The 50500-nt window shown below is 40.3% G+C and carries 50 protein-coding genes; 37 read left to right on the top strand and 13 right to left on the bottom strand.

Going from position 1 to position 50500, the window contains the following annotated elements:
• Positions 1–331 precede the first annotated feature (331 nt).
• Positions 332–796: a DUF1877 family protein gene (locus HPK16_RS14565; RefSeq protein WP_181677645.1), complete on the bottom strand. Its 465-nt coding sequence runs from the start codon at positions 794–796 to the stop codon at positions 332–334.
• Between the two features lie 245 nt (positions 797–1041).
• Here HPK16_RS14565 and HPK16_RS14570 point away from each other — a divergent pair, with 245 nt between their 5' ends.
• Together HPK16_RS14570 and HPK16_RS14575 are read left to right on the top strand one after the other, a co-directional pair.
• Positions 1042–2016, top strand: a complete 975-nt coding sequence (locus HPK16_RS14570; RefSeq protein ID WP_181677646.1) for an ABC transporter ATP-binding protein — start codon at positions 1042–1044, stop codon at positions 2014–2016.
• Positions 2013–3527 (top strand): ABC transporter permease/substrate-binding protein, encoded by a 1515-nt coding sequence (locus HPK16_RS14575; protein WP_181677647.1) that lies wholly within the window; start codon positions 2013–2015, stop codon positions 3525–3527. The genes HPK16_RS14570 and HPK16_RS14575 overlap by 4 nt, the downstream gene beginning before the upstream one ends.
• Positions 3528–3947: 420 nt before the next feature.
• Here HPK16_RS14575 and HPK16_RS14580 read toward each other — a convergent pair whose 3' ends face one another.
• Both HPK16_RS14580 and HPK16_RS14585 read right to left on the bottom strand, forming a co-directional pair.
• A complete protein-coding gene (locus HPK16_RS14580) occupies positions 3948–4307 on the bottom strand; it encodes a Lin0512 family protein (RefSeq protein WP_181677648.1) in 360 nt (119 codons plus the stop codon).
• A gap of 12 nt (positions 4308–4319) precedes the next feature.
• A complete protein-coding gene (locus HPK16_RS14585) occupies positions 4320–4766 on the bottom strand; it encodes a MarR family winged helix-turn-helix transcriptional regulator (protein WP_181677649.1) in 447 nt (148 codons plus the stop codon).
• 149 nt (positions 4767–4915) lie between these two features.
• Between HPK16_RS14585 and HPK16_RS14590 the strand changes: the two genes are divergently transcribed.
• Entirely contained in the window at positions 4916–5356 is a 441-nt protein-coding gene (locus HPK16_RS14590) for a universal stress protein (RefSeq protein WP_181677650.1), read from the top strand.
• Positions 5357–5415: 59 nt separating this feature from the next.
• On the opposite strand, the gene HPK16_RS14595 is transcribed toward HPK16_RS14590, so the two are convergent.
• Positions 5416–6672: a nucleoside permease gene (locus HPK16_RS14595; RefSeq protein WP_181677651.1), complete on the bottom strand. Its 1257-nt coding sequence runs from the start codon at positions 6670–6672 to the stop codon at positions 5416–5418.
• Between the two features lie 58 nt (positions 6673–6730).
• The gene (locus HPK16_RS14600; protein WP_181677652.1) at positions 6731–7549 is read right to left on the bottom strand and encodes a purine-nucleoside phosphorylase; all 819 of its coding nucleotides are present in this window, start codon (positions 7547–7549) and stop codon (positions 6731–6733) included.
• Positions 7550–7732: 183 nt separating this feature from the next.
• On the opposite strand from HPK16_RS14600, the gene HPK16_RS14605 reads away from it, so the two are divergent.
• Positions 7733–8926, top strand: coding sequence for an ROK family protein (locus HPK16_RS14605; RefSeq protein WP_181677653.1), 1194 nt, complete (start codon positions 7733–7735; stop codon positions 8924–8926).
• A 34-nt stretch (positions 8927–8960) separates the two neighbouring features.
• Here the strand turns inward: HPK16_RS14605 and HPK16_RS14610 are convergent, their stop codons facing one another.
• Positions 8961–9824, bottom strand: a complete 864-nt coding sequence (locus tag HPK16_RS14610) for an alpha/beta hydrolase (RefSeq protein WP_181677654.1) — start codon at positions 9822–9824, stop codon at positions 8961–8963.
• Positions 9825–9849: 25 nt separating this feature from the next.
• Complete coding sequence (locus HPK16_RS14615) at positions 9850–10602, bottom strand: SIS domain-containing protein (protein WP_181677655.1); 753 nt, start codon at positions 10600–10602, stop codon at positions 9850–9852.
• A gap of 251 nt (positions 10603–10853) precedes the next feature.
• Between HPK16_RS14615 and celB the strand changes: the two genes are divergently transcribed.
• The 4 genes from celB to HPK16_RS14635 all read left to right on the top strand — a co-directional run bounded on the left by celB (position 10854) and on the right by HPK16_RS14635 (position 15525).
• Positions 10854–12197 carry a PTS cellobiose transporter subunit IIC gene (celB, locus tag HPK16_RS14620; RefSeq protein WP_181677656.1) on the top strand — a complete coding sequence of 448 codons (1344 nt, stop codon included), beginning with the start codon at positions 10854–10856 and terminating at the stop codon, positions 12195–12197.
• Positions 12194–13510 carry a 6-phospho-beta-glucosidase gene (locus HPK16_RS14625; protein ID WP_181677657.1) on the top strand — a complete coding sequence of 439 codons (1317 nt, stop codon included), beginning with the start codon at positions 12194–12196 and terminating at the stop codon, positions 13508–13510. The genes celB and HPK16_RS14625 overlap by 4 nt, the downstream gene beginning before the upstream one ends.
• A gap of 21 nt (positions 13511–13531) precedes the next feature.
• Entirely contained in the window at positions 13532–14257 is a 726-nt protein-coding gene (locus HPK16_RS14630; protein ID WP_181677658.1) for a glucosamine-6-phosphate deaminase, read from the top strand.
• A gap of 161 nt (positions 14258–14418) precedes the next feature.
• Entirely contained in the window at positions 14419–15525 is a 1107-nt protein-coding gene (locus HPK16_RS14635; RefSeq protein WP_181677659.1) for an acyltransferase, read from the top strand.
• Positions 15526–15576: 51 nt separating this feature from the next.
• On the opposite strand, the gene HPK16_RS14640 is transcribed toward HPK16_RS14635, so the two are convergent.
• On the bottom strand, positions 15577–16188 hold the full coding sequence (locus HPK16_RS14640) for an immunoglobulin-like domain-containing protein (protein ID WP_181677660.1): 612 nt from the start codon (positions 16186–16188) through the stop codon (positions 15577–15579).
• Positions 16189–16341: 153 nt separating this feature from the next.
• The gene (locus HPK16_RS14645; RefSeq protein WP_181677661.1) at positions 16342–17664 is read right to left on the bottom strand and encodes a 6-phospho-beta-glucosidase; all 1323 of its coding nucleotides are present in this window, start codon (positions 17662–17664) and stop codon (positions 16342–16344) included.
• Positions 17665–17877: 213 nt separating this feature from the next.
• Here HPK16_RS14645 and HPK16_RS14650 point away from each other — a divergent pair, with 213 nt between their 5' ends.
• The 5 genes from HPK16_RS14650 (at position 17878) to HPK16_RS14670 (ending at position 22062) form a co-directional block, all read left to right on the top strand.
• Positions 17878–18630 carry a MurR/RpiR family transcriptional regulator gene (locus tag HPK16_RS14650; RefSeq protein WP_181677662.1) on the top strand — a complete coding sequence of 251 codons (753 nt, stop codon included), beginning with the start codon at positions 17878–17880 and terminating at the stop codon, positions 18628–18630.
• A gap of 77 nt (positions 18631–18707) precedes the next feature.
• The gene (locus HPK16_RS14655) at positions 18708–19844 is read left to right on the top strand and encodes a globin domain-containing protein (protein WP_181677663.1); all 1137 of its coding nucleotides are present in this window, start codon (positions 18708–18710) and stop codon (positions 19842–19844) included.
• Between the two features lie 160 nt (positions 19845–20004).
• The gene (locus tag HPK16_RS14660; RefSeq protein WP_181677664.1) at positions 20005–20274 is read left to right on the top strand and encodes an ACT domain-containing protein; all 270 of its coding nucleotides are present in this window, start codon (positions 20005–20007) and stop codon (positions 20272–20274) included.
• A 15-nt stretch (positions 20275–20289) separates the two neighbouring features.
• Positions 20290–21645, top strand: coding sequence for a PFL family protein (locus HPK16_RS14665; RefSeq protein WP_181677665.1), 1356 nt, complete (start codon positions 20290–20292; stop codon positions 21643–21645).
• Positions 21646–21696: 51 nt separating this feature from the next.
• Positions 21697–22062, top strand: coding sequence for a DUF1304 domain-containing protein (locus HPK16_RS14670; protein WP_181677666.1), 366 nt, complete (start codon positions 21697–21699; stop codon positions 22060–22062).
• A 23-nt stretch (positions 22063–22085) separates the two neighbouring features.
• On the opposite strand, the gene HPK16_RS14675 is transcribed toward HPK16_RS14670, so the two are convergent.
• Complete coding sequence (locus HPK16_RS14675; protein ID WP_181677667.1) at positions 22086–23057, bottom strand: LacI family DNA-binding transcriptional regulator; 972 nt, start codon at positions 23055–23057, stop codon at positions 22086–22088.
• 164 nt (positions 23058–23221) lie between these two features.
• Between HPK16_RS14675 and HPK16_RS14680 the strand changes: the two genes are divergently transcribed.
• A complete protein-coding gene (locus HPK16_RS14680) occupies positions 23222–24556 on the top strand; it encodes a 6-phospho-beta-glucosidase (RefSeq protein WP_181677668.1) in 1335 nt (444 codons plus the stop codon).
• 56 nt (positions 24557–24612) lie between these two features.
• On the opposite strand, the gene HPK16_RS14685 is transcribed toward HPK16_RS14680, so the two are convergent.
• On the bottom strand, positions 24613–25047 hold the full coding sequence (locus HPK16_RS14685) for a nuclear transport factor 2 family protein (RefSeq protein WP_220132359.1): 435 nt from the start codon (positions 25045–25047) through the stop codon (positions 24613–24615).
• Between the two features lie 564 nt (positions 25048–25611).
• On the opposite strand from HPK16_RS14685, the gene HPK16_RS14690 reads away from it, so the two are divergent.
• The 5 genes from HPK16_RS14690 to HPK16_RS14710 all read left to right on the top strand — a co-directional run bounded on the left by HPK16_RS14690 (position 25612) and on the right by HPK16_RS14710 (position 30332).
• Positions 25612–26973, top strand: a complete 1362-nt coding sequence (locus HPK16_RS14690) for a PTS sugar transporter subunit IIC (protein ID WP_181677669.1) — start codon at positions 25612–25614, stop codon at positions 26971–26973.
• 410 nt (positions 26974–27383) lie between these two features.
• Positions 27384–27605 carry a hypothetical protein gene (locus HPK16_RS14695; protein ID WP_036061190.1) on the top strand — a complete coding sequence of 74 codons (222 nt, stop codon included), beginning with the start codon at positions 27384–27386 and terminating at the stop codon, positions 27603–27605.
• Between the two features lie 32 nt (positions 27606–27637).
• The gene (locus HPK16_RS14700) at positions 27638–27784 is read left to right on the top strand and encodes an LPXTG cell wall anchor domain-containing protein (protein ID WP_246369439.1); all 147 of its coding nucleotides are present in this window, start codon (positions 27638–27640) and stop codon (positions 27782–27784) included.
• A 15-nt stretch (positions 27785–27799) separates the two neighbouring features.
• Positions 27800–28228, top strand: a complete 429-nt coding sequence (locus HPK16_RS14705; RefSeq protein WP_181677670.1) for a DUF3284 domain-containing protein — start codon at positions 27800–27802, stop codon at positions 28226–28228.
• A 214-nt stretch (positions 28229–28442) separates the two neighbouring features.
• Complete coding sequence (locus HPK16_RS14710; RefSeq protein WP_181677671.1) at positions 28443–30332, top strand: LTA synthase family protein; 1890 nt, start codon at positions 28443–28445, stop codon at positions 30330–30332.
• A gap of 88 nt (positions 30333–30420) precedes the next feature.
• Here HPK16_RS14710 and HPK16_RS14715 read toward each other — a convergent pair whose 3' ends face one another.
• Both HPK16_RS14715 and HPK16_RS14720 read right to left on the bottom strand, forming a co-directional pair.
• Positions 30421–30621 (bottom strand): cold-shock protein, encoded by a 201-nt coding sequence (locus tag HPK16_RS14715; RefSeq protein WP_036061193.1) that lies wholly within the window; start codon positions 30619–30621, stop codon positions 30421–30423.
• 185 nt (positions 30622–30806) lie between these two features.
• Positions 30807–31508: a Crp/Fnr family transcriptional regulator gene (locus HPK16_RS14720; protein ID WP_181677672.1), complete on the bottom strand. Its 702-nt coding sequence runs from the start codon at positions 31506–31508 to the stop codon at positions 30807–30809.
• A 542-nt stretch (positions 31509–32050) separates the two neighbouring features.
• On the opposite strand from HPK16_RS14720, the gene HPK16_RS14725 reads away from it, so the two are divergent.
• From HPK16_RS14725 to HPK16_RS14810, 18 genes are all read left to right on the top strand, one after another.
• Entirely contained in the window at positions 32051–32701 is a 651-nt protein-coding gene (locus tag HPK16_RS14725; protein ID WP_181677673.1) for a helix-turn-helix domain-containing protein, read from the top strand.
• Between the two features lie 24 nt (positions 32702–32725).
• Positions 32726–33448 (top strand): Crp/Fnr family transcriptional regulator, encoded by a 723-nt coding sequence (locus tag HPK16_RS14730; RefSeq protein WP_181677674.1) that lies wholly within the window; start codon positions 32726–32728, stop codon positions 33446–33448.
• Positions 33449–33451: 3 nt separating this feature from the next.
• Positions 33452–33955: a DUF4352 domain-containing protein gene (locus HPK16_RS14735; RefSeq protein ID WP_181677675.1), complete on the top strand. Its 504-nt coding sequence runs from the start codon at positions 33452–33454 to the stop codon at positions 33953–33955.
• A gap of 14 nt (positions 33956–33969) precedes the next feature.
• Entirely contained in the window at positions 33970–35217 is a 1248-nt protein-coding gene (locus HPK16_RS14740) for a glycosyltransferase family 4 protein (RefSeq protein ID WP_181677676.1), read from the top strand.
• A complete protein-coding gene (locus HPK16_RS14745) occupies positions 35214–36533 on the top strand; it encodes a nucleotide sugar dehydrogenase (protein ID WP_181677677.1) in 1320 nt (439 codons plus the stop codon). The genes HPK16_RS14740 and HPK16_RS14745 overlap by 4 nt, the downstream gene beginning before the upstream one ends.
• A gap of 21 nt (positions 36534–36554) precedes the next feature.
• The gene (locus tag HPK16_RS14750) at positions 36555–37145 is read left to right on the top strand and encodes a sugar transferase (RefSeq protein WP_425487944.1); all 591 of its coding nucleotides are present in this window, start codon (positions 36555–36557) and stop codon (positions 37143–37145) included.
• Positions 37111–37845: a PglD-related sugar-binding protein gene (locus tag HPK16_RS14755; RefSeq protein WP_181677679.1), complete on the top strand. Its 735-nt coding sequence runs from the start codon at positions 37111–37113 to the stop codon at positions 37843–37845. Before HPK16_RS14750 ends, HPK16_RS14755 begins: the two co-directional genes overlap by 35 nt.
• Positions 37846–38137: 292 nt before the next feature.
• Positions 38138–39115 (top strand): SDR family NAD(P)-dependent oxidoreductase, encoded by a 978-nt coding sequence (locus HPK16_RS14760; protein ID WP_181677680.1) that lies wholly within the window; start codon positions 38138–38140, stop codon positions 39113–39115.
• 20 nt (positions 39116–39135) lie between these two features.
• Complete coding sequence (locus HPK16_RS14765; RefSeq protein WP_181677681.1) at positions 39136–40560, top strand: polysaccharide biosynthesis protein; 1425 nt, start codon at positions 39136–39138, stop codon at positions 40558–40560.
• Between the two features lie 7 nt (positions 40561–40567).
• A complete protein-coding gene (locus HPK16_RS14770; protein ID WP_181677682.1) occupies positions 40568–41491 on the top strand; it encodes a hypothetical protein in 924 nt (307 codons plus the stop codon).
• A 61-nt stretch (positions 41492–41552) separates the two neighbouring features.
• Positions 41553–43049 (top strand): murein biosynthesis integral membrane protein MurJ, encoded by a 1497-nt coding sequence (gene murJ, locus HPK16_RS14775; RefSeq protein ID WP_181677683.1) that lies wholly within the window; start codon positions 41553–41555, stop codon positions 43047–43049.
• A 29-nt stretch (positions 43050–43078) separates the two neighbouring features.
• Complete coding sequence (locus HPK16_RS17125) at positions 43079–44296, top strand: glycosyltransferase (protein WP_181677684.1); 1218 nt, start codon at positions 43079–43081, stop codon at positions 44294–44296.
• 41 nt (positions 44297–44337) lie between these two features.
• A complete protein-coding gene (locus HPK16_RS14785) occupies positions 44338–45450 on the top strand; it encodes a glycosyltransferase family 4 protein (RefSeq protein ID WP_181677685.1) in 1113 nt (370 codons plus the stop codon).
• A gap of 30 nt (positions 45451–45480) precedes the next feature.
• Positions 45481–46152 carry a YveK family protein gene (locus HPK16_RS14790; protein WP_181677686.1) on the top strand — a complete coding sequence of 224 codons (672 nt, stop codon included), beginning with the start codon at positions 45481–45483 and terminating at the stop codon, positions 46150–46152.
• 21 nt (positions 46153–46173) lie between these two features.
• Positions 46174–46872, top strand: a complete 699-nt coding sequence (locus HPK16_RS14795; RefSeq protein ID WP_181677687.1) for a tyrosine-protein kinase family protein — start codon at positions 46174–46176, stop codon at positions 46870–46872.
• 630 nt (positions 46873–47502) lie between these two features.
• Positions 47503–48330 (top strand): O-antigen ligase family protein, encoded by an 828-nt coding sequence (locus HPK16_RS16720; RefSeq protein WP_181677688.1) that lies wholly within the window; start codon positions 47503–47505, stop codon positions 48328–48330.
• A gap of 18 nt (positions 48331–48348) precedes the next feature.
• Complete coding sequence (locus HPK16_RS14805) at positions 48349–49125, top strand: Two component regulator three Y domain-containing protein (protein ID WP_181677689.1); 777 nt, start codon at positions 48349–48351, stop codon at positions 49123–49125.
• A gap of 127 nt (positions 49126–49252) precedes the next feature.
• A complete protein-coding gene (locus HPK16_RS14810) occupies positions 49253–50278 on the top strand; it encodes an Mrp/NBP35 family ATP-binding protein (RefSeq protein ID WP_181677690.1) in 1026 nt (341 codons plus the stop codon).
• Positions 50279–50500 lie beyond the last annotated feature (222 nt).

A 50500-nucleotide genomic window follows, 5' to 3' on the forward strand; every position in this document is an offset into this window, starting at 1 on the left:
AGTTCTTGAAAAGCGTCGTTTCCTTTTTTAGAACCTCAATATGCAATGAGACTGCCTTCCTTTTTGCCAGCCTCTCGGAAAATTCGTGGCCTCCGCAAAAACCAAAAGAGGGTTTTCACTACGCCCCTAACAATTTCTGTAGAGCCGCAATATGCATAGGAGCGAAGTGAGCATGTAATCCATGTTTTGCGTCATGACCTGCGCCTCCAGATCCGGCTTCAACAGCCAGTCTCTCGAAAATTTCGTGGCCTTCATAAAAGTCAAAAGAGGACTTTTACTACGCCCCCTAACAATTTTTTTCGAGCCTAACGGGCTGTTTCAGCACTTCGTTTTACACCACATAAAATATAATACAATCATTACTCTGCGCAACCTTATTAAAAAATGTTCGCAGGGCTTGGAAGTTTATCCTTAGTTCTTTCTCTAGCTTATCCTTTTTTGTCCGCCAATTTATTCCGTATAAACCGGCTTTCTTTAGTTCTTTAAAGCTGTACGTCGCGACGAATTCTTCTTCTGTTATGCTAAATAAGGCGTCTTTGGCCAGGCGTACTTGCTCTGGGTAGATGAAGTAGACGGTTGCTAAGGAATCGCGAATTTCATTTTCGATTTTAAGTGGAACAATATAGCCCCACGGAGATTTGCCGTTTTTGATTTTCCCGCAAAATATATAATGAATAATCTCCCAATATTCATCTAGTGACAGAAGCATCGGTAGCGTAAAAACGGACTCATCTCCCGCTTTTATTTCGCGCATTCCCGGCTCGTCAATGTAATAGTAGTACCCGTGTAATCCCATTTTGTCATTCCCCTTTCAAGTTGTCCCTTGTCTGTTTTTGTTGCTTGATAAAGAAGGCGATGGTAGTTACTTCACTGTGATAAAGTTTATTATGCGCAATTTTAGTTGATTTGTCAACGAAATGCTTAACTGTGTAATTTTGTAGTCGATAGTGGTAGAATTAAGAACAAATGTTTCTAGTTTTGAGATTTAGGGTAAAATAATAAACGTGTTTTTAATGACAAAAACGGAAAGGGAAGTGACCCATGATACGCTTCGAAAATGTAACTAAACAATATCAAAATGGTGAACATGCCGTCAAAAATATCGATTTGAACATAAAAGATGGCGAGTTTTTCGTATTGATTGGACCGAGTGGTTGCGGTAAAACGACGACATTGAAAATGATTAACCGTCTTATTCCGTTGACAACAGGTACAATCTATATCGATGAAAAGCGAATTAGTGATTATAATATTCATGAATTGCGTTGGAATATTGGCTACGTACTACAGCAAATTGCGCTTTTTCCACATATGACAATTGAGGAGAATATCGCGATTGTGCCAGAATTGAAGAAATGGGAGAAGGAAAAAATGCATAATCGGATTACCGAATTGCTGAATAGCGTTGGTCTGGATGCGGAAAGTTATCGGAACCGGAAGCCGTCGGAGCTCTCTGGTGGCGAACAGCAACGTGTTGGCGTCGTCCGTGCTCTAGCCGCTGATCCCGAAATCATTTTAATGGATGAGCCATTTAGCGCGCTTGACCCGATTAGCCGCCAGAAATTGCAACAAGACATGATTGTGCTACAGCGCCAAATCAAAAAAACAATCGTGTTTGTCACGCATGATATGCAAGAGGCACTTATGCTCGGCGACCGAATTTGTATTATGAAAGACGGTGAAGTCGTGCAATGCGACACGCCAAATGAAATTTTGAAAAACCCAGCGAATGAGTTTGTACAGAATTTCTTGGAGTCAGGTAACGTAAACAAACACGTATTATCGTCTAAATTTACCGTTCAAGATATGGTAGAACAAGGCTATTTCGAGGCGCAAGCTGTAGATGGAGAAGCAGATTTTGCGGAGCGTGTTGCGGTGGAAGTTTTGCTACAACAATTAGCGAACCAAGCCTGTGTATCCGTTGAGAAAAACGGCAAGCCAGTCGGAACGATTACACAACAACATGTCATCCAATTCCTGGCGAAACAACTAGAAAGGGAGGCTGAGCGCGTATGAGTCAATTAATCGATACGTTCCAGGTGCGACAGGATGCTCTCTGGACCGCTTTAGTCCAACACATTGAATTATCCTTCGTATCGCTATTTATCGCTGTATTCATCGCTGTACCGCTCGGAATCTACCTGACGAGCCACAAGCGTGCAGCAGAACCAATCATTCAAGTGACCGCTATTTTACAAACAATACCATCACTTGCCTTGCTCGGTTTACTTATTCCACTAGTCGGAATTGGCACAGTACCAGCGATTATCGCGCTTGTTATCTATGCTTTATTGCCAATTTTGCGGAATACATATACTGGTATTAAAGAAATTGACCCAGTTTTGATGGAAGCCGCCGAAGCAATGGGAATGAACAAATGGAAAAAATTATATAAAGTCCAATTACCGCTTGCGATGCCAGTTATTATGGCCGGAATCCGCACAGCGATGGTCTTAATCATCGGAACCGCGACACTTGCAGCTCTCATCGGAGCCGGCGGACTAGGGGACCTAATTCTACTCGGAATCGATCGCAACGACAACAGCTTAATCTTACTAGGAGCTATTCCAGCAGCCTTACTTGCCATCCTGTTCGATGTCATTTTGCGCTATCTGGAAAAAGCGACATTCAAACGAACACTCATCACGATCACCGGTGCACTCGTTATCACCGCAAGCATCATCATCGTGCCCTACTTCACTGGACCACAAAAAGAACTTGTTATAGCGGGGAAACTTGGTTCTGAGCCCGAAATCCTAATCAATATGTACAAACAACTCATCGAAAATGACACCGACCTCAGCGTCACCGTCAAACCGAATCTTGGAAAAACCAGCTTCGTTTACAACGCCTTAAAATCAGGCGACGTCGATATTTATCCAGAGTTCACAGGAACCGTTTTAGAAACATTCCTCAAAGAACCAGCGAAAAATCACGATCCAGAAGCCGTGTATGAACAAGCACGCGATGGTTTGGCAAAAGAGGAGAACATGGCATTCCTAAAACCGATGAAATACAACAATACGTATGCCGTCGCCGTCGCACCAGAGTTTGCAAAAGCTTATAATCTAAAAACCATTTCTGATTTAAAAGCTGTGCAAAACTCGGTCAAAGCAGGATTCACACTCGAATTCTCCGATCGTGACGATGGTTATAAAGGTCTGCAAAAACTATACGGCTTGAAATTCGATTCACTAAAAACAATGGAACCAAAACTACGCTATTCCGCTCTGAAAGCAGGCGACATCAACACATTGGACGCCTATTCAACAGACAGCGAAATCGCGCAATACAAGCTCAAAGTATTAAAAGATGACAAACAACTATTCCCGCCATATCAAGGCGCACCACTCATGCTCAAATCAACATTGGAAAAATACCCAGAATTAAAAGCACCACTAGAGAAACTAGCCGGTAAAATTACCGACCAAGAAATGAGTGAAATGAACTACGAAGTCAACGTCAAAGGCAAGTCAGCAGAAGAAGTAGCCAAAAACTACCTCGAAAAAGAAGGTTTGTTAAACTAAAAAAGAATTGGAGCTAGAACGCTAATCAAGATAAAAAACGTCTTACCCTGTTATATTTTGGGTAAGACGAAAAATTCTGCTTTATATAAATCGAGCGAAAGCGTTTGTATTCAGGGGATTTGGTGAGGACGAGGAAGGCAGAATCACTGTGTTCTTCTGCATATTGAGGTTCTAACTCGCTTTGCTTCAATGAACCACAACAAAAGCAGAGAGGGAGTAGCTTCCCCGACCATGTAAGAAGTTAAGCGAAACTGCTCTTGTGTAGCAGGACCTCAAAGATGACCGCATCCTTGTTCTAAAAGCCTTGAAGGATCGCCTATTCGCGATGCTAATAGGCATATTGGGGCTGTAACTCATTACATGTCGAACAGCCCCAACAATGCGAACGCTTGTCGCCGATTTATTTGGGTTATGTGCCTACTAAAATCCAGTTTCGACTGATGCATTCACAATGTACATCAAATCATTTTTATCTGCTTTATCTGCGAGAAAAATCCCACTCGTTGTCAACATTCCACCAGGCATCGTCTCCACGGTGACCGTCCCATAAGGAATAATCGCTCGAATCGCTTCCTCATCTAGCAACTCCGCATCCGTCGGCAAAGCAAGTTTCACGTTAACAATCATATTATTCAAATCCTTACCCGGCAATAAATCCTCAATTCCAGGCATCGAATTCGTAAAAATAGCATTTCTCACCGCCCGAATCGCGGCTTTCGTAATATCCTGGCCATGCACATCCACACCGAAACCAGTTTGGATAAACAATATTTTCTCCATCTCGTCACGCTCCTATTTAAAGAATGCTAATCCTGGTCGTTCCTGTGCATATTGCTCTAAAATATGCGTCCAAATCTTCCCATCTGGATCATCACTCGCCGATAACGCAGCTGCCATCTGACGCCTTTGAGCCTCCCCAAGCTCAGCTTCAATTGCAGCCCCAGCTTCCGTCAAAAACACGCAACGCACACGCTTGTCCTTGGCAGAGGGCTCCATGGTAATGTATCCCTTTTCCTTCAATTCTAACAACGGCTGATGCAGTGCTTGTTTCGAAACCTCGAGCAACGTCAACAACTCATTCATTTTAACACCCGGCGAATGCGCCACAAAAAATAAAATTCGGTGATGCGTCCGCGTAATGCCATACTTCCCAATGAGCCGATCTGCTGTTTCAACAAACGTCTTGTAAGCAAAATAAAATAGAGCGATCTGTTGATTTAATCGATCCTCTTTATCCATAATGTATCCCCTTTTTTACTAAAATATAAATTCAGTATAGCACATATTACGTAAAGTAGGAATACACGAAATGGCATAATACAACATCTCAAAGCAATGCATAAAAGTAGTCATTTAAGGGTACTAAAATAGTGAAGGAGTGGATGATGATGGGAAATAAATATCAACGTATTTTAGTAGCTTTAGATGGGTCAACACAAGCCGAAATAGCTTTTTTGAAAGCCGTAGAACTTGCCAAAGCAACAGACTCCGAACTTGGAATTGCCAGCATTGTAGACATCCGGTCATTTTCACCAAATATCTCCTATGATGGTGGTCTAGAAAAAGCAGCACACGAAGAATCGACTGCCAGACTCGCCGAATACAAGAAGCTCGCCGAAGAAGCCGGTATCAAGCAAGTACACACATTCCTAGAAGTTGGGAATCCGAAAACATTACTCGCCCGCGATATTCCCGCCGAATTTGACGCTGATGTTCTGATATGTGGTGCGACTGGCCTCAACCGTATTGAAAAAATCGTGCTAGGAAGCGTCTCCGCATACGTATTACAACACGCGATTTGTGACGTCCTAGTTGTCCGAGAAAAGTAAAAAAAAGCATGATACCAGCCAGCTCCCAATTTTGAGCTACTGATATCATGCCTTTTTTATTAATGCGTAATCTCTAAATCTTTCATTTTCTCAGGTTCATGTTTGTAGTGGAATGTAAATTTGAAAACAATCGCCAGAATCAGCGTATAAGCCGCGAAAATCAGCCAGATCGTTTGCCAATCTTTTACGCCATCAATCGTGTAGTAATCGACAACCATACCGCTCAAAATCGCACCAACATAAGCACCGACACCATTTACCATCGTCATAAATAAGCCTTGCGCACTTGCTCGAATATCTTTGCTCACTTCTTGCTCCACAAAAATCGCGCCAGAAATGTTGAAGAAATCAAACGCACAGCCGTAAACAATCATCGAAAGTAGCAACAATACTGTACCAAACGGAGACGGATCACCAAATGCGAACAGGCCAAAGCGCAATGTCCACGCAATCATGCTGACTAACATTACCGTTTTGATGCCATAACGTTTCAAGAAAAACGGAATCGCCAAGATAAACACGACTTCCGCCATTTGTGAGACGGACAATAGAATCGAAGGATATTTCACAACCAAGCTATCTGCAAACGCCGGATCTAAGCCGAAATCATGCAAGAATGGGTTACCAAACGTATTCGTGATTTGTAAAACCGCACCAAGCAACATCGCAAATAGGAAAAATACCGCCATTTTAGGCTTCTTAAAAAGAACGAAAGCATTCAAGCCAAGCATGCTGACCCAGCCTTGATTTTTCTTTTTGTTCGTCGTCGGAATCGTGGGCATCGTCAGAGAATAAAGCGCGAGTAGGAGAGACGCGCCAGCCGCGATATAAAGCTGGATATTACTAAGTTCAAGCCCTGCAAAACTGATTGTCCACATCGCGATAATGAAACCAACCGTTCCAAAAACACGAATTGGTGGGAAATTGGCCACCGTATCCAAACCGGCCTTCTCTAAACAATAGTAGGAAACCGTGTTAGATAGTGCTAGCGTAGGCATGAAGAACATCGCGTTCACCAGCATCACCCAGAACATCACGGTTGGATCCGACACAGATGCCGCATAAAACAGCGCCCCCGCACAGATAACATGACAAGCGGTGTACAAGTAATTCGCCTTGATCCATTTATCCGCAACAATCCCCATCAAGGTAGGCATAATAACAGCCGCGATTCCTTTAGAACTATAGACAATTCCGACCTCAACACCTGAAAATCCAAGCGTGTTAATCATATAAGAACCGAGCGTAATCAGCCAGCTCCCCCAAATAAAGTACTGTAAAAATGACATAAAGCGAAGACGCGTTTTAATCCCCATGATGTTCTCCCTCCAAATTATAAAAACTTATTTTCAATATGATAAAAAGAATCCGTGATTAGAAACGAGAAACAATTTCAGCAACTAGTTTTAAGAAAGTAGCTTTGACACGTTCAGCCGTCTCGATCACCTCATCGTGACTAAGTGGTTGATCCAAAATACCGCAAGCCATATTCGTCAAGCAAGAGATACCAACCGTTTCAATACCAGCATGGCGGGCAATCAAAGCTTCGGGAACCGTCGACATACCAACCGCATCTGCTCCAAAACCGCGAATCATCCGAATTTCTGCAGGTGTTTCATATGTTGGACCAGTCCACCAAGCGTAAACTCCCTCACGCAAAGTCACATTTTGATCCGACGCCACGTCTTTTACAATCCCGCGTAATCGCTTACTATATACTTCTGACACATCTAAGAAACGCACGCCAAGCTCCGGATTATTCGGCCCCATCAACGGGTTGTTCGCTGTCAAATTAATATGATCCGTAATCAACATCAAATCACCAGGATTAAAGTCGGTATTCACTGCGCCACAAGCATTCGTGATAATCAATTTCTCTACACCAAGCGCTTTCATAACACGGACTGGGAAAGTCACTTCATCAAGCGGGAACCCTTCATAGTAGTGGAATCTCCCTTTCATCGCGACGATATTTTTGCCACCGATTTGACCGATAACAAGCTCATTCGCATGTCCAACCGCAGAAGACTTCGCAAAATGTGGGATATCGTTGTACGGAATGTGAATCGCATCTTCAATTGTATCTGCAAATGGTCCAAGTCCAGATCCTAAAATAATACCAATCGTTGGTTTAACCGCTGTCAATTGTTCAATATAGCCGAGAGCCTCATTAATTTGTTCTGTTTTATGCATTATTATTTCCTCCTCGAAATCATTAGGCACTTACAACATGATATTGTAAAGCGCTTTCAGGATAATCTTAACACGGATGAAACGGAAAGTAAATAACTTTTTTTCATTATGATAAAAAGAGTTCGAAATTGCTTTTTTGTTAGGTATTTGATACATTTTTACTATATAGAGGGGGTCGTGGCCGTGGGAAGCAATATGTTGGAGGCGTTTCGAACAACGCAGAATTCGAAAATTAAGAAGTTGAAGATTTTATATAATTTGATACGAAAGCACGCGTCCATCACGGTGGAAGAACTACTTGCCGAGACAGGAATGAAGCCGGCTACGTGCGCACGCTTGCTTGATGAATTGAGTAAAAATGACCTGATTAATAGCGGGAAATTAGGTGCCTCAACAGGAGGAAGAAAGCCAATTTTATATCGTATTAATCCTGAAAAAGCGTATTTGATAGGAATCGAAGTCACGAATATTTATTCTACGATAGTTCTTTCTGATCTTAATTTGAAAGAGATTGGGCATAAGAAAATCAAAATGGGTGCGCCAACTTCGATTTATCGAACGCTAGATAAGTTTGTGGAGCAATTGCTAGATTTGTTGAGCGAGCATGAGAAGCAAATCGCGGAAATTTTGGGAATTGGTATTTCTATCGACGACTTATTCGATCAAGTGAATCAGAATACGGATGTGACGCCGAGTGACATTGAGCATTATTTAGCCGCTAAAATCCCGACGTATATCATGGTTGGAAGTGGCGTTAATTTTGCGGCGTTGGCTGAATATCGCGTCCATTATTGGCAGACGAGCGACCGCTTTTTATTGACGACATGCGATATTGAAATTCGAAGCGCGGAGATTGTCGCAGGCGTCGTGATATCGGGAAGTAACGGAATGACGAACGCATTTGGGCATACAATTATCGATACGAACGGTTCGCGCTGTTATTGTGGCTCTTACGGTTGCCTTCATACGTACAGTTCCTTGCCAGCGATTAAGGCTAAAATACAGCATGATTTAAAGCAAGGCAAGGCATCTATGTTGACTGATCTCGTAGAAAATCCAGATGAAATCGATTACTTCACGATTTTCCAAGCGTTGGAACAAGATGATCCAATGAGCCACGAAATTCTGAAAAATGCGGCTTACTATTATGGTATTGCTTTATCCAATTTAATCCTAACGACACAACCAGACACCGTTGTCTGCGGCGGAACCCTTGTCCCAAAAGGCACGTTTTTCGAGGATGTCAAAAGGACTGTAGAAGAACGACTGAAAGCTTTTCCAAAAATAAAAACAACAATCCATCCAGCAAAAGAGTCATATGAAATTGTGGCTCAAGGCGCAGGGGGTATGGTTTTAGAGAGGTTTTTAAATAACTAGAAAAATGGCGCTGCATCTGAGACAGCGCCATTTTTTAGTTATGGGCAAGTTCGATTTCTTTTTTATCTCCCTTGTACGTATACAAAAACCAGGCGACTTTTTTCTGAATATCAGGGTTGGCAAACATCGTTCGGTGGTCATATTCCGCCCCTTTATAATAGCTTTCCAAGTAAACCTTAGCCGTATCTTTAAAAATAAGACGCGACCCTAGAGCACTCAAAACTGGTACGATATCGTCGGAAAAACTACCATCATCCATATCGCCGGCAATCGATAAAACGAGCAAATTAGAATCAATTTTAGCGCGATTATCCTCGTAGGCTTTCAAAAGCGGCGTCGTCACAGGAACGTCGTCAAAGGTCAAATCCCCGTCATTATCATCCGAATCCAAATCATTATACGGCGCGCCAATGGCTACTAAACGTTTCAGCGTCGGCATCGTCTTGGCATATTTCTGAGAATAAGTGGATAAGACAAGCCCGCCATTCGAATGTCCAACACCATCAAATCTAGCAAAATGATAACGTTTTTCAAGATCCTGCATGGCGATTCGAAGCCAATCCGTCTGCTGCTCAATGGACGCATCGACGCTATCCTCAAATCCAATTTGAACGATGGGGTGTTTGGCATTTTTAGTAAACACGCCATGATAGCTGATCTCACCATCCGTCCCAATCTCGAGTTTAATCCGCTCATTGGAAAGCTTATAATCATCGATAAACGTATCACTGAAACTATCAAATGTATCGGCGCTACCACCAGTCCCGTGAACGAGAATTAAAGCGGTTTCTCCCGAGAGATTTGGCAAATTTTTGAGTTCTTTTTCCGAGGTTTTAGAAGGCCCGCATCCCGCCAAAACGAGAAGAAGAAATCCAATGCCGAGTATCCATTTTTTCATGTGGGTAAATCCTTTCTTTAGCGTGTTATTTGGCCTCACTATCCAGTTTGCGCCTAATTTCCCGCGCGATACATTCTACTGTATATAGAGCAGGAAGTTGGGATGTAATATCAGCGCCTTGGTACGTTTCGCGATGAATATAATACGGAATATTAACGTCGGAAAGCCGCGCCACCGTTGATTTTTCGCTATTTGTGATCGAAAGAATTTTGCATTGGTGGGCGTTTATATGTTGAATATATTTAATGACTTCACTCGTTTCGCCGGAGACCGAGACCGCGATGATGCACAGCTTCCCAGAAAGCCCTTTAGAAAGGTGATTAAATGGGTGATTCAGCGGGTCCTCGATGTGTAAAGCCAACGTGAATAACGAGGAAAAATAGAGCGCGCCATATTCCGCGACAATGCCCGACGAGCCGACGCCGACAAATAAGACCAGCTCGGCATCCTTCAGCAATTCAGCAGCTTGCGCGATTCGCGACTTAAATTCCGCCTGTGAAGTCCTTTTTAAAAAATCAATATATGTCGTTTCATCCGCCAAGTCGACCTGTGTGGCACTGGCTTGTTCCGCATACATCCGCAAACGCACTCGAAACTCCGAAAAACCACTACATTCAAACTTACGGCAAAATCGTAAAATCGTCGCTGTACTAACATGTGTCGCATCCGCCAAATCACGAATCCGCATCAAACTAACTTTGTCCAAATTGGCAGTGACATACTTATAAATCATCATGTCCACATCGCTCAATTCAGGCGTCTTATCCAAAAATAGCACAACGTTTCGACCTCCTCTAGGAATCAACCTATACCAAAAGTCTAGCATATAACATCTGGCGTTACAACCTGTTACTTTTGCGACACAAATTTCAACTTTGCAAACGCTTTTCTAAATAGAGAAAGGCTATATCTATTCTAACTTTCCCATACTATAATAACGTTAAGAAAGCGCTATCTTTATGATGGTCCTTTGAAGTAAACGAATGAGGATCGGTCATTATAATTTAAAAAAGGTGAGGAGAAAAGACAATGAATAAGTTTTACGCATTTTTGGAAAATCGTTTGGCGCCAATCGCAGCGAAATTATCAGCACAACGACATTTAGCATCGGTTCGTGACGGCATCATGCTAGCCATGCCATTTTTAATTATTGGTTCTGTTTTTATGATTATTCAATATTTACCGATTCCAGGTTACGAAGACTTTATGGCTAATATTTTTGGTTCCCAGTGGCAAGTAAAGCTCGGTTATCCTGTGGAAGCTTCCTACAATATTATGGCGATTTTAGCTTGTTTTGGCGTCGCTTACCGGCTTGCCGAGAAATATAAAACCGCCGATCCATTGATGAGCGGAGCGGTCGCCCTTGTTAGTTTTATCCTAACGATTCCGCAAATCACGACCTTCACACCAGAAGGAAGCAAAACGGCGTACGATGTTGGCGGTGTCATCCCAACGATTCTTACAGGGAGTCAAGGTTTGTTCGTCGCAATCGTCGTCGCCCTTGGTGCCACAGAGATTTTCCGCGTTATTTTCGAGAAAAACTGGGTTATCAAAATGCCAGATGGTGTTCCCGAAGCCGTTGGAAAATCGTTTATTGCCCTGATTCCAGGCTTTATCACGATTACAACCGTCTGGATTTTACGTCTACTCATTGAATTAACACCATTTTCAAGTATCAACGAAATTATTTCGACAGTCATCGGTATCCCTATGCATTACATCGGCAGTACGCTACCGGGCATGATTGTAACCGTTATTATCATCGCCTTGCTTTGGAGCATCGGTCTACATGGCGATGCGATTATCGGAGCATTCACCAATCCCGTTTGGCTCGCCAACATGGACGAAAACCGCGCGGCATTCCAAGCCGGCAAAGAACTACCGAACGTTGTCACCCAGCAATTTTACGAATTATGGATTGTACCTGGTGGAACGGGCGCTTTGCTCGGCCTCGTAATCTTGCTATTCTGGCGCGCGAAAAGTAAGCAAATGAAGCAGCTCGCCAAAATTTCTGGACCAGCAAGCGTATTCAATATTAGCGAACCAATCGTATTCGGTGTTCCAATCGTTTTGAATCCGTATTTCATCATTCCATTCGTGCTCACGCCAGTACTACTCGTGATTATGACCTATTTCGGCATGGAATCCGGCCTTGTCGCAAAACCAGCCGGTATCGCGCTTCCATGGACCACACCGCCAATCATCAGCGGTTTCTTAGCAACTGGCGGCAAAATCTCGGGATCCATCATGCAAATCATCAATATCCTCGTCGCCATGCTCATCTACTGGCCGTTTTTCAAAGTCTGGGACGCGCAAAAATATAAAGAAGAACAAGCTTTAACAAATGAAGAAGTTGGGAGTCCTAAAGCATGAAAAAATCATTGAAAATCGCAACAATCGGTGGTGGCTCAAGCTACACACCGGAACTAATCGAAGGCTTTATCAACCGCTACGACGAATTACCAATTAGCGAACTATGGCTCGTTGACGTGGAAGAAGGCCGTGAAAAACTCGAAATCGTAGGCGCATTGGCAAAACGGATGGTTGAAAAAGCCGGCGTTCCAATCCAGATCCACCTCACCATGGACCGCGAAGCAGCACTCAAAGATGCCGATTTCGTCACAACACAGTTTCGTGTGGGGCGTCTCGAAGCGCGGATGCTAGACGAAAGCATCCCGCTAAAATACGACGTCATCGGTCAAGAAACAAACGGCCCCGGCGGACTTTTCAAAGGATTGCGGACGATTCCAGTCATTCTCGACATTTGCCGTGATATCGAGCGCCTATGCCCAGACGCCTGGCTCGTCAATTTCACCAATCCAGCCGGAATGGTCACCGAAGCCGTGTTGCGCTACAGCAATATCACGAAAGTAGTCGGGTTATGCAACGGCCCAATCGGCATCGAAAAAGGCATTGCCAAAGAACTCGGCGTCGACACATCACGCATCTATGTCGAATTTGCAGGCCTAAACCACATGGTCTTCGCGAAAAATGTCTATCTCGATGGCAAAAACGTCACATCCACCGTCATGGAAAAAATGACAAAAAACGAAGATGGCATCTCCCTGAAAAATATTGCAGACGTCGGCTGGGACCCACTATTCCTAAACACGCTCGGCATGGTCCCAATCGGCTATCTGCGCTATTATTACCAAACTGCCATCATGCTCGCCGAACAAAAAGCCGCCGTTGCCAAAGAAGGAACGCGAGCAGAAGTCGTGAAACGCGTCGAGACCGAACTTTTCGAGCTATATAAGAATCTTGATTTGGCCGAAAAACCAAAGCAACTCGAACAACGCGGAGGAGCCTATTACAGTGAAGCCGCTTGCAATTTAATCCATTCCATTTATAATGATAAGCGAGACATCCAAACCGTCAACACACGCAACAATGGCGCGGTAGCAGGTATTGATCCAGATTCCGCCGTCGAAGTAAACTGCGTGATTACGCGTCAAGGACCGATTCCTTTGACCACTGGGCCCCTTCCAATCGCAGTAAACGGTCTCGTCCAGTCCATCAAGTCTTTCGAGCGCCTAGCCGCAGAAGCCGCAGTGACAGGCGATTACAACACAGCTCTACTCGCGATGACCATCAATCCACTCGTGCCAAGCGATGCAATTGCGCACCAACTTTTAGATGAGCTACTTGAGGCGCACCAAGCCTATTTACCACAATTCAATAAATAAAGAGAGGAAGATGGAACCAACATGAACGCATTAAATTTGAAAGTACTAGCAGATTACGAAACGATGAGCGACGCAGCGACTGAGCTTGTCATCGAAACCTTCAAACAAGCACCAGAAGGCCTCTATTGTTTTGCCGGAGGAGATACACCAGTTGGCACATTACGCCGACTCGTTGCCGCCCATAAAGCTGGAGAAATCAACTTGCAAAAAGCCTATTTTGTAGAGCTTGACGAGTGGGTAGGCTTAGATGGAGACGACGAAGGCAGCTGCCTGAATTACCTAGAAACCGAACTATTCGGCCCAGCGAAAATCGACCCATCCCATTACCACTACTTTCACGCCAAGTCAGCAGATCTCGAAGGCGAATGCCATGCAGCAGACCAATTTATCAAAAAACACGGCGGACTCGAATTAATCTTGCTAGGCGTAGGCGTCAACGGTCATCTCGGCTTCAATGAACCCGGCGTCAGCTTCGACAATTACGCCCACGTCATCAATCTCGACAGCACCACACAAAATGTCGGGCAAAAATACTTCACAAAAGAAGTTGACCGTACAAAAGGAATCACGCTTGGAGTGAAACATATTCTCGAAGCAAAGACAGCGATTCTAGTTGCAAACGGGCAGAAAAAACAAACCGCTATTAGTCATTTATTAGAGGAAAAAGTCACCGATGAATGGCCGGTAACAGTTCTCAGAGAACACAATAATGCTCACATATTTATCGATAAACTAGCCCTTGCATAACATAAAAAACTTGTGCTGATTTTAATTCAGCGCAAGTTTTTTATGTAAAAATTGAGTATCTTCCCAATATGTAGTATTCTTAAAGATAGAGATGCATGAAAAAAACCTTACATTTAAGCGTTATCAAAATATAGAAATGTGAAAAGGGAGAAAAGATCGAAATGGAGAGAAAAGACAATCTAGATCTGTTAAGATGTTTATCGATTTTAATGGTCATAATCATTCACGTATCCGCCACCCATCTACTTGGGAATGCTGCTAAAATGAACACAAACTTTGCAATCGCCAATTTTTACGATTCGATATCGCGCACTGCTGTGCCACTATTCGTACTATTAAGCGGCTATTTCACACTACGAAAAAGCAAAAACCTAACAACATATTTCAAAAAACTAACATTAGGACTAATCATCCCAACACTCATATGGATGGTGCTCTACGAAGTATTTGAATATCTAGATACAGGCGGTTGGAACGGCTTTATCCAATTCGTAAAAGACGGCGGAATATGGGGCTCATTTGACAACTTATTCCTAAACAATCTCGGCAGACATCTTTGGTTCATGCCGATGTTTATTGGTTTACAAATTCTAGCACCACTACTCATTTTTATCAGGAAACACATTGGCGAAGTAGCATTCTTTGTTCTAGGCCTATTTTTCCTAGCGATTGGACTACTCGAAGCATTTTTCGCATTCCGAGGAACCGACGTGGTTATCGCCAATCTATTCAGTTGCGTCCTTTACCTGGGCTACTTCATTCTTGGTTACAGCTTACCAAAAACGATCCTATCCCGATTGAAAAAAGTAATCTGGTTCGCAATTTTTGCGATGAGCACAGCCGCCATCTATTTTTTCACCAACTGGGCCATCGGGAATATTGGAGATATTAACTTTAAACCACTGTACTTCTACGATTACCTATCGATATTTGTTGTCATCGCAGCGATTTCACTCTTCATGCTATTCACTAAAATCCAAATTCGCAGCACAGGACTACAAAAAATATCACGTAGCATCACACCACATATCTTCTTTATTTATTTCGTGCATCTCATTATTTTGCGATATGTCACACGATTCTTCGCCGAAATAATGCCAATAGAACATCATCTATCGTGGGCTATTCCGCTTATGAGTATCATTATTTTCATCCTATCCTACATCGTTAGCCTACTATTTAGCCTGTTAAAATCACTTTTCGTAAAAAAGAAACAACGGGGGACACCAGATTTTAAGATGATGAATTCCCCGATTGAAAAAGTATAAAAAAAGAGTTTGAGTATCGTTCCTAGCTAGGACACATACTCAAACTCTTTGCTATTTTACCGTTACATAAATTGTTTTTTCCGTCGTTAATCCGTAAAAATTCGAAGCCGTATACGTTACGAAATATTTACCAGGAACATCCGAATTCAAATCACTACTTTTTACGTGTAAGAAAATTCGAATATCACCAGCAATTTCATCAAACGCCGAAACATTCGTCCAATAATCAAAAAAAGTTCCGCGAGTAATGGTTGCATCTTCCACTTCAATAATCGGTCTAGCAACGACATTCACTTCAACGCGACGCTCTTTCCAGCGACCGTCACCAGCAATGGCGCGATACGTCACGTGATACGTTCCAACTTTACTAGAATCTACATCATTTTCAGTTACGAAAATAGAATTTGTTAAATCCGTGTGATTATCATCATCATACGCAGTCAAAGAAATCGGTGGCATCATCGGGTCAAAATTGCTATTCTTCTCGATGAAGTACCGGTGCGCATGCAAAGAAATACCTTTAATGCGATCACTGCCAGAAATCGCAAGTTTATTCTTATGCGGAATTGTTTTCGCTTTTGCCGAATGGTGGGCAAGACTTGCAGGAAGGACAAGCATTAGAGCGGATGTAACGAGGGCAGTTGTGGTCATTTTTTTATACATGTGTGTTCACTCCTAAGTTTTCTTATAGCTTTATTATACAGCAAAAGAGCACTAAAAAGTGTTAGAAATTAAACAAAATTATGTCGATAATGTGTACTTTTCGACATAAAAACAGGCGAGGTGTCTGTAGAAAACACTTCGCCTAGAACCAACTTATTTATTATTAAAGAATAATGGTAAATGTTCTTTGTGCGCTTCAAGTAATTCATCAAGTAACACACGAGCATCCGTATCGCTTGGTACGAGAGGATTCACAGTTAAAGCTAACAAGGCTTTATCGTAATCACCAGTTACCGCAGCGTCGACAGTCAAACGCTCTACCGTCTTAATTTGCTGGATAATCCCGTTAATTGCGACAGGAAGATGACCGCTTGCGAGTGGAATCGGACCTTGACGCGTAATCACGCAGTTCGTTTCAATCGCGGACTCAGGATCGATATCCAAAATAGCGCCATTGTTACGCGTATTTACGATTTGAATATCTCGTTTATCATTGTAAATCGAGTTAATCAAGTTACACGCCGCTTCACTATAATAAGCGCCACCACGTTGCTCCAATTGCTTCGGTTTCTCCGCCAAATCCACATCTTTATACAGTTCGAAAAGTTCCGCTTCCACACGTTTCACAACTTCTGCACGTGTCCCATGTTTTTCATACGCGGCTTGTTGATCTTCCAGCTGCGTACGCGTTTGCCAGTAGTAACGCAAATAATCAATTGGAATCATATTTAAAGTACGCAAGAACGTTGCATCCCAGCCAGTCGCATTGATATTTTTAAGCGTTGAGCCAGATTCGCCTTCTGTCATTTTAGTCACAACTTCAGCGGTGACATCTTCGCCATCTTTATAAACCGTTTTTGCGAAAACCATGTGATTCAAACCAACAAATTCAACATAAATCTCTGTGTGATCCACGCCTAAAATATCTGCAATGTTTTTCTCAATACCGATTGGGCCATTACATAAACCGACAACGCGATTGATATTACTGTAGCGCAACACGGCTTCGGTCACCATTCCCGCAGGATTCGCAAAGTTAATCAACCATGCATTCGGGCAAAGACGCTCCATATCCTTACAAATATCAAGAATAACAGGAACCGTCCGGAACGCTTTAAACATCCCACCAGGACCATTTGTTTCTTGTCCAACCACGCCATGAGAGTTCGGAATACGCTCATCTTTCACACGCGCATCCAATTGCCCCACACGTAATTGTGTCGTTACGAAATCAGCATCTTTCAATGCTTCCTCGCGGTCCATTGTCAAATGAATTTCCATATCCACGCCGGCTTTTTCAACCATCCGTTTTGCTAAATTACCAACGATTTCGAGTTTTTCCTTACCAGCCGGCACATCGACAAGCCATAGTTCACGCACTGGAAGTTCCTTTTGACGTTTGATAAAACCTTCAATTAATTCGGGAGTATAACTTGATCCACCGCCGATTGTCGCGATTTTAATACCTTTAGACATCATTTTTTCCTCCAATATATATTAGATTTGATTATGTTTTGTATAACGCTTTCTTCTCCAATAGTATAGGCTGAAACTGAAAAAATAGCTATTATTTCGCGGGTATTTGTTAAGGATTTTTGAAGTTGGAAATTGTTCCTTTTGTGTAACGTCTTGTCACATCGGCGGGTCTCATGCTAAAATGGTCATATAATGAAGATCGGGGGCATGAAAATGCTTTTTTTAGATAAAACGATTGAACTGAATGATACGGAAATGGATATTTATAATTACATTGCGACTAATCTGGATACCGTCACGTACATGCGTATCCGTGATTTGGCAGACGCCACGCACGTTAGCACCACAACCATTTTGCGTTTTTGCCGTAAGTTTGATTGTAGCGGTTTTTCCGAGTTTCGGGTGAAGTTGCAGATGTATGCGCAGGAACGGACGAAAATCAACGTGGATATGTCCGACGAAACGACGTATATCGACTTCCTGAAACGGACGGCACAACCTGAATTTAAAGCGAATATTGCAGCGTCAGCGAAAATTTTGCGCGATGCAGAACTCGTTTTATTTGTTGGCATCGGCTCATCAGGAATTATCGCAGAGTATGGCGCACTCTATTTTTCCTCGTTGTTCACACTGGCGCTCCACATTGAAGATCCACTAAATCACCCATTTTACCACCTATCCAGCAAACTATCCGATAAAATATGTATGATCGCGATTTCCGTTTCAGGAGAAAATGAGGACATTATTAAGTACATCCACCAGCTCAAAATGCAAAAATGCAAGATTATCACGATTACAAACAGCGCGAAGTCGACGATGGCGAAATTATCTGATGCGAATATTGCCTACTATATAAACAAAGAAATGTATCAAGAAGCGGATATCACCTCCCAACTCCCAGCGATTTACACCGTAGAATGTATCGCGCGCGAAATCCGAACACAACTCGACCGTGAAGGTAAATAAGGGGAAACCCTGAGAGATTCGCGGGGGCAAGTATGGTATCATAAAGGTTGTATACCATTTTTTAGGGGGAATTAGGAATGACGATGATAACAGAAGAACAAAAGCAAATAGTCAAATCCACAGCACCAATTTTAAAAGAACACGGCAAAGAAATTACGTCGATTTTTTATAAAAAAATGTTCGAGGCCCATCCTGAATTACTTAATTACTTCAACCTTACTAACCAAGAAATCGGCACACAGCCGCTTGCTTTGGCGAATACGGTTTACTTAGCAGCAGAGAACATTGAGCAGCTAGAAGTACTGCTACCACAAGTCAAAACAATCGCACATAAACATCGCAGCTTGACGATTAAAGCAGAACATTACCCGATTGTCGGCGAATACTTATTAAAAGGAATCGCAGAATATCTAGGTGACGCCGCGACGCCAGAAATATTGGATGCTTGGGGCGCAGCATATGGCATCATCGCAGACATTTTCATCGAAGTAGAGCAAGAAATGTACGATGCACTAGGTGACGCACGAAATCAAGATTTTATCGAATTCAAAATTACAGAAAAACAAAATATCGCGCCTAATATTTTCACATTAAATTTAGCCCGAAATGATGGCGGAGAATTAGTTGATTTCACACCAGGTCAATATTTATCGTTACGCGTGAAGTTAAAAGAACTATTTCACAATCGCCAATATAGCTTAACGAAAGCATTTGATGGAAAAACCTATCAAGTCGCGATTAAACAAGAAAATGAGAAGGATCCAGCTGGGGTTGTATCTAATCATATTTTTGAGAATTATCAAGTTGGCGATACGATTCTTGCGACGCTTCCAGCAGGCGATTTCGAATTGGATAAAGCCGCAAATCAACACGTATTTATCGCAGGTGGTATTGGTATAACGCCGATCGCAGCGATGATTGATAGTTTGAAAACAGCTAATCAAGCACAGTTGATACATTGCGTCAGATCCGAAGAGTACGCTGTTTTCGCCGAAGAATTCCAAGCAAAATTAGGCGAACGATACCACCTTTTTGCAGGTGAAAACGTAACTCAAGCAGATTTGTCAGAGCTTGTAGAACAAGGCGCGGCCATTTATCTATGCGGACCAGTACCGTTCATGAGAGAGGTTGAAGCGATCTTATTAGCGCTGGGACACGCCCAATCGGATATACACTTCGAAGCGTTCCAGCCAGCGTTGAGTTTAATCAAATAAACATATAGCACAAAGCCGTCACAACACGCGCTTTGTGCTATTTTAGTCTTAACTCAAGAAAACATAATACATAGTTTAAATTTTATTTTCTAAAAATTAATGAAATTTAGAATGATAAGAAGTATAATAGAACCTATCAAAGAAAAAGGAGCTGGTCAATTTGAAAGCAATTTTAACGGTTATTGGAAAAGACAATGTTGGTATTATCGCAGGCGTCAGTAATGAGCTTAGTCAGCTAGAAATAAATATTTTGGACGTGTCGCAAACAATTATGGACGGTTACTTCACGATGATGATGATGCTAGATATTAGCACGACAACGAAAGCGTTCGATGAAGTAAAGACGCAACTTGCCAAAAAAGGAACGGATTTGCAAGTCAAAGTAAGCATCCAACGCGAAGAAATATTCAACTCAATGCATAAATTATAGGAAGGGGATGGCGATATGGAAACGAAGCAAATTTTAGAAACCATTCGAATGATAGAAGAAGAGAAGTTAGATATTAGAACGATTACGATGGGAATTTCATTACTTGATTGTATCGACAGCGACGGAGAAAAAGCACGCACAAAAATATACGAAAAAATTACTACATATGCAGAAAAACTAGTCGAAACCGGTGAACAAATTGAATCAGAATTCGGGATACCGATTATCAATAAAAGAATTTCCGTAACGCCGATTGCGATTATTGCTGGAGCTTCTGCCGATAAAGATTATGTTGCTTTTGCGAAAACACTAGATGATGCCGCGAAAAAAGTAGGTGTCAATTTTATCGGCGGATTCTCAGCCCTAGTTGAAAAAGGATATACAAAAGGCGATACCATTTTAATTGCGTCGATACCTGAGGCGCTGGCACAAACAGAACGAGTATGCAGTTCTGTAAATATCGGCTCCACACGAACAGGAATAAATATGGACGCCGTTCGAGATATGGGCGAGGTCATCAAGAAAACTGCAGAATTGACGGTAGATACACAAGGACTAGGCTGTGCAAAATTGGTTGTATTTGCTAACGCTGTGGAAGATAACCCCTTCATGGCAGGCGCTTTTCATGGCGTTGGGGAAGCAGACTGCGTTATCAATGTTGGCGTCAGCGGACCAGGAGTTGTGAAACGAGCCATCGAAAAAGTGAGAGGTGAGAGTTTCGATAAACTTGCCGAAATGGTAAAACAAACAGCTTTCAAAATCACTAGGATGGGCGAATTAGTTGGGCAGGAAGCATCCAAACGCTTAGGAGTCCCGTTTGGTATTGTCGACCTATCACTTGCACCAACACCAGCCGTCGGAGATTCCGTAGCACATGTCCTCGAAGAAATGGGCTTAGAAACAGTTGGGACACATGGAACGACTGCTGCACTCGCGCTTTTAAATGACGCTGTAAAAAAAGGCGGCGTTATGGCATGCGGTCACGTTGGAGGATTGAGTGGCGCGTTCATACCTGTTTCAGAAGATATTGGCATGATCGAAGCAGTCAATAACGGTTCGCTAAATCTAGAAAAACTAGAAGCGATGACAGCAATTTGTTCCGTAGGCCTTGATATGATTGCAATTCCAGGCGACACACCAGCAACAACTATTGCGGCGATGATTGCCGACGAAGCCGCAATTGGCGTTATTAATAATAAAACAACAGCGGTTCGAATCATTCCTGCCGAAGGAACAAAAGTGGGTGATATGGTCGAATTTGGCGGGCTTCTAGGAACGGCCCCTGTTATGAAAGTAAATAAAAAATCATCCGCAGAATTCATTGCTCGAGGTGGGAGGATTCCTGCCCCGATTCATTCCTTCAAAAACTAATCGTTTACAATTACTAGAACAACTGCAACATTTGAAAGGGGAAAAGAAATAATGGCTACTTTAACAACTATCTTTATTCTAATCGTCGCATGCCTGCATTTCTACATTATGTACTTCGAAATGTTTGCCTTCACGAAACCAAGAACATTGAAGACGTTCAATATGACAAAAGAAAAAGCGGAAAATGGAAAGGAACTCGCGGCGAATCAAGGCTTGTATAATGGTTTTCTAGCAGCTGGACTTGTTTGGAGCGTGCTCTATCCAGACACAGTTATCGGCCTCCAAATCGCTACATTTTTCCTAAGCTGTATCGTTATCGCAGCACTTTACGGCGCAGCAACCGTGTCCAAACGCATTTTCTTTGCCCAAGGAATCCCTGCGATAATCGCTTTAATCTTGACTATAATCACAATGTAAAAAACGACATGAGCCTCAGCCGCTCATGTCGTTTTTCGCGCCACCAATCGAAATTCCAATTCCTGCAAAGGCTCATCCTTATCATCCAACTTATTCGAAATAATCCGAAATGCATTCTCAGCTTGCAGATCAATCGGATAATGAATCGTCGTCATATCAAACAATCGCGCCACGTTGTTTGTATCATCAAAGCCAACAACCGCCACATCCTCAGGAACTCGAATCCCAATCCGCCGCGCCTCCGCAATGAATCCTGACGCCAAATAATCCGTCGGACACAAAATCGCATCCGCCTTCACATCCTGCGCCAACCACCAATGCGCAATCTCCTCCCCATGCGTAATCCGGCCCTTATTATAAAAATGCTCCATCTCATTTGAATCAAGCCCATACTTTTCACAAAAATCAGCAAAAGCCCGCATCCGACCACGCGTATTTTTCCCAGACATCCGGCCATAAATATTCACAATTTGCCGATATCCGCGAGCGTACAAATGCTCCAAACCTAGCATATATCCATCATATTGATCCATAAAAACCGAATCCACTTTTTGCAATTCGACCCGTTCCCATGTCACAATCGGACCGTACTTCGCATAACTCTCAATCACATCCCAAGGACTTACCCGAATCACAAAAACAAGCGCATCCAATTGCTTATGACGTAACATCTCAAGCGCCTCAAGTTCCCGTTCCTTATCCCCATTTGTCACAAAAATCGTTGTATTATATCCTTCACCTTGCGCCGCCATCGAGAAGCTACGCAAAAAAACGCCCATAGAACTATCAAACGCTATCGCCACAATCCCGATCATCATTGTTTTCCCGCTTTTCAAAGAAACGGCATTGCGGTTCGGCGCATAATCAAGTTGGTCCACAATTTTCTGAACCCGCGCCCGCGTTTCATCACTTACATAGCCACGCCCACTCACAACCCGAGAAACAGTCGCCGCAGAAACCCCAGCCAATTTTGCGATATCCTGAATATTTGCCATCCAATCCAACTCCTCACGATCCATTCCCCTCCAGTATACCGTAAATTTCTCCCTAATCAAAAAGTTTTCAAATAACCCTTGACCTGTAATGCATTACATAAACTACAATGAAGACGAGCAGAAATAAGAAACCGCTTTACAAAAATTCTTGGAGGTATGTAAAAATGAAAAAAGGCGTAAAAATCGTTACCATTGGTGGAGGATCAAGCTATACTCCAGAACTAGTAGAAGGATTTATTAAACGTTTTGATGAATTACCAATCAGAGAATTATGGCTGGTCGATATTGAAGCAGGCCGTGAAAAATTAGAAATCGTAGGCGCGATGGCAAAACGTATGGTGGCAGCAGCTGGAATTGACTGTGAAGTACACCTAACACTCGATCGCCGCGAAGCCCTAAAAGATGCAGATTTCGTAACAACACAATTCCGCGTTGGACTACTTGACGCACGTATTAAAGATGAAAGCATTCCATTAAGTCACGGTATCATCGGACAAGAAACAAACGGAGCAGGTGGCATGTTCAAGGCATTCCGTACGATTCCAGTTATCCTTGGCATCGTAGAAGATATGAAAGAACTATGCCCAAACGCGTGGCTTATCAACTTCACCAACCCAGCAGGAATGGTGACAGAAGCCGTTCTTCGCTACGGGAAATGGGAAAAAGTTATCGGTCTATGCAACGTTCCAATCGGCGCTATCAAAAGTGCATCCGATGTCCTCAAAAAACCAGAAGAAGACCTATTCTTCAAATTTGCAGGAATCAACCATTTACACTGGCACCGTATTTTCGATAAAGATGGCACAGAGCTAACTGAACAAGTTATCGACGGCTTATACGCACCGGACGCCAACCCAGAAAAAGTAGTAGAAAACATCAAAAACATGCGTTTCCTATATGAGCAAGTTCGCAATCTCAAAATGTTGCCATGTCCATACCACCGTTATTACTACATGACAGATGACATGCTAAAAGAAGAACTAGAAGCGTTTCAAACAGAAGGAAGTCGTGGTCAAGTTGTAAAACGCTTAGAAGAAAGCCTATTCGAACTTTACAAAGACCCAAATCTAGACCACAAACCAGAAGAATTATCCAAACGCGGCGGAGCTCACTACAGCGATGCAGCCTGCGAAATTATCAATTCTATCTATAATAACAAGGGCACGATGATGGTTGTATCCACACGCAATAACGGAGCAATCGACGACGTTCCTTACGACAGCGCAATCGAAATCACAAGTGTTATCCGCGCACACGGAGCAGAGCCAGTCAATTTCGGCAAATTCCCACCAGCACAACGCGGCCTACTCCAAGTGATGAAAGCAATGGAAGAATTAACAATCGAAGCAGCAGTAACAGGCAGTTACGATACAGCACTCCAAGCCTTCACGCTAAACCCACTAGTTCCAAGCGGAGACATTGCCCAAACCGTGCTAGACGAATTACTAGAAGCACACAAAGAACATTTACCACAATTCTTCACAAAAGTAGAAGCATAAAAAAATAAGAAGAGGCAGCCGAATTTGGTTGCCTCTTCTTATTGATAGCTTAAAATCTACTTTACAGCAGCTTCTATTGTGGAAGGCGTCAAGCCAGAATCATTTACTTGGCGAATTGCACATACCTTACCATCCTTATCAAATTCAAAAAACTCTACACTGTTGTATTTAAATGCTTTGTGCGTTTCAGATGCAGAGGTGCCATCAGGAAATGTAATACTACCAGTTAATGAGCCGGATAAAATATAACGAACAACAGCAACGTTTCCTTCTGCATAAACTTCTTGGTCCGTTACTACTGCATCTGCGAACGAAGCAGTAATTTTCCGAAGTGCATCAACAAAATTCTCGGCTCCTTTTATAACTTCCCCGTTCTTGTAAAACTCAATATCACTTGTCACTAACGCAAATTGCTTGTCAAAATCTCTGTTATTAAGGTTCGTATGGAATTCATGAGTTACCGCTTTCATTTCTTCTAATGTCAAATTCATTCAAATCGCCCCTATCTCTTTATGTTTTGTTTGTACCTATAAAGCATAACACAATAAAAGAAAGAATAAGGTGACAGATTTGTTAAATAATCAGTAAGACAGCGCTTAAATGTGTAGATATTACCCATTAGACAAATAAAAATAAAAATCCCGTAAAAATTCATCGTATTTGCATGTTTGTGAAATATTATTTCAAAACCGATAAAACAAAAATTCAAGCATACCAAGTGTGTACAGCACTTTTTCGCTTTACACAGACGCACATTATGTGTGTAAACGCTTCACTTTCACAAACAAACCCTGTCATATGAAGCGCTTCCAGTATTTTTTATCCCTTTTAAAAACTTGGCACGGTTTTTGCAATATAGTTAAGTGAATCCATAAAACCTTAATCTGAATACGAGAGGAGGACATCCCTAGCCATTCACAGGTCGCATGGAGGTTGTTCGCATTCAGGCGCTAAAAGAAGCCGATAAACTCGAAGCAAAAAGGGTATCCATTTTAGAGAGTTTATTCGAGGAATGCCGATAAACCACAAATCGTTTTAAAATAGGGAGGATAATTATGAACGGACTAACTAATTTTTTAGAAAAGTATTTCGTGCCAGTAGCAGCTAAAATAGGCTCGCAAAAACATTTAGTCGCGTTACGTGATGCATTCATTTCAACAATGCCTATCACAATGGCCGGCTCAATCGCGGTTCTTTTAAATGCATTTTTCAGGGATTTCCCAACATCATGGGGTTGGACAGGATTTGTCGAAGCCATGCAACCACTTATCGGAGTAAATGGATATGTTTGGGCGGCGACCCTTGCAATCGTTTCCTTAGTATTCTCGGTCTCATTAGGTTATAACTTATCAAAAGTGTATGAAGTTGACCGCTTAGCCGGTGCACTTGTTTCACTTGCAGCATTCGTTATGAACTTGTCACAAACAGTTGCTGTTGATCCAATCAAAAATGCGATCTTAGCAGCGCATCCAAAAGCAGACGTTTCGATGATTCAACCAGTTTGGGGATTCCTAGACTTAAATCAAGTAAACGGTACCGGTTTGTTTACAGCAATGTTATTCGGTTTTATTTCTACTATTATCTACGCAAAATTAATGCGTGCCAACATCACTATCAAAATGCCAGACTCTGTACCACCAGCAGTAAGTAAAGCGTTCGCGGCGATTATTCCTGCATTAGTAGCACTTTACATCTGTGCGATCATCGACTGGTCATTCGTTAAATTAACAGGTCTTGACGTTATCACATGGATTTCTAAAACAATTCAAGAACCGCTACTTGCCTTGTCACAAGGTTATGGCGCAGTACTATTAGTAACATTCCTAGTTCAATTACTATGGTTCTTCGGTATTCACGGACCAAACGTACTGGCTCCAGTTCTAGAATCACTTTGGGGTACAGCGCAACTTAACAACATTAATGAAGCAGCAAAAGGTGTTGCAGGATCCGATCTTCCGTACCAATGGGTTCGTGGTTCTTTCGACGCTTACGTATGGATGGGTGGTTCAGGTGGTACACTTGTACTTATCATCGCTCTACTCATGTTCTCTAAACGAGCGGACTCGAGAACCGTTGCAAAACTATCACTCGGGCCTGGTATCTTCAATATCAATGAGCCAATCATGTTCGGTCTACCGATCGTGCTTAACTCAATCTATCTAATTCCATTCATCATTGCACCAATGATCATGGTAACAGTCGCTTACTTTGCAACTGTATGGGGACTCGTTGCACCAGTTAAAATCGCCGTGGTATGGGTAATGCCACCGCTACTCAACTCATTCCTCGCAACCGGAGGAGATTGGATGGCACCTGTCATATCGCTCATAAACATGGCCATAGCCTTCATAATATGGGTACCATTCGTTATTACAGCGAATAAGGTTGGTATACCTGAAGAAGAAATGAAAGAATAAGTCTTCAGCGGAACGACAACCGCTCATTTCCGTCGTTAAAAGCTCCGCTCCGATGCTCGTGTACAGTCGTACATTCCGCTTCGGTGCTCGCTTTTGCCTAGGAACTAAGCAGTTGTCGTCCCGCTGAGGTTTGGTGACACGGACCGGTTTTGACGGGGAGTCAGGACCGGGATGTGGAACTTTTAATTTTTAGTGGGTTTGAGATATGACTCTAGTTAAGTCGGAGTTAGGGAATCGTTTTTTGAACGAAGAGCCTGAATTTGGACTTTACGCTAATTGAGCGCTTGTCGCCGATTTATTAGGAGGCAATCGAAAACTTCACCATTATGTGAAATCGTGTTTAGTTGATTCTTTACACTCCACACACCGAAAAGTATAATAAAGGTAATACGTAGAAGGAGGTAATGAAAATGATCGTAATTAGTAGTCCTATGAAACGAGATTTTTTTGTAGAAACATTGGAGAATTATAATGAAAATGGTGTCACTTTTAAAAAGGTGGACGAAAAAGGAATTAAATTATACTTCGAAACGACTGCTGAGGATGAAGAAGCTGCGGTTAGAATCGCGAAGGATGTTATGAAAGCAACGGATATTGGCGCCGTTCTCTACTTCCAGGTTACTGTGGAGTAATGATGAAAAGTGCTGCAAACGGACTATTTATAATGAGCCTTGGTTTAATTATTATCGTGTTCAGTCCAACGCTGGGCGGTAACTCGACTAATTTGCCAATGATGTTTACTGGAATTTTAGTGGTTGTTCTCGGGGGCCTCATGGTTTTCCTGAAAAAGAAGAAAGACAAGAATTCATAAAAGGGAGATGGCGTTATGAACGTTTCCAAAAAATTATACATCTCGCAAAAAGAATGTTTTCATACGATTGCAAAATCTGTTATTTATGACGTCAAGCAAGCGACCGGAAAAAATCTGCCGATGCAAAAGCTAAAAGGGCTGAAGTATCGCAGAACGATGTCCAATGGCGCCGCAGTTGAAACCAAGATTACCGAGTTTCAATTTCCAAACGTGTATCAATTCGAAACAACGAGTCGTGTAAACCTTCACCGGACAACGTATACGGTCACAGAAATTAGTGATCATGTCTGTGAAGTCACATATAAGGAAGAAATTGAAGCTGAGAAATGGATGCAGAAAATGAACAATATGGTGGTAGGTACCATTTTCGCATTTTTGAGGAAAAAAAGGGTAACGCGTTTGCTGAAAGCCATGGAAGATTCGGTCATTACAGCAAGCAAATAAAAGGGGATCATCAGGCGGTATTACCCCAATAATTGTGGTATCCCAAGTGCCATCAATAAGAAATATCGCTTTTTGATATAGAGTAAGAGCAGTGAGGCATGTCTCACTGCTCTTACTCGTGGCGTTTGTACTCTATTTTTCACTATAGTATAATACGTAAGAAAGATGAAAACGGAAAAACATAGCTTTTAGGCTACAGAGGAGATTTTTTATTATGATAGCACCAGAAAAGAGGAAACAACCAAAGCATCCATATCTAGTTAGGTCACTCAGAACACTAGGTCTTGGGCTCGTCCTATCCGTTATTTTGCACATTTTACTAGATGCATCGCTTAGTGGCTTCAACTTATCTGCTACTTTCGAAATGATCAAGACATATCCGATTCCATTTTTACTCGGAATTTTAGTTCTCATGCTAGTATACTTATTTCTAATTTCGCTCATCGGAAACGTATGGGCAAGTAGCACCATTTTTGTTGGTACCTCCATCGTTGTAGCCTTCGCGAACAATCAGAAATTCCTGGAACGTGGCGAACCGCTTTACCCACAGGAATTCGAAATGATCACACAATGGCGTTTCATGCTCTCCATGCTCTCCACATGGCTCGTCGTACTCCTATTCCTCGGAATCGCAGTCATCATCGCCATCGCCTGGATACTCGACCGCTACTCCCGCAAAATTTCAGCTAAATACTACGGCCGCGATTTCAAATACTGGGACCAGAAGACACTTATTATTCGCGCAGCAGGGCTCGTTTTTAGCGGAGTTCTCCTGTTCTCTCTCACTAACTTTCAAAGCTCCGATAATTGGCTCAGAAAGGCGTACAACATCGATGCCCAATGGAAAGACGTTGACCCGAAAGAAAGCTATCAACAATATGGTTTCGTTGGGGGTCTCATATATAGCGCCACAGCAAATATTATGGATAAACCAGTTAATTACACCGAATCGCATATTAAAGATATCACGGAAAAATACAGCAAACTCGCAGACCAAATCAATGCAACACGCAAAAACAAACCGATGGATGACGTCAATATCGTCTACGTTATGAGCGAAAGTTTCAGTGACCCAACGCGATTACACGGCGTAACAACTTCATCAGATCCAATTCCAGAAACCCGCAAAATTATGGAGAAATACCCGTCCGGATACAGTCTATCGCAAGGATACGGTGGTGGCACAGCTAACATCGAATTCGAAGCTTTGACAGGACTTTCTATGTACAATATCAACCCACAAATCACATCACCATACCAGATGTTCCTTTATCAAAAAGAAAATTTTCCATCCTTGGTGAGTTCGTTAAAACAAAACAACTATGAAACAATCGCGATTCATCCATTTAAACCATCTTTTTATAGGCGTACAGATGTATATAACGCTCTTGAATTCAATAAATTCATCAGTCGAGACGAAATGAAGCATACAGAAACACTAGATGACAGCGAATATATCTCAGACGCATCCGCTTTTCAAGAAACATTAGACCAGCTAAAAGCAAATAAAACATCGACCTTTATCCACCTTGTCACCATGCAAAATCACATGACATACTGGGATAAATATATCAATACGATAGGTGTCGAGGGCATACCAGAAAAAAATAAACAGACTGTAGAATCTTACATCCAAGGAATAAAATACTCTGATGACGCTCTGAAAGACTTCGTGACAGAGCTCGATGATATGAAAGAAAAAACAATGGTCGTTTTCTGGGGAGATCATCTGCCGAGCGTGTTCCCAGAAGAAATAGTCAACCAGAATACAGAACGAACGATGCATGAAACACCATTATTCATGTATGCCAATTTCGATTTACCGAAAAAAGATTACGGTACAATCAGCCCCATTTACTTTGTTCCCAAAATGTTGGAGCTAACAGACAGTAAAGTTTCGCCATACTACGCGCTGCTAACAGAAATGAGCAAAGAAGTTCAAGGTTTAGAGAAAAATGTCTTAATTAACGGCGAAAACCAAACCATCATTGAAGATCAATTATCTCCGAAAGCTAAAGAATATCTAGAGGATTATAAACTAATTGAGTATGATTTGGTAAGTGGAAAAGGTTATTCCAAACCGACGTTGTTTAAAAATAAATAAACGAAATGAGGTATTTCCATTGGAAATACCTCATTTCGTTTTGCAAAAAAAGAGACTCACAAAAGTGAGTCTCTTTCATCAGCTAAAATTACGCTTTTTCAACGTTAGCAGCTTGAGGTCCACGTTGACCTTCTTCTACGTCAAAAGTAACTTTTTGGCCTTCGTCTAAAGATTTGAAGCCTTCACCTTGGATAGCGCTGAAATGTACGAATACATCGTCACCGTTTTCGCGTTCGATAAAACCAAAACCTTTTTCGCCGTTAAACCATTTTACTGTACCTGTTTCCATATCTAAATTCCTCCTCGTGCACACTGGCACATAATATTACTATTCCTGCTTAGCGGTACGAAGTGGAAAGTTATTCACTAATCATTTCTTCACCAACAAAAATAAGTCTAGTTAAATATACCATGCTTTCTTTGATAATGCAAACATTAACTCTTTATTATCTTCTTTCTAATCAATAAGAGTCTTTAAAATGGCTCTGGTAAGCTATCCGCGCCCAATAATTCTTTCAGCTTTATGATATCAGAAATAATCCAAGGTTTCTTATTAGATATCAAAATTTTATCTTCCCGCAAGCCGAGTAAAACTTTTGAGGTGTAGCCTTTAGAAGTATTAGAAAGTTCAGCTAAGCGTTCATAAGTGAGGAAAACAGGTAATTCAACCACATTAGTATCTACATGAAAACCAAAATCAATCAGGGTTAGCAAACTAAAATAAATCCGTTCCTTTGAATTGAGGCGGTCTTTCACAGCTACTCCATACATTTCCCTACGAGTACGTGCGAGGTAGCTTAATAAAATATAATTTCTAGGATCTTCAAGCAACAGGGTTTGTTTGAAGAAAGAAAAATCAATTTTCCACCAAACAACATCTGTCAATGCTTCAAGACGCGATTTGGTGGGGATATCTTCCTCGTACAGAGGTAGAAAGGGAAAACTTCCAGAGCGAATAAAAAAGCTGAATTTTTTCCCAGTTTGACCTTCATACGTATATTTGACATAGCCACTTTCAATTAAGTAGAAGTGTTCTCTTCTTTTCCCGAATAATAGTTCTTGACCCATTGGGAATTTCTCTTCTATACAGTGATGATTAAATTGCGCGTCTTTTTTTAGCAGTTTTAAGATATTGGAACTCGTTGCAAAATTATCGATAGTTTCTTTTAGATACATGGTGCCGCCCCCTCTAATAAGAATGTTGTGCAAACAGAATATTTATCCTATGTATGTTCATCTAGATTACTGATTTCATAAAAAGAATACTAGTAGCGTTGTTATTAAATTGTTCATGATTATCAAAAAAGAAGCGTAAATATAACATAATAGACATTTTTATGTGAATCTAGAGGAATAAAATCGATAGAAAACAGCCATTGGAGTAATAGATAGGTGTAAGAAGTATTTTAATTGAGGCGTTATACTAATGGTGTTAGAAAAACAACGTAGCTAATAAAACCGTTGAGTAGTTAGCTTTAGAATAACATATAAGTTACTTTCCTGTATATGAATTTACTCAAGGCATGCGTCACTCCGGTTAACTTGGATGATGGTAGTAACATTAGTAAGAAAAATAGTCAAAAAATGCATTTAAGACAATAATGTAACACAATGTACAATATTAGTGCCCATAAACAAGAAGTATTGTATTTTTTTTAAAAGTATTCAGTGATAACATACAGATATGGCACTGGATAAAACTAAGAGAGGTGAGCTTCATGGCTACATTAGAAAAAGATATTAATCTACAACAAATTCTTACACAATATCATGACAATAATCAGCATTCTAATAATATCCGAGTGATGGATGTTAGAAAGGGCGAAAGCATATGGGATTTCTCCAGTAAGTCTGATGTATATTTGTTCAATATGAAAGGAATTGTATATTTTGAAGAGAAGATAGCTATTCCTACCAAAGAAAAGAGTATACTAAATGCGTTTCTTCTATTTAAGAATCAATCATGTGATCTAGAATGGCTCTCTATTGATAAAAATGCAGAGAAATCATTGACAGCTTTATCGGAGTGCAGAATTATACTGGTTAATAAAGTTTTTTTAAATCGGTTACTTGAAAATATGTCAAGATCATCTGAGAAGTATCATATCAGATCCCAACAAGAGATGTTTAAGCAATTACTGCAAATTAAATCGTACTGGATGTTGCTACCGGCAGAGCAACGAGTATTCGAAGTGATAGCTTGGTGTATTACATCAAACAATTCAGGTGCTTTGCCGAATTGTATTACCCAAGAGATAATAGCTAAACTTAGTAACTCAAGTCGTGAGTACGTCAATCTAATATTAAGTAAATTTAAAAAACAAGGCGTGATATCTCTGAAGCCAATTATTATAACCAAAGTTTTCTAAAGTTTTTGGAAGGAAGTAGTATACATGAGCACACTTTTCGCTGAGCTATATAATCGAGAGACTGTGGAAGGAAGGTTTAACGCCAATCGATTACTTGAACTTCTGAAAGAAGATCCTGTCTATAGAGTAGCATACAAGAAAATGGAAATCCCTAAAAATACAGAGCTAAACTCAGCGCATATTTTAGATGAGCATATTCATTTTCTAGAGAAAGGAATTGTTGCCTATGAATATGAAGATCAGATTATATCCTTCTCAAGTGAAGGTGACATTCTTGGGATGAATGATATTTTTATACCGAAGGCGAGTAAATATAATGTTAGGACAATCACAAAAACTATTATATACACATTTTCAAAACAGGATGTGTTAAACAATATATTTAACATGCAAGAAGGGTGGCTTTTTCTGTATTTGAATAATCAAAATTATAATATCCTAGTGGCAGAAAAATATATGTTGATGCGCCAAATTGGAAAGACAAGACTAAAAAACATTCTGATTGATATCGCCGAGAAGTACGGATATCAAGATGATGATGGGATAAAGATACCGGGATGTTTTACAAGAAAAGACATTGCCAACTATGCGAACTTAAGTATGAATTCGATGTCTCAAATTTGCAAAATGCTGGAGAATGAGAAGTTCTGTGTTATTAAATCAAAGCAGTTCATTCTATTAAATAGAAACACTAAAAACAGGAATGCTTTAACTGATTGTAAGAGTGTGAAGCAGCGAAAGGACTAGACCATGAAAAAATTAACTAAAATTACAAATACAGCAGCAATCTTAACTTGTTCGGCACTTCTTTTGACGGGGTGTGGCAATACGAATGATTCGTCATCACAAGCCGCAAAGCAAACAGAAACAACAAAAAAAGATCAAGCAGACCTTAACAAGATGAAAACAACAAAACAATTGGAAATTACACCGACAAAAGTAAGTAATGAAGTATCACCGGAAGAAAATAAAAAAGGAAATAAGATAGTTAAAATCCACTACAAGATTAAAAATAAATCAGATAAAGATTTCACAGTAGCAGCTAATGATTTCATTATTAATATTGGCGAGAATTACTATTACATGGGTAGTGGTATCAACTACGCAGATGCAATTAAGCCAGGTGCAACTTCAGAAGGCGATGGCTACTATGAAATTCCAAAAGATTATAACGAATTTAAATTGATGTATCAACCGCTTAGCAATAAAGAACGTGCTGCATGGGATATTATTGTTCCACAAGATAAGAAATAAGGAGCGTTGAGCTATTGAAAATATTATATCTTCATCAATATTTTGCTACACGTAATTCTCATACAGCAACGAGATCTTATGAGTTTGCAAAGAAGCTTATCGAAAAAGGCCACGAAGTATGCATGCTTACAACAGATACATTTTTAGCTGGAGATACACCATATAAAGAAGAAAAAAATGTGAAGTATTATCGGATAGATGGCATTGAAGTCATAGCAATCAAAAACGACTATTCTAACTACATGGGATTAGTAAAAAGAGGATGGTCTTTCTTTTCTTACATGCAACAAGCATACAAAATTGGTAAGAAGTTGACAGGGATGGATATCATGTTCTCCACGTCGACACCACTAACTATCGCGATACCAACACTGCGATTACAAAAGAAATTGAAAATTCCCTTCGTATTTGAAGTTAGAGATTTATGGCCAGAAGCTCCAAAACAAATGGAAGCTATCAAATCTAATTTTATTTTAAATAGACTCAGCAAATTAGAATCAAAAGTTTACCAAAAAGCAGATCATATTATCAGTTTATCCCCAGGTATGACAGAGGGAATTATCGAAACCGGTATAGATCCAAATAAGATTACGATGGTATCCAATTTATCAGATCTAAATCTGTTTGATCTAGAAAAAGATTATACGAACGAGCAACAAGTATGGCTCGAGAAATTCCAGTTAAAAAACAAGTTCCTTCTATTACATCTAGGTGCAATGGGCGAGGCTAACGGATTGGATTATCTAGTAGAGGCAGCGAAAATACTAAAAGAGAAGAATCAGGAAGATATCAGAATTGTGATTGGCGGCGATGGGAAAAGCAAGCCAAGATTGGAAGCATATTGTATCCAACATAAGTTAACAAATGTTGTTTTCTTAGGGCATGTTCCGCGTAGTGATGTTCCGATGATTACGAGTTTAGCCCATATTACGATGACATGTTTCAAGCCGTTACCAATTCTGGCAACCAACTCACCGAATAAATTCTTTGATTCAATGGCAGCAGGTAAGCCAATTATTGTGAATTCGGATGGTTGGACAAAAGATATTGTTGAGAATTATGGCATTGGACATTATGTTAATCCAGAAAAACCACAAGATTTGGCGAATTTACTCATAGATTTAGAACAGCAACGGGAATCATTAGCAGAGTTACAACCGAGAATAAGGCAGATTGCAGAAGAACATTACAGCGCGGAAAAGCTTGCAAATAAGGTAGAACAAATTTTGGTTGGATCGCTTGAGAGGAGCAAATTATCGTGAATATAGTAGTTATTGGTACAGGATATGTTGGATTAGTTACAGGTGTGGCGCTGGCAGAAATAGGGCATGACATTTGTTGCATTGATATAGATACGAATAAAGTAGCAAAGTTGAAGCAAGCTATTTCACCGATTTATGAACCAGGCATTGAAGCTTTAATCGAGAAGAACATCCAAGCGGGTAGACTTTCATTCAGTACGGATTTAAAAATGGCTGTAGCGAATAGTTCGGTTGTTTATCTAGCAGTTGGTACACCCCAAAAACAAGATGGATCAGCGAATCTCGATTATATCGAAGAGGCAGCGGCAAACATTGCCCAATCGATTGTTCAAGATACGGTAGTTGTTGTGAAGAGTACGGTACCGGTTGGAACAAATCGTTATTTGAAAGAGTTTATACAAAATCAAACGCCTTACAAAATCTCGATTGTTTCCAATCCTGAATTTTTAAGAGAAGGTGTGGCTGTACATGACGTGTTCCACGGCGATCGGATTGTGCTTGGTGCAGATGATGAGGAAGCACTTGACAAACTAGAAGGGATAAATCAAGGCTTTCATATCCCAATTTTTAAAACGGCTCTGGAAAGTGCTGAAATGATTAAGTATGCATCGAACGCCTTTTTAGCCACCAAAATCAGCTTTATTAATGAAATTGCTAATATTTGTGAAAAAACTGGTGGCGATATTCGCGAAATCAGTGCAGGTATGGGAATGGATAGTCGAATTGGAGGTGCCTTTTTACAAGCAGGTATCGGATATGGCGGTTCTTGTTTCCCGAAAGATACGTTGGCGCTGAATCATATTGCTAAAAATGTCGGTTATGATTTCGGGTTGATACAGTCTGTGATTGATGCCAATAAAGTGCAACAGTTGAAGTTAGTAGAGGTTCTAAAATCACATTATAGTGACTTAGCTGGTAAGCAAATTGCTCTTTTAGGAGTGGCCTTTAAACCAGAAACAGACGACATTAGGGAAGCGGCATCTGAGGTTATTATTGAAGAACTTTTACGTTGTGGAGCTGAAGTATCTATTTTCGATCCGGTTGCTGCTGCCAATATGAAGGCTGTATTTGGAAACGCGATTCATGTTGCTGATACCGTTTCTGACGTTTTGTATCAAGCGGACGCGGCATTGGTTGTGACAGAGTGGAATGAAATTAAGAACATCCAATTGGCAGAGTTCACATCGCAAATGAAACATCCAGTTGTGTTGGACGGGCGATTAGTATTTGATAAGTTGGAAATGAAGCATGCTGGTGTTAGCTACTATTCCGTTGGGACTGGCGCGCTAGAAATCAATGAACCAGTATATATTTGAGGGTGAGGTTAAAAAGTTATGTTGATAATTAAAACAGTCACTGACACCATCGTAGCTGCCATAGCCATCGTTATTCTATGTATTCCGATGGCTGTATTGACACTAGTGCTTGCCATTTATTACAAAGGAAATCCGATTTACATGTCACGAAGACCGGGACTTCACGGGAAAGCATTCCGATTCTATAAATTTAAATCAATGAAAGAATTATATGACGATGAAGGAAATCTATTACCAGATGAACAGAGGCTCACGCGGGTAGGGAGTCTCTTGCGAAAAACGAGTGTTGATGAATTACCGCAATTAATAAATGTTGTAAAAGGGGACATGAGTCTTGTGGGACCAAGGCCGCTATTGCTTGAATATAACAATCTGTACACGGAAGAAGAGCGTAAACGATTAGACATGAAACCTGGAATAACAGGCTGGGCACAAGTGAATGGAAGAAATGAAATTGATTGGAAAACGAAATTCCGAATGGATGTTACGTACGTAACGCAATATTCCTTACTTTTTGACATAAAAATTATTTTGCTAACTATCAAAGTGATTATTAAGAAAGAAGGCGTTAGTCAGGATGGATTTGTTTCGGCAGAGAGATACAGAGGCTAGAAAGAAACTTGTTATTATTGGGAGCGGATCCCAGGGAAGAATGATTCGCAATGTCATTGAGCAATATGATTTAGGATTTTCTGTCTGGGGATTCCTAGACGAGCAGTATGCGTCATTGTTTTTGGAAGACGGCATCAACCGCGGACCTATTTCGCTAGCTGCATCACTTTACCAAGATGAAAATACCGCCTTTATTATTGCGATTGGAGATCCAGAAAATAAATTTGAAGTGGCCCAAAGTCTGGGCTTTCAAGAAGAACGTTACGCGACAGTTATTCATCCTTACGCGTATGTGGATCCTTCTACACATGTTGGATATGGTGTCTATGTATCGGCAAATGCGACGGTGATGCACCAAGGAACGATTGGGAATCATACTTTTATTTTAGCTGGTGCAACATTGGAATACGAAACACGGGTTGCAGATTGTGTATTGATTGCCGCTAACACCACCATATCAGGCAATGTAGCCATTCAAAATCAGGTGTTTGTAGGAGCAGGCTCGGTTATTACACAAGGAAAGAAGATTGGCTCACATACTATTATTGCTGCCAACGCGACTGTTTTAAAAGATGTACCGGAGCATAGTATCGCGATTGGAACGCCAGCAGTGGTAAAGGTCAAAAGTAGTGAGAAAAGTGCCGTGAATAAATTGGCTAGATCGATTACGAAAACAGATGTTGTCCGCGGAGAACAATAAGCAACGATGCATTCCAATAGATGAATAATTTCTCGTAAAAGATACCACTTTCTTTGTTCATTAAATGTTCATTATTCTATAAAAAAGCAGCCTATATGAAATAATGGACATTTTAATGTGCACCTAGAGGAATAATCAGGCGCAGAAGTTGCTTGGACAGTAACAAAGGGCAGAAAGATGTATCAATTGAGAAGCGTTATACTTAGGGTGTTCAAAAAACAACGACACTAAAAACACTGAGCTACTTAGATGAGATACCAAACAAAAAAATAAATCATTGGAGTGATACACCGTGAAAAAAACAGTTTTAGTAACAGGTGGAGCGGGATTCATTGGCTCACATATTTGCAAAATGTACTTGGCTGAAGGATATCAAACAATCTGTGTCGATAATCTGATTTCAGGAAAAGAAGCAAATATTGCTGACTTAATGAATCATCCGGAATTTCACTTTTATAAAGTAGATATAAGTAATAAAACGGAAATGGAAGCCTTGTTCGTCAAGTTCAGACCACAAGTAGTTAATCATCACGCGGCGCAAAAATCCGTACCATACTCACTCGAAAATCCAATATATGATCTAGATACAAACATCGGTGGATTACTGCAATTGCTAGCGCTGGTTCAAAAATACCCCATCGAAACATTAGTATTTGCATCATCAGGCGGTGCACTTTCGAAAAAATTAGAAGGTGACGAGCGATCAGCAGAAAAAGACACACCACAACTTATTTCTCCTTATGCGCTAACGAAATACGCGGGGGAACAATATATTAATATGTACAGCGAAAAATATGATTTCAATTATACCGTTTTACGTTATGCTAATGTATTTGGGCCGAAGCAAGTTCCTGATGGAGAGAGCGGTGTAGTTCCTATTTTTTTGAAGAACCTAAACGAAAATAAAAAATCGATACTGATGGCATACCCAGACATGCCAAGAGGTTGTACGCGCGATTATATTTACGTAGCGGATGTAGTAGAAGCTAATAAATTGGCGACTCAAAAGCCGTTAAATAAAGTTGTTAATATTGGTTCGGGAACGGAGATTTCTATTCTAGATGTTTACGAACAGGTGCTTGATATATTTGATAAATCAGCACCGATTGAAATTATTGGACCGCGGCCGGGCGATATTAGAAGGTCAATACTAGATACAAAAATTGCGACAGAAGAATTAAACTGGAAAGCAAAATATACATTACGACAAGGCTTGCAAGAGTTATATACATTCAATTTAGAATGGGATAAAGAACTTACATTCCGTTAAATACACGAGGAGGAGCGAATATGAAAATGATGAGGACATTAATTATTGGTGCAGGAGCTGGAGGGAAATTTGTTATCGAGCAACTGCAGACAACTAAAAATAGTCGCTACCAGCCAGTTGTTATTTTAGATGATGCTAGTCATAAAGTTGGTTTGGATTTATATGGGATTCCTGTGAAAGGGAATTTAGCTGACTTAAGCAAGGCTATAACGAATGAAGATATCAAGCATGTTATCCTAGCGATTCCAACATTGGACACGATGACGCAAAGCAAGATTATCGATGAGTTAAGGGATTATGATGTTACTTTATTTGTTCTTCCATCCGTGTTTTCGACGAGAGAAAGTCAAAAAGTAGCCATTCCAGAATTGGACTACAAAGATTTGATTCAAGATAGATCGGAATTTCAGCTAGATTACAATGACATAAAAAGGAAGATTCGTCAAAAAACGGTTCTTATTACAGGCGCAGGCGGATCAATTGGTTCTGAAATAGCCCATCAAATTTTTAATTGTCAGCCTGAGAAAATTATTTTATTGGGTCATGGTGAGGGTAGCATTTACCAAATTGATAGTGAGTTACAGCAAGAAAAAATGATCAAGTCTTATGATGTTGAAATTGTACCAGTGATTGCAGATATTCGAGATGAATTACGTATGACGCAGGTTTTTAAGCAACACAAACCACACATTGTATATCAAGCAGCGGCGCATAAACATGTTCCTTTGATGGAGAATAACATTTATGAAGCTGTCAAAAATAATATTATCGGCACATACAACGTCATCCAAGCCAGCAAACAAAACGCGGCGGAAGAATTTGTGATGGTATCAACAGACAAGGCTGTTAACCCTAGAAACATAATGGGCGCTAGTAAGCGATTAGCAGAGAAATTAACACTTGAGAATGACATGACAAGTCGGACTGTTTGTAATGTTGTTCGCTTCGGTAACGTATTAGGTAGTCGAGGTAGCGTCTTTCCAAAGCTATGGGCACAAATTCATCAGGGAGTACCACTTACGATAACGAATCCAGAAATGAAGCGCTATTTCATGACAATCCCGGAGGCAAGCAAACTCGTTATTTCAGCAAGTATGCTTAAACGAAAAAATGCTATTTTCGTGTTAGATATGGGTGAACAACTTGGCCTTTCAGGTATGGTGGATCAACTAATCGAGCTTTCTGGTAAAAATAAACGTGATATCAGCATTAAATATGTTGGTGTTCGTCCAGGTGAGAAAATGGAAGAAGAGTTATTTAACCAAGAGGAGCTTTCAAGTAAAGTGACTGACAAAATGTATGAAGGAAATTATTATACGAGTATCGCAGAGCTAGATAGTATCAAACATCTGATGGAAACATATACAACGATTGAGCACGAAACTTTACGCAGTCTACTACTAACACTAGCTAATACGCACAACGCGTTACAAGAAACGATGTGAAGAAAATATGGAAGCATTGATTCGCTTAAAACAAAAAAATTTAACAGACTACGAATACATGATTCTGACATCTACGGCTAATAAGACCAATACAAATCAAATGTTGCCAGATCGCTTAAGTTCAGAAGGATCTATTTTAAATATTCAAGTAAGCACGGAGGAATTCGTTGTTGCGGTTTTACAACTGGTAGATGGCGTCATTCCTCATATTTTTATCGATGTGGAGCGAAAACAAGCAATTAATTTGTGGGAGATCGCAAGCGAGACGTGTCATGACTCGGCGGTTCATCCATTGAAGGCCAATGATATCACAGTTGATGCGGCTACGAGCATTATTATCAAAGAACTGCAGAACAATTTCGATCAACGCACGGTCATGATATATGGAACAGGTAACTTGGCTACAAAAACGGCTTTGAAGCTTGCTGAACTAGGCATGTATGTCACACTTTCTGGCGGAGATGTTTCGAAAGTAACTCGAATTGTGCAAGTTCTGAACGATATTTTACCAGCTTATACACCGTGGCCCATTCAAGTTTTTCATGAAAATAAGACTGGAAAGGTGGATGTATTGATATCTGCCATATCGGCCCAAAAGATTTTAGATGAAACGTGGTTGGACTATTTACAGGCTGATGGTTTTGCGCTAGATATGGGTTTAAACAATTTTTCAGAGCAGTTTATCGACGAAATCCTGTTATCAGAGCGTGCCTTATATCGCGTAGATATTCAAGCAAAGATCGGTACAGCTATTTTAGATTTGAAAACAGAAGATTACTTTTTTAGCAAAATTCGCGGAAAAATAAAATGGTTAGATCAAACAGCTGTAGCGGGCGGAATTATTGGTAATGAGAACGATGTCGTTTTAAACAGAGTAACACCGCCTTATGTTGTGATTGGGACTTCTAATGGGACCGGTGGATTGAAGTAGGGCATTAAGATAATGAAGGAAGGCGAACAGGCGATGAGAAAGCAAGTTCCAGTACACACTATTGAAGAAAATTAGATTCTATCAAACTTTTTCTATTATTATCGTCCTTACGATGGTCGTCCAAGTTATCTCCTTGTTAAGGACGACCGCACTAGCCACCAACTTCGGGATAAGCAATGATATGGATGCTTTTAATTTTGCCAATACAGCGATGGTTTGTCTGGTCAACATTATGGGGCCATCTGTTGCAACGGTTCTGATTCCATTTTTAGCGAAGATGAAAGATGGTATAGAAGATAGAAATATACTAAACACCTATATCACAGCGATTATGTCTATCACGTATCTCCTCTTGTTAACCTACTTTATCATCGGTAGTATTTATTTCTTTGCAGGAAATTCGAATCAAGGACTCACTTTTCAAGAATTAACGTTCCTGCTGACTTTTATTTTAGGAATCGCTCAGTATACGAGGCTTATTTCATCGATTCAAACAGCTTTTCTACAAATGGACGGTAAGTTTATCATTATCAAAATTGTAGCGGTGATTTCAGCGATACTCAGCTATATTTATATTATTATTACACCAAACTTAAGTATTATGGAAGCTGCGATATGTATTGGCTTATCTTATGTTGTAGAATGTATCGGCTTGATTTTTAGTAACAAAAATAAGAAATATAAATACCAGGCAAAATTCAAATGGGCCGATGCAGAATTTCGCAAACTCATGCGATTGACGGTTCCGGTAACGCTCAATTCTGTTATTTACCAAGTCACCGTATTGTTACCTAATATATTGGCTCGTTTTTTCGGAGAAGGTTACATCTCAACGATGGTTTACGCGAACCAAATTATTAGTATCATGCAGACGTTGATTATTATAAATTTAATCTCGATGCTCTATCCAACATTAACGCGCAGTTTTAATAGAAGCATTGACGAGGCAAAAAAGAAACTAGTTCTCTTTATAAATGGCTCAAATATGCTTGTAATACCAATGATTAGCGGCATGATTATGCTCGGCGGCTTAGTCATTCAGGTACTGTTCGAACGAGGTAATTTCACACATGATTCTACTATTATAGTATGGCAGTTTCTGATTTTTCTAAGTTTGGCTCTGCCGTTCGTTGTCATTCGAGAGTTTATTTTTAAAGCATTTTACGCGATGGGTGATACAAAAACGCCTGTCAAAAATTCATTGATTGTAATTATTATCCAAATCATATTCTTATCCGCAGGCTCATTTTGGATTGGAGTCTACGCAATCATGCTGTCTCCGTTACTTGCAGCCATACTGTCAACGATACTTGGCTATAGAGATTTGCGCAAAAAAATCGGGCTACTCGGGAAAAATGGTGAGATGATAAAGCAGCATGTGCTCACTATTGTTAATTCGCTAGTTATGTGTGCCGGAATTTGGGGCACTATGCAAGTCGTTCATTTCAATACAATCATCAACCTGGTTATTTATATCGGTGTTGGGATAATGATTTATGGCATATGTGTCCTACTGACGCAAAGAAAGTACGTTAAAACATTACTAAATAATCGTTAAAAATAAAACTAATAGAGGATGAATCAAACGTGAAAGTACTATTTCTAATCTCTTCATTTCCTAAGCTATCCGAAACATTCATTTTAAACCAGATTACAGGTTTTATCGATAGAGGTATAGATGTTGAAATCTTATCTTGGAATAAAGTTGATAATATAACAGATCATGCACAAGTATCTGAATACAGTTTACTTGAGAAAACCCATTTCTTAAACTTCCCAGCGAGCAAGTCAAAACGTTTAGCTGGTGGTATGAAGATATTTTTGAAGCAAGTATGGCGTTCACCAAAAGCAGTTTTTAACGCCTTAAATTATAAAAAATATGGAAAAATGATTTTTACAACACGTTTTCTATATGCTCTTCCTTACTTTATCGAAAAAGAACAACATGATGCAGTCATTTGCCACTATGGTCCCAATGGAAGTGTCGCAGCTTTTCTGAAAGATCAAGGATTACTCCCAGAGAAAACAGCGGTTTTTTTCCACGGTCATGATATTACCTCTTTCATAGAGAATCGTGGTAGTGACGTCTATGATACACTTTTTCGTTCAGATATCGAATTACTACCTGTGAGCGAGTTATTTGCCGATAAACTTCTACAAATTGGCGCTGACTCTAACAAAATTCGTGTCCATCATATGGGTATCGATTTGAAAGAATATAGCCTCGTTTCATTAGCTCCCATCGGTGAACCCATGAAATTCCTTTCTATCGGACGTTTAACGGAGAAAAAAGGTATGGACGTAGCCATTCAAACCATAGGCGAGTTGAAAAAACGAGGACACCAAGTTTCATTGGATATTATTGGCGAAGGTGAGCTACGCGCCGAAATGGAAGCCCTGATCGAATCGCAAAAGCTAGAAAACGAAGTAAACCTCATCGGATGGCAGTCACAAGCAGAAATCAATCAAGCTATCCAAGAGGCAGACATGATGCTTCAATTAAGCAGAACAGCCCCAAACGGCGATAAAGAAGGTATTCCTGTAGTACTAATGGAAGCAATGGGGCGCGGCAAGTTAATCATTTCAACAGAACATAGCGGTATTCCAGAGCTAATCACAGATGGTTCAAGCGGCTGGTTAGTGCCAGAAAATGACGTTGCAAAATCAGTCGAAAAAATATTAGAAGTCAAAAATAACCCAGATACTTGGCTTGCTGTATCACTTAATGCCCGAGAAAAAATCAATGAACAATTTAATATCATGACACTAAATGATCAATTAGCGGTCTACTGTAGCACAAAATAAGATAATTAGGAGGGATTGGAATTAGAAATCCAAACAAAGTTATGATGGCTAGCTCCGTTCACGTATGGAGCGATACACGGATTTATTTTAAAGAAGCGAAAACACTTGCAGCACAAGGTTTAGAAGTTGATTTTTATGCCATAGATTATCCAAGTGAGAAGACGGTTACCCCTAACTTGACAATGCATTACATGAAACCGCAAAAAAGATACAACCGCTTTGTGCATTGGCGCTTTCTGTATAAAGAGATGATCCAGTCTGATGCGATGTATTTCCACTTTCATGACCCCGAATTATTATTTGTAGCACGAGCATTAAAAAAACGTCTAGGCGATGAAATAAGAATCACATACGATATGCATGAACATTTACCAGCAGCGATTAAAACCAAACAGTGGCTCCCAGCTTTTATAAGACCGACGCTTTCGAGTTTAGTAGAGCGTGTGGAGAAAAACCTGATGAAGTACTGCGATACCGTTATTTTTGCGGAGCTGTCTTACAAAGAAAACTACACAGAGCTGGGCTTAAACAAAGTAGACGTATTAAATTATCCAATCCTGCCTAAAAGTGATGTTGTACTAGTAAAGGAAGAAGTCTTCACGCTGATCTATGTAGGTATTCTGATTGAGCAACGCGGGTTATTCAATATGTTGGAATTAGCCAAAGCGTTAAAAGAAAAGCAGACAATCGATTTTCATTTTAAATTAATCGGGCCTATTTTTACGAATGAAGAAGTAGTGAAGCAATTTATCAAGGACAATGATTTAAGCGACAATATCACCTTATATGGAAGAATGCAGTACAAGGATATTTGGGAACACTACGCATCTGCGCATGTTGGTGTGTGTTTACTGCACCCAACTCCAAATAATCTTAACTCACATTCCACCAAGCTATTCGAATATATGGCTGCAGAGTTACCGATCATCGCATCTGACTTCCCAGATTTCACTACCATGTTAACAGAGCATCAATGTGGTAAAACGAGCAATCCGGATGATTACGAAAGCTTGGTCGAAATTGTTCAAAGTTATATCGCGAACCCGCAAGGCAATAAAGTAATTGGTTCAAACGGAAGAGCGGCATTCGACACGTATTACAATTGGAACCACGAAGGAGAAAAGCTACTAGCCATTTACTCAAATGAAAATTAGTATCTTATTATTATATAAGGAGCAATGAATATGAAATTAAAGAATCTCACGGTAGGAAATCTATGGAAAACTTTCAAAAAAAGCTTCGTATGGTTAATACTAATTATTTGTTTGGCGCTAGCCAGTGTTTACACTTACAGTAATTACGTTGCGAAACCTGAGTATACCTCATCTTTCCAAATTTTGTTAAACGCGGAACAAACAGATGCACAAGCGAAATCATCAGAAGGTGTCAGGAACAATATCCAATTAATCAACACTTTCACATCTGTTTTACAAAGTGGAAAAATAATGGATTTAGTCAAAGAAAAGGTGAAAACAGATGATTCTTCATCCGAGCTTTCTGCGGATACCAAGATTACCTCCAATGAAAACTCGCTTGTATTAACAATCAACTACACAGGCATGAACAGCGAGAAAGTTTCAGAAATATCAACAGCTATGCTAAATGTTGTAAGTAAAGAAATACCCAGCATCTTCAAAGGAACAACAGTTACAGTTTTGGAAAAATCATCTGCACCAACGACACCAAGTAATAATTCTATGTACATTTTAGCTATCATGGTTGGTTGCTTATTGAGCGCTACATTACTATTTGTTCTATGTTCCATGGATACAACCGTTCAAAATATGGAACAGCTAGAGAATATCGGGCTACCTTTCCTTGGAGATATACCAAAATTTAAGAGTTCAGAGCTCTAAAATAGAGAGGGTTTTTATTACATGCTTATTAAAAGAAAAGAAAAAAATACTATCATAACGGATGGTAACGAGATGACGATGCAAAAAAATTCGGTAGCTTATGAGAAATTTAGTTCCATTCAAACGAACATTCAATTCATGGAACGAAAAGCAGGAAGTGTACAAACAATAGCAGTCACATCGGCAAATAAGGGCGAGGGTAAGTCATTCTTCATCACAAACTATGCGAATACATCAGCTCTATACAAGCAGAAAACACTGTTAATCGATGTAGATTTCTACAATCCAAAAATTTCAAAACAATATAAATCAAAGCTAATGCCAGGCCTATCTAATGTATTGGTAGACATGATTGCTTTTGAAGAAGCCGTTATTCCTTTAGAAAATAAATACCTTTCGTTCTTACCTATTGGCACATTACCTCCAAATCCACTGGAATTATTGCGTTCAGATGAATTCAAAACCTTATTAACCAAGCTAAAAGAAGAATTCGATGTCATTTTGCTAGATTGCCCCCCTATTAATTTATTCACGGATGCTCGAGTAGTCGCGGCAGAGAGCGATGGCACCATTTTATTAGTCAATAGCCAAACAACAAGTGAAGAGGATGTCAGAAAATCTAAATCATTACTCGATCAAGTAGATGCGAATATTTTAGGTGCAGTGTTAAATAATAAGCGTTACAACCAAAAACAGATGGCGTCGTACAATTATTATTAAGTAAATCCATGAAGGAAGTAGTGTATCTATTATATGAAAGTAATGATGAATAAAGTATCTCAAAATAGGGTTTCGTTCCGAGGGATAGTCATCGCATCTATGATTTTACTAAGCATTCTATCGCCAATATTCCCCTTGTTACTTATTGTCCCAGTTCTGGTCATTGGACTTCTATACGTTAATAAAATAAATGTGGATAAGTGGATGTACGGCCTCTTTATAGCTGTTATTATGGCGGGTTTTTGGGGAGCATATGCATCGCTTCCGCAACTCCCGAGCCTTTTTTTATTCCGAATACTACTAGCCATCCATTTCATTTTATTCTTGTTTAGCAAAAAGGATTTTTCAACTATCAAACTACTTAAAGTGCCGCTCATTTGTATGGCAGTTTGGATACTTTATTCAGTGTTAACTTTGCTATGGACAGCAAACCCAATGCTTAGCTTGAACGCTATTTACTTTCAAATAGAGACATCATATCTCGTTTTCATATGCGTTTATTACATTACATCATGGAAAAAAATGCGCCAAGTTCTTCTATATATATCATGTAACTATATTGTTTCACTTGGAATCGGAGTGTATGAGGTTATCTCGGGGAAACATTTACGTTTTTCAGCGGGTACTCTGTTGAACTATGAAGATTCAAGGCCCACAGGTTGGTTAGTTAACACGAATGATTACGCGTCGTACCTTGTTATTTATTTCGGCCTAGTATCCCTCTACCTATTATCCTCAAAAAAGAAATGGCACTTTGCAATGTGGTTGGTATTGCTCGCAGTTGTAACCTATCTAGTGATCGAGTCGCATTCAAGAACCGGCTTCTTAGGACTTGTAGCGATAGTCGCGCTGGTACTTTTTAAAGTGCTACGGATACAGTACTTCCTATTAGCGCTATTCGCTGGTGTGGTGGCTATTTGCAGTAAAATGATCTATTCTAGCATCGCGAGTTCGGGGCTTACCTCACAATTAGTTGATTCTTTTACAGGAAAAGGCGATTCAACAGAAGAAAGAATGTTTATGTATAAGTTCGTAATTCAGTTATGTAAGGAGCATCATTTTCTAGGAGTAGGTGTCGGAAATACACCACGCTTCTTATTCGAAGCTCTATATGGCACCGCAAATGTCGATATCACTGGAACACAAACAATGGCGGCCCACAATTTTTGGTTGAGCATTATATCGGATATCGGTCTCATAGGCTTCATTCCAATTTTGATCTTTTTCCTATATTATCTCTACCAAGCAGCGACAATCTACATCACAAACAGTAATTTAAAAGGTGCCATCCCAGCCGCAGTACTTTTAGGATTTATCGGCGTATCGGTTGGAAGCAGCAGTATTTTCGAAATGCGCGTTATCTGGATCGCCTTAGGTTTAGGCCTAGCAGTCATTTGCTTACTTCAACGCGAGAGAAATTCCAAACAGACGGAGTCAAACTTTGAGAAAATTAATTAGATAAACGGAGTGTTAATGATGAAAAAAAGTATGGCAAAAATATATTTTAAATTGAGAAGTCGTGTATACAAAGCACCCAATAAGCAGAAGCTAAACTATATATTAGAAAAAAGTACTCAAGATGACGCTCCGTTAATCGTTATTTTTAGCGCATTTCCAAGGACAGGCATGAAAGCAACATATAATTATTTGCGAACATTGAAAGATGTAGACGCGCATAAATTGTTTATTTTAGATAATTTTGGCTTTCAACAAAGAGGCGCTTATTATTTAGCCGAAAATGGTGATTTTAAGATTCGAGTTGCAGTAGAATCGATTATTGCCGACGTTCAAAAGAAGCTAGCGACCAAAAATACGATTTTTATAGGGACAAGTAAAGGCGGTTTTGCGAGTCTTTATTTCGGTATCAAGATGAAAGCAGACTATATTATTAGCGGCGCCCCGCAATACAAACTAGGCAATTATCTAAGCGATATCCCTGAAAAAGCCCCAGTCCTATCAAGCATCATGGGAAATACAGATAAGAGTAGCATTGATCAACTCAACGCCTTATTACCTACAAAAATTAAAGAGGCAAGTGGCGCGTTACCTAAAGTATACGTTCATTATTCCGAGCAAGAGCACACGTATGAAGAACACGTAAAGGATCTAATACAAGATTTGAGTATTGCCGAATACGATCTTACATTAGACATCTGTGACTATAAAATACACCAAGAAGTAAGCCAGTTTTTCCCCCCATTCTTGATCCAATCACTTAGTCAAATCATAAATAAACTAAAAATAGAACGCTAAGCGCTATTCTAAAAACAAAGCCAGGGATGTCCTCTATGGGCAAATTCTTGGCGGAAATAGAAGCGAGCATGATATAATGAAGAAAGCGCTTATATTTTCGTCAGGTAAATCCATAGGGGGCAATTTTATGCTAAACGAACAACAAATCACCAAACTATTAGAACGTATACTAGATCCAGTATTGGAGTTCACGTTGCAAGAAACTGGAGGCATTATGGAAGTAAGTGTCACAAATAATAGTGTTGCATTACAAATAGCACTAGCTGACCCAGAGCTTCATACAGATAAATTTACAACCAATATAACGGAACTACTTGGAGAATTCGGATGTGAGGATATACATTTTGAGCTCGCCTATTTACCTGTTTCCAGGATCGAACAATTACTAGAAGCGAAGAATAATATACTGTCACCCGAAAGTAAAACACAATTTATAGCAATTGCTAGCGGTAAAGGTGGGGTAGGTAAATCAACAGTAGCAGCTAATCTCGCGGTAGCATTAAAACGCACGGGGAAAAAAGTTGGCTTGTTAGATGCCGATATTTACGGATTCAGCCTTCCTATTTTGATGGGAACTAAAGATGTTCCAAAAACAGTAGACGAAAAAATTATTCCGGTGACTACATATGGAGTACAACTAATTTCTATGGATTCATTTGTTGAAGACGGGGAGCCAGTCATTTGGCGTGGACCGATGCTTGGGAAAATGATTAAAATGTTTTTAGAAGATGTAAATTGGGATGCCCCGGATTATCTAATTATTGATTTACCACCAGGTACGGGAGATATCGCACTAGATATCCATACACTGTTACCTACTTGCAATGAGCTGATTGTCACAACGCCTCATCAAGCAGCAGCGACAGTTGCCGCGAGAGCAGGAATAATGGCTATAAAGAACGAGCATCATATTTTGGGAGTTATTGAGAATTTATCCTATTATCAAACAGAAGCGGGCGAGAAAGCATATTTATTTGGAGAAGGTGGCGGAAAAAAAGTAGCTACAGAACTAGAAACCGAGTTGTTAGGAGTATTTCCGATAGAGCAACCAGAACACAATAAGAATGGCTATCTATCAGGTGTTTACGAAGCAGAAAGCACACAAGGAAAACGTTTCTTTGAACTTGCAGTAAAAATAAATCACTATTTATAAAAAAAATATGCAAAAAACTATTGACGAATGGATAAATAGTTGGTATATTTATAAACGTTGCTGATGCACATAACGCAAAACGCAACACGAGAGATTGACCTTTGAAAACTGAACAGAAACAAAGATAAAACCAATAGAGACAGTGATGTTTCTAGGTAAGAATCGCAGGGCGGAAATAGAAAGCTATTTCCAAAAGTAATACTAGTAAAGTAATTTGCTAGC

This window comes from Paenilisteria rustica (assembly GCF_013820765.1).
In the GTDB taxonomy this organism is placed as follows: domain Bacteria; phylum Bacillota; class Bacilli; order Lactobacillales; family Listeriaceae; genus Listeria_A; species Listeria_A rustica.

What these genes read in the sequence shown, in the direction of transcription:
- HPK16_RS14565 (WP_181677645.1), bottom strand. Translation starts at nt 796, where the DNA reads ATGGGATTACACGGGTACTACTATTACATTGACGAGCCGGGAATGCGC.
- HPK16_RS14570 (WP_181677646.1), top strand. Translation starts at nt 1,042, where the DNA reads ATGATACGCTTCGAAAATGTAACTAAACAATATCAAAATGGTGAACAT.
- HPK16_RS14575 (WP_181677647.1), top strand. Translation starts at nt 2,013, where the DNA reads ATGAGTCAATTAATCGATACGTTCCAGGTGCGACAGGATGCTCTCTGG.
- HPK16_RS14580 (WP_181677648.1), bottom strand. Translation starts at nt 4,307, where the DNA reads ATGGAGAAAATATTGTTTATCCAAACTGGTTTCGGTGTGGATGTGCAT.
- HPK16_RS14585 (WP_181677649.1), bottom strand. Translation starts at nt 4,766, where the DNA reads ATGGATAAAGAGGATCGATTAAATCAACAGATCGCTCTATTTTATTTT.
- HPK16_RS14590 (WP_181677650.1), top strand. Translation starts at nt 4,916, where the DNA reads ATGGGAAATAAATATCAACGTATTTTAGTAGCTTTAGATGGGTCAACA.
- HPK16_RS14595 (WP_181677651.1), bottom strand. Translation starts at nt 6,672, where the DNA reads ATGGGGATTAAAACGCGTCTTCGCTTTATGTCATTTTTACAGTACTTT.
- HPK16_RS14600 (WP_181677652.1), bottom strand. Translation starts at nt 7,549, where the DNA reads ATGCATAAAACAGAACAAATTAATGAGGCTCTCGGCTATATTGAACAA.
- HPK16_RS14610 (WP_181677654.1), bottom strand. Translation starts at nt 9,824, where the DNA reads ATGAAAAAATGGATACTCGGCATTGGATTTCTTCTTCTCGTTTTGGCG.
- celB (WP_181677656.1), top strand. Translation starts at nt 10,854, where the DNA reads ATGAATAAGTTTTACGCATTTTTGGAAAATCGTTTGGCGCCAATCGCA.
- HPK16_RS14625 (WP_181677657.1), top strand. Translation starts at nt 12,194, where the DNA reads ATGAAAAAATCATTGAAAATCGCAACAATCGGTGGTGGCTCAAGCTAC.
- HPK16_RS14630 (WP_181677658.1), top strand. Translation starts at nt 13,532, where the DNA reads ATGAACGCATTAAATTTGAAAGTACTAGCAGATTACGAAACGATGAGC.
- HPK16_RS14635 (WP_181677659.1), top strand. Translation starts at nt 14,419, where the DNA reads ATGGAGAGAAAAGACAATCTAGATCTGTTAAGATGTTTATCGATTTTA.
- HPK16_RS14640 (WP_181677660.1), bottom strand. Translation starts at nt 16,188, where the DNA reads ATGTATAAAAAAATGACCACAACTGCCCTCGTTACATCCGCTCTAATG.
- HPK16_RS14645 (WP_181677661.1), bottom strand. Translation starts at nt 17,664, where the DNA reads ATGTCTAAAGGTATTAAAATCGCGACAATCGGCGGTGGATCAAGTTAT.
- HPK16_RS14650 (WP_181677662.1), top strand. Translation starts at nt 17,878, where the DNA reads ATGCTTTTTTTAGATAAAACGATTGAACTGAATGATACGGAAATGGAT.
- HPK16_RS14655 (WP_181677663.1), top strand. Translation starts at nt 18,708, where the DNA reads ATGACGATGATAACAGAAGAACAAAAGCAAATAGTCAAATCCACAGCA.
- HPK16_RS14665 (WP_181677665.1), top strand. Translation starts at nt 20,290, where the DNA reads ATGGAAACGAAGCAAATTTTAGAAACCATTCGAATGATAGAAGAAGAG.
- HPK16_RS14670 (WP_181677666.1), top strand. Translation starts at nt 21,697, where the DNA reads ATGGCTACTTTAACAACTATCTTTATTCTAATCGTCGCATGCCTGCAT.
- HPK16_RS14675 (WP_181677667.1), bottom strand. Translation starts at nt 23,057, where the DNA reads ATGGCAAATATTCAGGATATCGCAAAATTGGCTGGGGTTTCTGCGGCG.
- HPK16_RS14680 (WP_181677668.1), top strand. Translation starts at nt 23,222, where the DNA reads ATGAAAAAAGGCGTAAAAATCGTTACCATTGGTGGAGGATCAAGCTAT.
- HPK16_RS14685 (WP_220132359.1), bottom strand. Translation starts at nt 25,047, where the DNA reads ATGAATTTGACATTAGAAGAAATGAAAGCGGTAACTCATGAATTCCAT.
- HPK16_RS14690 (WP_181677669.1), top strand. Translation starts at nt 25,612, where the DNA reads ATGAACGGACTAACTAATTTTTTAGAAAAGTATTTCGTGCCAGTAGCA.
- HPK16_RS14695 (WP_036061190.1), top strand. Translation starts at nt 27,384, where the DNA reads ATGATCGTAATTAGTAGTCCTATGAAACGAGATTTTTTTGTAGAAACA.
- HPK16_RS14700 (WP_246369439.1), top strand. Translation starts at nt 27,638, where the DNA reads ATGAGCCTTGGTTTAATTATTATCGTGTTCAGTCCAACGCTGGGCGGT.
- HPK16_RS14705 (WP_181677670.1), top strand. Translation starts at nt 27,800, where the DNA reads ATGAACGTTTCCAAAAAATTATACATCTCGCAAAAAGAATGTTTTCAT.
- HPK16_RS14710 (WP_181677671.1), top strand. Translation starts at nt 28,443, where the DNA reads ATGATAGCACCAGAAAAGAGGAAACAACCAAAGCATCCATATCTAGTT.
- HPK16_RS14715 (WP_036061193.1), bottom strand. Translation starts at nt 30,621, where the DNA reads ATGGAAACAGGTACAGTAAAATGGTTTAACGGCGAAAAAGGTTTTGGT.
- HPK16_RS14720 (WP_181677672.1), bottom strand. Translation starts at nt 31,508, where the DNA reads ATGTATCTAAAAGAAACTATCGATAATTTTGCAACGAGTTCCAATATC.
- HPK16_RS14725 (WP_181677673.1), top strand. Translation starts at nt 32,051, where the DNA reads ATGGCTACATTAGAAAAAGATATTAATCTACAACAAATTCTTACACAA.
- HPK16_RS14730 (WP_181677674.1), top strand. Translation starts at nt 32,726, where the DNA reads ATGAGCACACTTTTCGCTGAGCTATATAATCGAGAGACTGTGGAAGGA.
- HPK16_RS14735 (WP_181677675.1), top strand. Translation starts at nt 33,452, where the DNA reads ATGAAAAAATTAACTAAAATTACAAATACAGCAGCAATCTTAACTTGT.
- HPK16_RS14755 (WP_181677679.1), top strand. Translation starts at nt 37,111, where the DNA reads ATGGATTTGTTTCGGCAGAGAGATACAGAGGCTAGAAAGAAACTTGTT.
- HPK16_RS14765 (WP_181677681.1), top strand. Translation starts at nt 39,136, where the DNA reads ATGAAAATGATGAGGACATTAATTATTGGTGCAGGAGCTGGAGGGAAA.
- HPK16_RS14770 (WP_181677682.1), top strand. Translation starts at nt 40,568, where the DNA reads ATGGAAGCATTGATTCGCTTAAAACAAAAAAATTTAACAGACTACGAA.
- HPK16_RS14785 (WP_181677685.1), top strand. Translation starts at nt 44,338, where the DNA reads ATGATGGCTAGCTCCGTTCACGTATGGAGCGATACACGGATTTATTTT.
- HPK16_RS14790 (WP_181677686.1), top strand. Translation starts at nt 45,481, where the DNA reads ATGAAATTAAAGAATCTCACGGTAGGAAATCTATGGAAAACTTTCAAA.
- HPK16_RS14795 (WP_181677687.1), top strand. Translation starts at nt 46,174, where the DNA reads ATGCTTATTAAAAGAAAAGAAAAAAATACTATCATAACGGATGGTAAC.
- HPK16_RS14805 (WP_181677689.1), top strand. Translation starts at nt 48,349, where the DNA reads ATGAAAAAAAGTATGGCAAAAATATATTTTAAATTGAGAAGTCGTGTA.
- HPK16_RS14810 (WP_181677690.1), top strand. Translation starts at nt 49,253, where the DNA reads ATGCTAAACGAACAACAAATCACCAAACTATTAGAACGTATACTAGAT.